This window comes from Paenibacillus oryzae, assembly GCF_001675045.1.
Taxonomy (GTDB): Bacteria; Bacillota; Bacilli; order Paenibacillales; family Paenibacillaceae; genus Pristimantibacillus; species Pristimantibacillus oryzae.
Genome location: NZ_LYPA01000080.1, coordinates 115,344 through 173,014, shown reverse-complemented (window position 1 = coordinate 173,014; position 57,671 = coordinate 115,344). Strand labels below are relative to the sequence as shown.

48 protein-coding genes (2 of these 48 cut by a window edge) are annotated in these 57,671 nt (G+C 50.8%); 20 read left to right on the top strand and 28 right to left on the bottom strand.

Annotated elements, in window-relative coordinates:
• On the bottom strand, positions 1-78 hold the 5' end (the start) of the coding sequence (locus A7K91_RS24735; protein ID WP_068687158.1) for a YheC/YheD family protein. It extends 729 nt beyond the left edge of the window; 78 of the gene's 807 nt are visible here — the first part of the coding sequence; it begins with the start codon at positions 76-78; its stop codon lies beyond the left edge, outside the window.
• Between the two features lie 504 nt (positions 79-582).
• Between A7K91_RS24735 and A7K91_RS24730 the strand changes: the two genes are divergently transcribed.
• Together A7K91_RS24730 and A7K91_RS24725 are read left to right on the top strand one after the other, a co-directional pair.
• A complete protein-coding gene (locus tag A7K91_RS24730; protein ID WP_068687157.1) occupies positions 583-1,035 on the top strand; it encodes a MarR family winged helix-turn-helix transcriptional regulator in 453 nt (150 codons plus the stop codon).
• Between the two features lie 168 nt (positions 1,036-1,203).
• On the top strand, positions 1,204-1,941 hold the full coding sequence (locus A7K91_RS24725; protein WP_068687381.1) for a peptidylprolyl isomerase: 738 nt from the start codon (positions 1,204-1,206) through the stop codon (positions 1,939-1,941).
• A gap of 118 nt (positions 1,942-2,059) precedes the next feature.
• On the opposite strand, the gene A7K91_RS24720 is transcribed toward A7K91_RS24725, so the two are convergent.
• Entirely contained in the window at positions 2,060-2,875 is an 816-nt protein-coding gene (locus tag A7K91_RS24720) for a protein-glutamine gamma-glutamyltransferase (RefSeq protein WP_068687156.1), read from the bottom strand.
• Between the two features lie 71 nt (positions 2,876-2,946).
• Entirely contained in the window at positions 2,947-3,726 is a 780-nt protein-coding gene (locus A7K91_RS24715; RefSeq protein ID WP_068687155.1) for a Cof-type HAD-IIB family hydrolase, read from the bottom strand.
• Positions 3,727-3,950: 224 nt separating this feature from the next.
• Here A7K91_RS24715 and A7K91_RS24710 point away from each other — a divergent pair, with 224 nt between their 5' ends.
• Complete coding sequence (locus A7K91_RS24710; protein WP_156739802.1) at positions 3,951-4,787, top strand: coiled-coil domain-containing protein; 837 nt, start codon at positions 3,951-3,953, stop codon at positions 4,785-4,787.
• A gap of 4 nt (positions 4,788-4,791) precedes the next feature.
• Here A7K91_RS24710 and A7K91_RS24705 read toward each other — a convergent pair whose 3' ends face one another.
• On the bottom strand, positions 4,792-5,184 hold the full coding sequence (locus tag A7K91_RS24705; RefSeq protein WP_068687153.1) for a hypothetical protein: 393 nt from the start codon (positions 5,182-5,184) through the stop codon (positions 4,792-4,794).
• 496 nt (positions 5,185-5,680) lie between these two features.
• On the opposite strand from A7K91_RS24705, the gene hflX reads away from it, so the two are divergent.
• On the top strand, positions 5,681-6,955 hold the full coding sequence (gene hflX, locus A7K91_RS24700) for a GTPase HflX (protein WP_068687380.1): 1,275 nt from the start codon (positions 5,681-5,683) through the stop codon (positions 6,953-6,955).
• Between the two features lie 117 nt (positions 6,956-7,072).
• On the opposite strand, the gene A7K91_RS24695 is transcribed toward hflX, so the two are convergent.
• The 5 genes from A7K91_RS24695 to A7K91_RS24670 form a co-directional block, all read right to left on the bottom strand.
• Positions 7,073-8,059, bottom strand: coding sequence for an ABC transporter permease (locus tag A7K91_RS24695; RefSeq protein WP_068687152.1), 987 nt, complete (start codon positions 8,057-8,059; stop codon positions 7,073-7,075).
• The gene (locus A7K91_RS24690) at positions 8,056-9,579 is read right to left on the bottom strand and encodes a sugar ABC transporter ATP-binding protein (RefSeq protein WP_068687151.1); all 1,524 of its coding nucleotides are present in this window, start codon (positions 9,577-9,579) and stop codon (positions 8,056-8,058) included. Before A7K91_RS24690 ends, A7K91_RS24695 begins: the two co-directional genes overlap by 4 nt.
• Positions 9,580-9,834: 255 nt before the next feature.
• Entirely contained in the window at positions 9,835-10,938 is a 1,104-nt protein-coding gene (locus tag A7K91_RS24680) for a sugar ABC transporter substrate-binding protein (RefSeq protein ID WP_068687149.1), read from the bottom strand.
• Positions 10,939-11,028: 90 nt separating this feature from the next.
• Complete coding sequence (locus A7K91_RS24675) at positions 11,029-12,660, bottom strand: sensor domain-containing diguanylate cyclase (RefSeq protein ID WP_068687148.1); 1,632 nt, start codon at positions 12,658-12,660, stop codon at positions 11,029-11,031.
• A gap of 153 nt (positions 12,661-12,813) precedes the next feature.
• Entirely contained in the window at positions 12,814-13,734 is a 921-nt protein-coding gene (locus A7K91_RS24670; protein ID WP_068687147.1) for an aldo/keto reductase, read from the bottom strand.
• 178 nt (positions 13,735-13,912) lie between these two features.
• On the opposite strand from A7K91_RS24670, the gene A7K91_RS24665 reads away from it, so the two are divergent.
• Positions 13,913-14,395, top strand: a complete 483-nt coding sequence (locus tag A7K91_RS24665; RefSeq protein ID WP_068687146.1) for a CHRD domain-containing protein — start codon at positions 13,913-13,915, stop codon at positions 14,393-14,395.
• A 38-nt stretch (positions 14,396-14,433) separates the two neighbouring features.
• Here A7K91_RS24665 and A7K91_RS24660 read toward each other — a convergent pair whose 3' ends face one another.
• From A7K91_RS24660 to A7K91_RS24650, 3 genes are read right to left on the bottom strand one after another with little or no spacing between them, the layout of a single operon-like run.
• The gene (locus A7K91_RS24660; RefSeq protein ID WP_068687145.1) at positions 14,434-15,792 is read right to left on the bottom strand and encodes a GerAB/ArcD/ProY family transporter; all 1,359 of its coding nucleotides are present in this window, start codon (positions 15,790-15,792) and stop codon (positions 14,434-14,436) included.
• 24 nt (positions 15,793-15,816) lie between these two features.
• On the bottom strand, positions 15,817-16,056 hold the full coding sequence (locus A7K91_RS24655; protein WP_068687144.1) for a hypothetical protein: 240 nt from the start codon (positions 16,054-16,056) through the stop codon (positions 15,817-15,819).
• A 24-nt stretch (positions 16,057-16,080) separates the two neighbouring features.
• Entirely contained in the window at positions 16,081-17,562 is a 1,482-nt protein-coding gene (locus tag A7K91_RS24650; RefSeq protein ID WP_068687143.1) for an NAD(P)-binding domain-containing protein, read from the bottom strand.
• A 223-nt stretch (positions 17,563-17,785) separates the two neighbouring features.
• Between A7K91_RS24650 and A7K91_RS24645 the strand changes: the two genes are divergently transcribed.
• Positions 17,786-19,942, top strand: a complete 2,157-nt coding sequence (locus A7K91_RS24645) for an ABC transporter transmembrane domain-containing protein (protein ID WP_082967732.1) — start codon at positions 17,786-17,788, stop codon at positions 19,940-19,942.
• 245 nt (positions 19,943-20,187) lie between these two features.
• On the opposite strand, the gene A7K91_RS24640 is transcribed toward A7K91_RS24645, so the two are convergent.
• Positions 20,188-20,775: a hypothetical protein gene (locus A7K91_RS24640; protein WP_068687142.1), complete on the bottom strand. Its 588-nt coding sequence runs from the start codon at positions 20,773-20,775 to the stop codon at positions 20,188-20,190.
• Between the two features lie 418 nt (positions 20,776-21,193).
• On the opposite strand from A7K91_RS24640, the gene A7K91_RS24635 reads away from it, so the two are divergent.
• Positions 21,194-21,661 (top strand): V4R domain-containing protein, encoded by a 468-nt coding sequence (locus A7K91_RS24635; protein ID WP_068687141.1) that lies wholly within the window; start codon positions 21,194-21,196, stop codon positions 21,659-21,661.
• Positions 21,662-21,849: 188 nt separating this feature from the next.
• Here A7K91_RS24635 and A7K91_RS24630 read toward each other — a convergent pair whose 3' ends face one another.
• Both A7K91_RS24630 and A7K91_RS26630 read right to left on the bottom strand, forming a co-directional pair.
• Positions 21,850-22,857 (bottom strand): HD-GYP domain-containing protein, encoded by a 1,008-nt coding sequence (locus A7K91_RS24630; protein WP_068687140.1) that lies wholly within the window; start codon positions 22,855-22,857, stop codon positions 21,850-21,852.
• Complete coding sequence (locus A7K91_RS26630; protein ID WP_156739800.1) at positions 22,805-23,107, bottom strand: hypothetical protein; 303 nt, start codon at positions 23,105-23,107, stop codon at positions 22,805-22,807. Before A7K91_RS26630 ends, A7K91_RS24630 begins: the two co-directional genes overlap by 53 nt.
• Positions 23,108-23,241: 134 nt before the next feature.
• On the opposite strand from A7K91_RS26630, the gene A7K91_RS24625 reads away from it, so the two are divergent.
• The 5 genes from A7K91_RS24625 (at position 23,242) to A7K91_RS24605 (ending at position 35,208) form a co-directional block, all read left to right on the top strand.
• The gene (locus tag A7K91_RS24625) at positions 23,242-23,970 is read left to right on the top strand and encodes a sensor histidine kinase (protein WP_068687139.1); all 729 of its coding nucleotides are present in this window, start codon (positions 23,242-23,244) and stop codon (positions 23,968-23,970) included.
• A gap of 64 nt (positions 23,971-24,034) precedes the next feature.
• The gene (locus tag A7K91_RS24620; protein ID WP_068687138.1) at positions 24,035-24,763 is read left to right on the top strand and encodes a LytR/AlgR family response regulator transcription factor; all 729 of its coding nucleotides are present in this window, start codon (positions 24,035-24,037) and stop codon (positions 24,761-24,763) included.
• A 194-nt stretch (positions 24,764-24,957) separates the two neighbouring features.
• Positions 24,958-33,474 carry a glycoside hydrolase family 94 protein gene (locus tag A7K91_RS24615; RefSeq protein ID WP_068687137.1) on the top strand — a complete coding sequence of 2,839 codons (8,517 nt, stop codon included), beginning with the start codon at positions 24,958-24,960 and terminating at the stop codon, positions 33,472-33,474.
• A gap of 262 nt (positions 33,475-33,736) precedes the next feature.
• Entirely contained in the window at positions 33,737-34,201 is a 465-nt protein-coding gene (locus tag A7K91_RS24610) for an Rrf2 family transcriptional regulator (RefSeq protein WP_068687378.1), read from the top strand.
• A 158-nt stretch (positions 34,202-34,359) separates the two neighbouring features.
• Positions 34,360-35,208, top strand: a complete 849-nt coding sequence (locus tag A7K91_RS24605) for an SDR family oxidoreductase (RefSeq protein ID WP_068687377.1) — start codon at positions 34,360-34,362, stop codon at positions 35,206-35,208.
• 89 nt (positions 35,209-35,297) lie between these two features.
• On the opposite strand, the gene A7K91_RS24600 is transcribed toward A7K91_RS24605, so the two are convergent.
• From A7K91_RS24600 to A7K91_RS24590, 3 genes are read right to left on the bottom strand one after another with little or no spacing between them, the layout of a single operon-like run.
• Positions 35,298-36,479, bottom strand: a complete 1,182-nt coding sequence (locus tag A7K91_RS24600; protein ID WP_068687136.1) for an ABC transporter permease — start codon at positions 36,477-36,479, stop codon at positions 35,298-35,300.
• Positions 36,476-37,426, bottom strand: coding sequence for an ABC transporter ATP-binding protein (locus A7K91_RS24595; RefSeq protein ID WP_068687135.1), 951 nt, complete (start codon positions 37,424-37,426; stop codon positions 36,476-36,478). Before A7K91_RS24595 ends, A7K91_RS24600 begins: the two co-directional genes overlap by 4 nt.
• Before the next feature lie 38 nt (positions 37,427-37,464).
• Positions 37,465-38,142 carry a TetR family transcriptional regulator gene (locus A7K91_RS24590; RefSeq protein ID WP_068687134.1) on the bottom strand — a complete coding sequence of 226 codons (678 nt, stop codon included), beginning with the start codon at positions 38,140-38,142 and terminating at the stop codon, positions 37,465-37,467.
• 197 nt (positions 38,143-38,339) lie between these two features.
• On the opposite strand from A7K91_RS24590, the gene A7K91_RS24585 reads away from it, so the two are divergent.
• The 3 genes from A7K91_RS24585 to A7K91_RS24575 all read left to right on the top strand — a co-directional run bounded on the left by A7K91_RS24585 (position 38,340) and on the right by A7K91_RS24575 (position 42,142).
• Positions 38,340-39,680 (top strand): HEAT repeat domain-containing protein, encoded by a 1,341-nt coding sequence (locus tag A7K91_RS24585; protein WP_068687133.1) that lies wholly within the window; start codon positions 38,340-38,342, stop codon positions 39,678-39,680.
• Positions 39,681-39,834: 154 nt separating this feature from the next.
• The gene (locus tag A7K91_RS24580) at positions 39,835-40,164 is read left to right on the top strand and encodes an ArsR/SmtB family transcription factor (protein WP_068687132.1); all 330 of its coding nucleotides are present in this window, start codon (positions 39,835-39,837) and stop codon (positions 40,162-40,164) included.
• Positions 40,165-40,348: 184 nt separating this feature from the next.
• Positions 40,349-42,142, top strand: a complete 1,794-nt coding sequence (locus A7K91_RS24575) for a SulP family inorganic anion transporter (RefSeq protein WP_068687131.1) — start codon at positions 40,349-40,351, stop codon at positions 42,140-42,142.
• A gap of 108 nt (positions 42,143-42,250) precedes the next feature.
• Here the strand turns inward: A7K91_RS24575 and A7K91_RS24570 are convergent, their stop codons facing one another.
• From A7K91_RS24570 to A7K91_RS24545, 5 genes are all read right to left on the bottom strand, one after another.
• Positions 42,251-43,654, bottom strand: a complete 1,404-nt coding sequence (locus tag A7K91_RS24570; RefSeq protein WP_068687130.1) for an FtsW/RodA/SpoVE family cell cycle protein — start codon at positions 43,652-43,654, stop codon at positions 42,251-42,253.
• Complete coding sequence (locus A7K91_RS24565) at positions 43,651-43,983, bottom strand: PadR family transcriptional regulator (RefSeq protein WP_068687129.1); 333 nt, start codon at positions 43,981-43,983, stop codon at positions 43,651-43,653. The genes A7K91_RS24570 and A7K91_RS24565 overlap by 4 nt, the downstream gene beginning before the upstream one ends.
• 482 nt (positions 43,984-44,465) lie before the next feature.
• Positions 44,466-44,651 carry a hypothetical protein gene (locus A7K91_RS24555; RefSeq protein WP_068687127.1) on the bottom strand — a complete coding sequence of 62 codons (186 nt, stop codon included), beginning with the start codon at positions 44,649-44,651 and terminating at the stop codon, positions 44,466-44,468.
• A gap of 164 nt (positions 44,652-44,815) precedes the next feature.
• A complete protein-coding gene (locus A7K91_RS24550) occupies positions 44,816-46,225 on the bottom strand; it encodes an FtsW/RodA/SpoVE family cell cycle protein (protein WP_068687126.1) in 1,410 nt (469 codons plus the stop codon).
• Positions 46,222-46,554 (bottom strand): PadR family transcriptional regulator, encoded by a 333-nt coding sequence (locus tag A7K91_RS24545; RefSeq protein ID WP_068687125.1) that lies wholly within the window; start codon positions 46,552-46,554, stop codon positions 46,222-46,224. Before A7K91_RS24545 ends, A7K91_RS24550 begins: the two co-directional genes overlap by 4 nt.
• Positions 46,555-46,768: 214 nt before the next feature.
• On the opposite strand from A7K91_RS24545, the gene A7K91_RS24540 reads away from it, so the two are divergent.
• Complete coding sequence (locus A7K91_RS24540; RefSeq protein WP_068687376.1) at positions 46,769-47,821, top strand: LLM class flavin-dependent oxidoreductase; 1,053 nt, start codon at positions 46,769-46,771, stop codon at positions 47,819-47,821.
• Positions 47,822-48,099: 278 nt separating this feature from the next.
• Here the strand turns inward: A7K91_RS24540 and A7K91_RS24535 are convergent, their stop codons facing one another.
• The 5 genes from A7K91_RS24535 to A7K91_RS24515 all read right to left on the bottom strand — a co-directional run bounded on the left by A7K91_RS24535 (position 48,100) and on the right by A7K91_RS24515 (position 53,516).
• Entirely contained in the window at positions 48,100-48,981 is an 882-nt protein-coding gene (locus tag A7K91_RS24535) for an SMP-30/gluconolactonase/LRE family protein (protein ID WP_068687124.1), read from the bottom strand.
• Between the two features lie 45 nt (positions 48,982-49,026).
• Entirely contained in the window at positions 49,027-49,734 is a 708-nt protein-coding gene (locus A7K91_RS24530; RefSeq protein WP_082967731.1) for an alpha/beta fold hydrolase, read from the bottom strand.
• Positions 49,735-49,830: 96 nt separating this feature from the next.
• Positions 49,831-50,970 (bottom strand): toxic anion resistance protein, encoded by a 1,140-nt coding sequence (locus A7K91_RS24525; RefSeq protein ID WP_068687123.1) that lies wholly within the window; start codon positions 50,968-50,970, stop codon positions 49,831-49,833.
• A gap of 21 nt (positions 50,971-50,991) precedes the next feature.
• Positions 50,992-52,677 (bottom strand): vWA domain-containing protein, encoded by a 1,686-nt coding sequence (locus A7K91_RS24520; protein ID WP_068687122.1) that lies wholly within the window; start codon positions 52,675-52,677, stop codon positions 50,992-50,994.
• Positions 52,678-52,775: 98 nt separating this feature from the next.
• The gene (locus A7K91_RS24515) at positions 52,776-53,516 is read right to left on the bottom strand and encodes a hypothetical protein (RefSeq protein ID WP_068687121.1); all 741 of its coding nucleotides are present in this window, start codon (positions 53,514-53,516) and stop codon (positions 52,776-52,778) included.
• Between the two features lie 272 nt (positions 53,517-53,788).
• Here A7K91_RS24515 and A7K91_RS24510 point away from each other — a divergent pair, with 272 nt between their 5' ends.
• The 4 genes from A7K91_RS24510 to argC all read left to right on the top strand — a co-directional run.
• Positions 53,789-54,784 (top strand): tetratricopeptide repeat protein, encoded by a 996-nt coding sequence (locus A7K91_RS24510; RefSeq protein WP_068687120.1) that lies wholly within the window; start codon positions 53,789-53,791, stop codon positions 54,782-54,784.
• Between the two features lie 194 nt (positions 54,785-54,978).
• Positions 54,979-55,332, top strand: coding sequence for a hypothetical protein (locus A7K91_RS24500; RefSeq protein ID WP_068687118.1), 354 nt, complete (start codon positions 54,979-54,981; stop codon positions 55,330-55,332).
• Between the two features lie 52 nt (positions 55,333-55,384).
• Positions 55,385-56,749 (top strand): ATP-binding protein, encoded by a 1,365-nt coding sequence (locus A7K91_RS24495; RefSeq protein ID WP_211274564.1) that lies wholly within the window; start codon positions 55,385-55,387, stop codon positions 56,747-56,749.
• A gap of 134 nt (positions 56,750-56,883) precedes the next feature.
• Positions 56,884-57,671 carry the 5' portion of an N-acetyl-gamma-glutamyl-phosphate reductase gene (gene argC, locus A7K91_RS24490; protein WP_068687117.1) on the top strand. The gene runs 157 nt beyond the window's last position, so only the first 788 of its 945 coding nucleotides appear in the window; it begins with the start codon at positions 56,884-56,886; the stop codon falls past the right edge of the window.

Below are 57,671 nucleotides of genomic sequence, written 5' to 3'. Positions count from 1 at the left end.
CAGCAAAGCATTCGTTTTTGCCCATTTATCGCCCGTTTTCCTCCTGTATTGACTGATCGTCGCCTTTTTTGCCCACATCGATTACAATCCTTCTCCCTTCCTTTACGCTTGTTTTCCAATCCCTCCGTGCGGTTGTCCGCCTAGCAACTAGATGATTGTCTCTATTGCTCTCATTCTATTATTACTATACGCTCGGCATTCCTTTATGTACGTAGGCCTCTGTCGTCATGAACGAAGCGCTTGACAATAGGTGCAGCAATTTCTATATTTAATTTAATGCAATTTAATTGGCTAAAATCAGAAATCAGCACTTGACTTCAACCGAGATGAAACGCTGCGGGACAGAGGGTTCTTCCGATCGCTGTTAAAGCCCGATTCCTTTTATTTTTATGAGTACTATGGTGGGAATCGGTCTTTAAAGGCGAACACTTCAAATGTTCTGAAAGAACATCGCTTCGTAAGCATATGCCTTCTCCAGAATCCCTCTGCCCCTCCGCTAAGCTCTGTTTTCTGTCAAGCACTGATTATTAGGTTAAGCCATTTAACTTTATGAAGTTAAATAAACCAAAACCGGAGGTTATAATGGATTCCGCCAACCCGCTTAAGCTAAATAATCAGATTTGCTTCTCACTGTATTCATGCTCGCGCGAGATCACGAAGCTGTATCGGCCGCTTCTGCAAAACCTCGGCTTGACCTATACGCAATACATTGCCATGCTGGCTCTGTGGGAGCAGGACAAAATTACCGTCAGCGAGCTGGGAAACCGGCTGTATCTGGATTCCGGCACGCTAACTCCTCTTCTTAAAAAGCTGGAAGCCGCCGGCCTCGTGACGCGCACCCGCGACAAAAAGGATGAGCGCAGCGTGCTTATTGAGCTGACCGGGCAAGGCTCAGCCTTGCGGGAGCAAGCGCTTGGCATCCCCGAGCAGCTGGCCTGCCAATTAGGCGCAACCCCGCAGGAGGGCATGGAATTGCTAAAGCTGATGCATACGCTGATGGATCGGATTCAGGCCGGTCAAAGCGAGGAGGCTTAACCCGGAATTTCCGGGCTAAGTCTCCTTATTCGTGATCAAATGTTAATGCCGCGGCAAGGTCAACACCTTCATGAAACTTTCGCCGTCCAGCAGTATTGTGATACTATAAATCTGGATTATGTCTAAGGAGGAATAGGCTTGTTTAACAAACGCAGCAACAAACGCTACATGCTTTCAGCTCTTCTCCTGTTAGCCATCCTGCTTGTCCTTGCAGGATGCGGGGTCGACCGGAAATCCCCGAACACGGGAGGAGCAGCAGGCGGCGGCTCAACACCGTCAACAGAGACGGCAACGCCATCTCCATCGCCGTCGCCGGAACCAACGCCGGAGCCGACGCCAGAAGGCCCAGAGCTGCTGGACTCGGACCAGCACCCTGAGGTTACGCTTGAAATCAGCAATGGCAAAAATGTCGTTATCGAGCTTTACCCTGAGGTGGCCCCGAACTCCGTCAGCAACTTTGTGTCGCTGGTGAAGCAAGGCTTCTACGACGGTCTGATCTTCCACCGTGTCATTCCCGGCTTTATGATTCAAGGCGGTGATCCCGAGGGTACCGGAATGGGCGGCCCGGGCTACAGCATTGCAGGCGAATTCAACAGCAACGGCTTCGAGAACGAGCTTAAGCATAAACGAGGCGTTCTATCCATGGCCCGTTCGGGGGATCCCAATTCCGCCGGCTCCCAATTTTTCATTATGGTAGAGGATGCGCCTCATTTGGACGGCGACTATGCGGCATTCGGACAAGTCATTGAAGGCCTAGACGCTGTCGATGAGATCGTCAACCAGAAAACAGGCGCAAACGACAGGCCAGTGGAGCCGCTTTCCATAACCAAAGCAACAGTCAACCTCAAAGAATTGACTATCGCCGAGCCTGAAAAAGTAGAGGGCTCCGAAACAACTGCCCAATAAAGCTGCATCACAGCTTTTCACTGCTGCTTCAACAAAAAAAGAACCTTCCGACCACATTGAAGTGGTTTGAAGGTTCTTTGCGCATGGGTGAACTTATTTAGGGCACGCCCTAATTCCTTTAGCCGATTTCTGCCGTTTCCATCAGAGCTTCCGCAGTATCCTCAGCAGATGAAGCTGCGGTAGCAACCTCGTCATCCCGATAAGCCAGCAGTCGTATGGCCTCAAAGTCTGGCGTAAGCACCAGGTTATCCAGATAGGCTGAAACCATGCTGAACGGCCTTCTCGCCCGGTTCAGCTGATCAATGATTTCCTGCCCCGTGCCGATTCCGATTCCGTGCCCAAAATACAGATTGTCGTCCAGCACCACGACATTTTCGCCTTGCCACTCCGGCGTTCGCGGATCATGATCGGGATTTTTAAAATACAGCACATCGCCATGATACACCTCGTTTAAATTATAGGTTGTAATCAGGCGCATATCCCGGTCATATTGCCAATCCCGCAGGAACAGATTTTGAAAGTGCCGGTCAAAGGCGGCTGGGCCGATTGCATCCAACACCGCTTTGTACAACAAAATAATGATGGCTCCGGCGCATTCGAATGCATAAAGATGGCCGTTTTCATAAATATCCGCCACGGCTACGGACGGCGGCACGCCGGGCCTGAGCAGAAAGCCGCCATTGGGCGTACGTATCCAGTACCGTTCATTGCAGCGGGAATTGCTAAAGGTCGCAAAGCTAACACCGCTAGTATACATATCCTTGGCGGATTGAACGATATGCGACCTTAATTTCAACTCAAATAGAAGCGATTCCAGATTCGGGTAACGGTAAACGACAGGGCTGTTCATTTTCCTCTGAAGCGTTTTTCGTTCAAGCTCGGTCAGCATCCGAGGCGGGATCTGAGCGGAGCTGCCATCCAATATTACAATCACGCTGTTTCCCCCAAGCCAGGTTAATGGATTAGGTTATTGTACGTGGGCATAGCGGAAAGTGTGAAACGGGATTATTCCGGCAGCAAACCAGCCTCGATCAGTCCATTGCGTATGCCTCGCTCATCGACATGCGTCGTCACATAATCGGCATAAGGCAGCAGCTCGGGGTGGCTATTGCCCATGGCTACGCCAAAGCCGACAAAATCAAGCATCTCCTTATCATTCAATCCGTCGCCAAAAGCGACCGCATTCTCCGCCGTGTAGCCAAGCTCTTTGAGCAAGGCGGCAATGCCTTCAGCCTTGGAGCCGCCCAGCGGAAGCACATCCATAGCGAAGGGATGCCAGCGGATCAGCGTAAAGTCGCTTTTTAAGCTTTCGTACAACGGCTCGTCCTGACTTTCGCAATGAAGAAACACTTGAAAGATGTCTTCATCCCGCCAGAAATCGGGATTATAGCCCGGCAAATCAACCTTCAGCGACAGCACAGACTCCGTTACGAAGGGATGATCCTCCCGATCGCTGTAGAAAGCATGCTCCCCTTCAAAAACAAGCCCGTGATCATGCTCCCCCGCCAGCTTGACCAGCGTCTCCAGGCTTTCCTTTGCAATTTGCCGTTTATAAAGCGGCTGTCCCTTGTACACCACATATCCGCCGTTCAGGCAAACAAAGGATTGTATGCCAAGACTTTCAGCCAGCGGCTTTATGAAATACGGTGCTCTTCCTGTTGCGATAACAGGCTCTACTCCACGTTCCTTCAGCTCTTTTATGGCAAGAATGGTGTCCTGCGGAATTTCCTTTTCCTCGTTAACCAATGTTCCGTCAATATCAAAAAATACGATTTTATAGCTCATGCTGACATTCTCCTATCCCATTTTTCTATATGGCCATTCTACCATAACAAACGAGGTTGAATGGCTTTTTTCCTCTTTATTAGTCATTGACCGCTTTGCTCATTTAAGGTATAGTATGAAACAAATATAGTGACCGGCCGGGAAGCACCCGCAAGGATAGAGCAAGCTCTGTCCATGCGGGTGCTTTTTGCGTTGCCGCCGGTTTGATGAAGGAGGATGATCGTTTGACAGCTCTACTCACAAAACAAGTGAAGGTTTGGCTGGTTTTATCGCTGCTGTGTGCAGCAGTATGGACAGGCTTCACGCCAACCGCCGCTGCCGCTCCATTTGTTTTCAGCAGCTCTGTCCAAAAGGCCTTTGACAGCATGACGCAATCGGCAACATCCGCCAATGGGGCGGAGCTTAAACAGCGTTACGCGGAATTGCAGAAGCTGCAGCAGGAGGAAGTGAAGCTCGACACCGCTATCAGCAAGCTTCACTACAGCAATGAGGAGAGAGACCAGAACCTTCGCAAGGCAATCAGAGAAATAGACACCGGCAAAATAGGCTCGCTGGAAAGCGAGGTTTCCAAAGCAAAGAAAAAATATGAGCCGTTATTTTCATTGCATGAAGCTCAAAAAAAGCAGCTAAGCCTGGCCAAAGCCGCCAAAAACAAAACGTTGACGTCCTACTACCAGATTCAGACCGACATTACAAAAGCAGCCGTACAGCTCGCCAAGCAGGATATTGCCAACAAAACCGCAACGCATAAAAAGGCCAAAGCCGACGCTTCAGCCAAAATGAAGATGCTGCGGGACATGCTGTTTCCCAACAAAGGTTACTCAAGCCAGATTAAAGCAGCCAAAAGCGAAGCCTCCAGCGCCAGAAAGCTGTTGACCGCCGAGCTCAAAACCTTAAATCAAGTCATCAGAAAGGGAGATGTGCAGGCCTCCTTGTCCTCTCTAAACAAAGCACTGAATCATCAACGGAAAATCAATGATCGCAAAACAACCATTCAAACACTCGAAAATACGATAAGCGATACATTACGTAAAGCGGAAGCCAAGCTCAAAACGCTATAAGGCCTTATTTTGAACGGGCTTTACTCACAAAAAACGCAACAATTTGCACCACGCTTCCTGCGGCAAAACCGCATATGGTAAATAGCATAAACGTAAGGAAGCCGGCCAAATCCTCCCAGCCTGTCTGTTCCGCAGTATAAGCCGACATGGCAATTAATCCGGCTATCAAGCCGGCATTGGAGAAAAGCCATATCCAGCGGGCGCCAAGCCAGCCCGCCAGGCTGAATACGAGAGATATCACCGCGCCAAGCAGAGCAAAACGCAGCATATGAACAGAGGTCAAGGTTTGCCCGTTAATACCAAAACGTATGAGCCATAGCGCGCCGCTTGTTAACAGGGTTGACAATAAAGCAATGCTCCACCATCTTTTGCTTCCGGCTGCAGGTATCCACCGCATAAAGCCACACTCCTCTTAGAAGTAGTTGTACTTTTAAAACGCAGCATACAGCGGTTTTGTTTCTTTTGCAAGAGTGGAAGGTTTTTCATTTTTCATTGCTCTTGCGTTATCAAATGTGCTACACTGGTTTCATTCACAGGAATGGAGGGTTGCAGTGTGATAGATTATATCCGAGTTAGGTCTTTGCGTGGCTAATTTCTATATAGCGCCAAAGCTCTGCCCTACGCAGAGGACTCAGGATAAGTCTGTCCGCATAAGCCGTTACATTAACGGTAAGCAACCATACGTCATGTTTTGTCCTACCGCTACGGGGGAGCTATCGTTTTTTAATAGCTCAAAGCCCCTTGCTGATGGCAAATTGACGCATTTTCCACTTATGCGCATCCATTCTATCCGATATCCTCTAGCGTTAATTCCGAACACGGGCAGTGTAGCCTGTGTTTTTTTTCGTATTTCTGATAACGATAAGAGTGACAACGGAGGTTGATATTGTATGATGGAACATCAAAATAGAACTAAAGCGGTTATCGTTGGAGTACAGCTCCAGCGTGATCATGATTTTGCCTACTCCATGCTGGAGCTGCGAAATCTGGCGGATGCCTGCAACATCGAAGTGGTTGGCGAGCTGAGCCAAAAAGCGGAGCGGGTTAATCCCTCCCATTACATCGGCAGCGGCAAAATTGACGAGCTTCGCGCCCTGCTGGAAGGACTTGAGGCTGATACGGTCATTTTTAACGACGAGCTTTCCCCTTCGCAGCTGAGAAATCTGGAGAAGGATCTGGAATGTGTCGTGATGGATCGTACGATTGTGATTCTGGATATTTTTGCAGAGCGGGCCAAAACAAGAGAAGCCCAGCTGCAGGTAGAGGTAGCGCGATTACAATACTCGCTGCCACGGCTTGTCGGCTTGCGCGCTTCGCTTAGCCGCCAAGGCGGCGGGGGCGGCGGAGGCCTCCGCAACAAAGGCGCCGGCGAAACAAAGCTGGAGCTGGACCGCAGACGTATTGAAGACCGCATCAGCGCGCTCCAATCCGAGCTGGAGAAGCTTGTAGCGACCAGACAGCTTCAGCGCAAAAAGAGACAAAAAAACGAGCTGCCGGTTGTCTGTCTCGTAGGGTATACAAACACGGGCAAATCCAGTCTTATGAACGCCTTGCTGGAGGCCCATGATCCCGAAACAACCAAGCAGGTTTTTGCCAAGGATATGTTGTTCGCCACCCTGGAAACGTCGGTTAGAAGCATCGAGCTGCCGGACAACAAATCCTTTCTGCTGACGGATACGGTCGGCTTTGTCAGCCAGCTGCCGCATCATTTGATCAAGGCGTTCCGTTCCACGCTGGAGGAAGTGACCGAAGCCGATCTCCTGCTGCATGTCGTGGACTACGCACATGAGGATTACGAGCAGCTGATCCAGGTTACGAACGAAACGTTGAAGGAGCTGGGCGCTGAAGGCATCCCGACCATTTACGTATACAATAAATGCGATTTGACCGAGCAGCCTTACCCTCGCGTTACGGATAACCGGGTATTTATGTCGGTCAAGGAAAACAAGGGTCTGGAGGAGCTGGTCCAGCTTGTTCGGAGCTATATTTACAAGGATTTTGTGGTTAAGGAAATTTTGGTGCCATTTAGTCAAGGAAGGCTGGTTTCCTATTTCAACGAGCATGCTCACATTATGGAGACGGCCTACGAGGAAGAAGGCACACGGCTGAAGCTGGAATGCAGCATTGCCGATTATGAGCGTTACCGGAACGATTTTATCGAGCTGTGACATGATTCAAAAAAGCCGGAGCAAGGAGGGGTGTTTCAGACTCCTCTTGCTTCGGCTTTTCATATTCATACTCATATTCATATTCAAGTTTATATCATTCCGCTAGAAACTGGTTCATTAATGCTTCCTTTTGTAATACGTGATAGCCAGAGCCAAGGCCAGCACCGCGCCTTTGACGATATCCATCGCGTAATAAGGAACGGCCATCATGACCAGCCCGTTGGTCAAAATGCCGATCAGCACCGCTCCCGCAAGCGTGCCGAACGCATTGGGCTTTCCTGCTCCAAAAACGGAATACCCGATAAATGCTGCTGCAACAGCCTCCATCAGATATCCTCCGCCGGAATTCACCTCGGCCGTCATAACGCGAGCGCCCAGAATAATACCGCCTATTCCCGCAAACAAGGCGGAGATCAGATATGCGGCCAGCCGGTATCTGCCCACCGCAATGCCGGACAGCTTGGCAGCCTCCGGATTGCCGCCGATCATATACATATAGCGGCCATGCTTGCTGTAGGTCAGGAAGACATGGACGACCAGCACCACGATGATCATAACGATAATAATGCCGGGTACCAGGCCCAGGCTTTTAAAGACAGCCGGAATTTTGCCGGTCGCAAAATCTCCGTTTGGCATAATCATGTTTTGAGAAACCGTAGCCCCTCGGGTATAGGTCATCGCGATACCCTGGAATACAAACATCGTCGCCAGCGTCATCAGCATGTCCTGAATTTTAAAATTGATGACGAGAAAAGCATTCACCAAACCAACAATCAGGCAGGCAATCAAGGCAAAAGCGATGCCCAGCCCCATATTGAGGCCATGCCAGACAAACATCGAAATGACAATGGAATTGGCCAGCGTTGCCGTTGATCCCACAGACAGGTCAAAGCCCCCTATCGCAAGCGAAACGGTCAAGCCGATAGCGATGATGGTGACAATGGAGATCGAACGAAAAATGCTGATAATGTTACTTTGACTCAAAAAATTGTCCGTGGCAAAACCAAAAAAAACAACAAGCAGCAAGATTGTAATCAAGGTGCCGTATTTGTACATAAATTCAAAAATGCCCGTGGCTGTCCGTTTTGAGCCTGCTGCCTTCATGCCTTAACCAAACCTCCCGTGCTATACAGCAAAATTTCTTCCTCATTCGTCTGCTCCGTAAGCAGCTCCTTGGTGATTTTCCCATCGTACATGACATAAATACGATTCGTCAGTCCCATCAGCTCGGGAAATTCGCTGGAAGCGTACAGCACGCATTTGCCTCTTGCCGCAAGCTCCGCAACCAGCTCGTAAATATCGCGTTTGGCGCCTACGTCCACACCTTTTGTCGGCTCGTCAAATATATAAACCTCAGCATCAACCAGCAGCCATTTGCCAATCGCCACCTTCTGCTGGTTGCCGCCGGATAGATGCTTGACCTTGGTGTCAGGTCCCGGCGCTTTGATGCCGAGAGCCGCGATTCGCTCAGCCGCAGCGGCATATTCCTTGCGCCGGCTTATCCATAAGCCAAAGCGGGTATATTGCTTCAGACTGGCTGCGGTCAGGTTAGCGGCTACCGATTCCTCGACCAGAATGCCCTCGCGCCGGCGCTCCTCCGGCACCAGCGCAATTCCGCTGCGAACCGCATGATAGGGCGTGCGGCAATCCAATAGCTTCCCATCGACAAAACACTCCCCTGCTGCGCTTTCCGATGCGCCGAATAAAGCGCGGCAAAGCTCCGTTTTGCCCGCTCCTACAAGTCCGCCGATACCAACGATTTCTCCTCGCCGTATATTCAGCGTTACATCGTCTATTTTTCCGGGGTCCTTCATTCCTTTTGCTTCAAATGCAATTTCTCCAATGCTGCCGCTTCGTTCAGGGAACTGCCCGTCCAGCTTGGTCCCTAACATATACTCAACAACCGCATGCTGCTCAACATTGGCAATCCGGTCGCTGTGCACCACCTTGCCGTCGCGCATTATCGTAATATCCTCGCAAATGGCGTACAGCTCAGGCAGCCTGTGGGAAATAAAAATGATGCCCACGCCCTCTGACTTTAACAATGTCACCAGATCAAACAGTCTCTCCGTCTCGGTATGGCTGAGTGGGGCAGTAGGTTCGTCCAGCACCAAAAAGCGGCATTCCCTTGTAATAGAGCGCGCAATCAGAACAAGCTGCTTCTCCGCAAGTGTAAGCTCCTGCACCAGCCTGCGGGTTGGAATGGACACCTTCATTCTGGACAATACGGCTTCCGCCTCCCGATGAAGCTTCCTCCAGTTCATCAGATGCTTGCCCTTCATGCCGTATACGGTTTGCTCCAGCATAATATTTTCGCCTACGCTCAAGCTTGGGATCAGCGCCGTATCCACTTCCTGATAAACAATTCCGATGCCGTTATCCTTGGCGTTTTTGGGATTTCTGATGGATATGGCCTTCCCATCCAAAAAAACCTCCCCGCTGTAGTGGTCGTGCGCTCCCGAAAGCACCTTCATCAGTGTTGATTTTCCGGCTCCGTTCGCCCCGATCAGCGCATGAGCGCGTCCTGCCGCAGCCTCAAAATCGACATGGCTTAACGCCTGAACGCCAGGGAATGCGATGGATATGTCCTTCATTGCCAGTTGACCCGCTGCTTTGGCAGACATGAGGCTCCCCCTCTCTATAATACGGGGCTGTCCAAAAAGTCATTTACGGTGAATAATGATTCAGCAAAACCGGTACCTACCTGAAAAGGGTGTCTTGGAAGCTCAAACATTTTTGTCCGCTTTATTTTGATCCAATTTTTTAGTGGATAAAAGCGGACAAAAAAACTCGCCCTCAAGACACCTTTTCCCTCCGGTCCTCTCTGCTGAATCATTATTACTTCCGCTTGACTTTTCGGACAGCCCCTGCCGTTGCATTTATTTGCCGTGTGCTTCCTTCAAGGCTTTAATCCACTCTTCATTAAATGCATCCGATGCGCCCCAGCCCGGGACAACGTCCGACAACGTTTGAACATTAACGGGCTCGGCAGATTTTTTCAAATCGTCCTGCGTAATTAGCGCTGCATCCAGGCTGTACGTGCCAGGCGTATCTTCGCCGGCCAGCTTTTTGGCGGCAAGCCTTACGTTAACGGCGCCGATCATTTTGGCATCAACAGCCGCTGTCGCTACCCAAGGGCTATTCTCTTCCTGCATAGCCTGCAGGTCGGCATTCGCTACGTCAATGCCGTAGATTTTCACCTCGGTGCGGCCCGCCTCCACCAGCGCGCGCGTTGCTCCAATCGCAAAAGCGTCCCATGTTGCAAAAATCGCATCCAGCTCGCCTTTTGGATATTTGGCCAAAATCGCCGCCACCGCATTTTGCGTGTCTACCGAAGTGTTGGCATTTGCAACGCCAAAGCGGTCCAGCTCAACGATTCCGGGATATTTAGCCAGCGTTTCCTCATAAATTTTATTACGGCGTACCATCGGCGGGAAGCCATCTACCCACAGGTACACGATTTTGGCGGCCTCGCCCTGCTCTTTAACCAGCTGATCCAGTGCAAATTGCGCCAAAGATTCGTCGTTTTGCGAAGTCAGCGTAACGCCTTCGATCGCAGACAAATCATCGATGGAGTCAAACGCTACAACCTCAATGCCTTTATCGCGCAGCTTTTGAACCGCTTCTACGGCTCCTTCAACGTTGGCATGCGACAGGATAACCGCATCCACATCGCTTTCCCCGGCTTGCTCAATTGCATCCAAGAACTTGACCGTATCGTCGTTGGCGGCAAACGTGTCTACCTTAAAGCCTAACGCTTCTGCCTCCTGCTGAGCGCCGGCCAGAAATTGAGCCGTATGCTCATCCCCGCCGATTTTGCGAATGACTTTAATATGGATATCGCCTTTTTCTTTGATGGCTGCTGGTACGCCCTCAATTTCGTTTACATTGACGCTTTTTGCGTTTCCGCCGCCACAGCCCGTTGCAACAATGGCGATAGCCAGAAAAAATACAACGATGGATTGAAGCTTCATGCTCTTCATTTTGTGTCTCCCCTTAGTGTGATAAATATCATTAATACAAGCAATCCTATCGGATTTAAAGAAATCCGTCAATAGCTTGAATAATATTTATTACTCAACAGGGCTTTCGTATAAAGTCAGCTGGTTTTTTCCCTTATCCTTGGATTCGTAAAGCGCCTGGTCGGCCGCCTTCATTAATCCCTCGGGATTCGGACTCACCGCGGGCCACATTGCGCCGCCAAGACTGCAGCTAATGGTGACGATTTGACCATCCAGCTGAAACGGCTTGCGCATCGCCCGCAGGATAGAGAAAGCCACTTCCTCGGCCTCATGAACGGCGTCATCTCCCGCCACAGTTAATACGATAAGAAACTCATCTCCCCCGATGCGGAAGAGATAGTCGTCATTTCGGGCAATATCCCGCAGACGTTCGGCCACAATCTGCAGCAGCATATCGCCTGCTCCATGGCCGTATGTATCATTAACACCCTTAAAGCCGTCAAGATCCATATAGAAAAAAGCCAGCTCGCCGCCCCAAACCTCCGTACGGCGCATTGCCTTATGAAGCACTGTATCCAGGCCGCCGCGATTCAACAAGCCCGTTAATTTATCGCGCCGGGCCACATCCTCCATCCGTTCAAGCTCCGTCTCGGTTTTGGTCAGCTCTGCAATAAGCGCGCGCAGCGAAGATGACAGGATTTGAAGCTCCTTGATTCCTTTTGTATAGGGAATCGCGACCTGCTCGCCAAAGCGAAGGCGGTTAGCGGCTTCCGATATGCGCGAAATCGGCTTGGCTACCTGCTTGGACAACAACGGAGCCAATATGACAAATATGAAAATAAGCAAAAAAGTAATGTTTATCATATGATTCATAAGGGAACTGACAGGCAAAAAGGCGACGGACGCCGGCTGCCGGACAATGATTTTCCAGCCCAGCCCCGGATAATTGAGATGGCCGCCGCTTTTTGAATACCCCGTCAGATATTGTTGGCCGTCCGGCCACTTCACAATGGCCCATTCGTTGTTTTCGGCACGTTCCTCCATGCCCTCCAGAACCAATTGCTGCCCCGTCCAGGCATCCGGTCCGGACAATACCGTATTGTCCAAGCGGCTGACAATAAACACCTCTATTTCATCATAGGTACTGCCTTTTAATCCTTCCAGTACAGAATCACGCAGCTCTACCGACCACTTGGAGCTCAGATGGGAAGCCAGTACGCCCGTCTGATTTCCATTGTCATCGTAGAGCGGCATACTGATATCCACAAATTTAAGCGGCTCCTTGTTCCCCTTGTTCAGCAAGTCGTTAAGCAGCACCGCTTCATGTACATCGCCAACAAAAGGCCCCTTCATGCCTTCCTTATAAACAGGACGCTCCGCTATATTGACCCCGGCCAGATTTCCGCCCGTAGCCGCAACAACAACGCCCATAATATCGACAACCCCGATCCACGCAAAGGACGGGATATTTTTGACCAGCTCATCCAGCACAATTTCCGTTTCCTGCAAATTACTTTGCAGGCGAAGGGAGCTCAGCTTGCTAAGCACTAATATTTCGTTATAGCGGGAATACATATAATAATCCTGCTTGTCCGCGATTTGATAGGCTGTAGAAGCAAGGCCGGCGCCTATCTCCGATTTGAAGTCGTCATTAATGCGTTGTCCAATCAGCAAAGTTGCTGATCCAATTACTACAATAACAAGCACGGCAAATATGAGTGAAAAATAGGTTGTCAGCCGCAATGGAAGTTCCTTTCCCTTACCCGTTGTCGATTTATGTCACGAAATACATTCAGCAGTATTATATTTCATTTCCTTTGTGAAAGAAAGAAAAAACTCCCTTGCGGGAGTTGAACGCATATCACAGATTAGACGCTGATTTTGACTCTATCCAGATCAATGATTTGCATCCTGCGGATGCGGATCAACAACCAATTCGGCCGCTTTGGCGTTGCCAATGACCTGCTCCGGATTTTTGCAGCCCGGTATCACCGCCGTAACGGCGGGATGCTTCAAGCACCAGGCTAGCGCCCAGCTTGCCATATCTACTCCGGCAGGCACCTCCTCGCGGGCGATGGCCTGCACCTCCTCCAGCTTGCCCTTCGTTTCCTCCGCGTCATGGCGGTGGCGGACGTCGTTGCCTTCAAATACAGCTCCAGGCTTGTATTTACCGCTAAGATACCCGCTGGCTAACGGCACCCGTGCCAATACGCCCAGGTTCTGGGCCTGGCAGGACGGAAAAACCTCCGCTTCCGCTTTGCGGTCAAGCCGGTTATATACCGCCTGGATCACTTCCGCTCCCACGCGCGAGGCTGCAGCCGTCTGATGGATATTGGCGTTTTTGCCAATGGAAAGGCCCAAATGGCGAATTTTACCCGCTTGAATCTGCTTGTCCAGCATGGTCCAGAGCTTGTCGTTGTCGAATACGGAATCCGGGCCGGAATGGAACTGATACAGATCGATGTACTCCACCCTGAGCGCTTTTAACGAACGATCCAGCTGGGCAAGAACAAGCTCGGGTTCAAAAACATCCGTACGGGAGAACAAATCGTGATAATGATGGCCGAATTTGGTGGCGATAACCCAGTCCTCCCGTTTTCTGCGGCTTATGTAATCGCCGATCAGCGATTCCGAGAGATGGTCGCCGTAGCATTCCGCGGTGTCGATAAGGTTGATTCCAAGCTCATGCCCTTTGTCCAAAATAGCGTCAGCTTCCGCCTGGGTATAGCTTTTCCCCCACTCGCCGCCAAATTGCCACGTTCCGAGTCCAATAACGGATACGTTTAAGCCCGTTTTTCCCAATACTCTATATTTCATGCTGTCAGCTCCTTCTCTACTAAATTTCCGGCCTGATGCCGCCATCTTCTATTATAACTCTCCTCCTCTGCCTGTCCAAACAGGCTGCTATTTCCGCACTTTTGCAAGGACAGCCGAACAATCTACATGATCAGCAATGAATAGAATAGAGCATCAACCATGAAGGAGTGATGCTTTAATGGCTTCATTTACAGCTAGATTAAGAGGAAGAAACGAAGTTCCGCCAGTCCGCACAAACGCAACAGGTTTTGCCGTTTTCCAGGAAATCCGGAGAAGGCGTCATTTGGAAAATGAAAACAACATGGACAATGGCCGCAACATGGAAAACGGAAATAACCGGAATCACGGAAGACGCCGCAATGCGCAGCTTCGCTTCCGCCTTTCCTTACGCAACATTCGGCGCGTCACGGGAGCCAACATCCACCTTGGCCGGCCTGGACAAAATGGCCCGATCGTCGCTACCCTGTTCGGTCCTTCCGCTCAAGGCGTATCCTTCAGACGCGGCGTTATAACCGGAACGCTGAGACGCGGCGACCTCGTTGGCCCGCTTGCCGGACGTTCCATTGATGCGCTTATTCGCGAAATCGAACGCGGCAACGCTTATGTCAACGTGCAAACGCGCGAACATCCAAACGGAGAAATTCGCGGTCAAATTCGTTAAGCTAAGCCGGATGCCGCAAGTCATCCTCAGCCATTGCCTTAGCTAGCGCTAGAGCCGCTATGCTTTGGCCCGCCTGCGGCGCTTCCTTGTTCGCGGCTCCCCTTTTTCCCGGTGACGCCGTTTATTTCGCTTGCGCTGCCGGCATTACCCATGCTTTCGTCGTCAGCATCCGGGCTTTGGCCTGTGCTTTCGGGATCACCCGGGCTTTCGTCGCCAGCATCCGGGCTTTGACCTGTGCAACCGTCAGCGTTTTCAATGGCTACGCCTTGCTGAGCAGGCTCCGTATCGGGGCCTGTCCCTTGAATGGAGGGCTGGCGGATTGCAGCAGTCAAGGTCACGACAAGCAGCGGACAAAATAGAACAAGCGCTGTCCAGAGCGGATGAACAGTCGTAATAATGCCAAACCACTGGGTGGCGCTATCGTATGATACTAGCCCCAGCAAAAAACCGCTTAACGCAACCGGCATAACCAATACGCTGGAATCCTTTATCCTGAACAGCCGCGCCATAAATAAACTAAGCACAAACAGAGTAATGGTTGTTTTCATATAGGAGCCCAGAATTAACGCCATGCCGATGATGGATTCGATTCGCTGGATAATTTCCTGGAACTCCACAAGCCTGGCTATAGAGAACAGCAGGTAAGGATTTTCCGCAGCGTAAGCGCCAAACACCATAATGGAGCAAAGCGTAACTGTACATAGCAGAAAAGTGCTGACGCCAAGAGAAATCAACATGTGTTTGGGCAAAAGCCGTCTTTTTTTTCTGGCCGTAAAAGGCAGCAGCATGCCAAACAGGAAGATTTCAACAAAAGGAAAACCAAAGGTATAATAAGCTCCATAAAAAACCGGTACTATCCCTTTTGGCATAATCGGCAAAAGCATGGAGGGATGATAATCCGGCAGAGCCAGCGTCAGTACAATCATGACCGATACCGCAGTTATCACCATAATCAGCATAAACATCCGGGCCATGACCTCAATTCCTGCGCGGGCCGTTAAAGACGAGATCAAAAAAATGAGAAAGGTAAAGACATACATGGGAGTTTCACGGAGCATGGAGCTGATCATAAACTGGCCGACGCCAACCACAATGGCCGCTTGCATATGGAAAAGATACGTCATCGTCAACAAGCCGAATAGCAAGGTAATCGTGCTGCCTAGCATTTTCCGGCTAATATCTATATAAGTCATTGACGGGAAGCGCCGATTCAGAAATAAAAGCATGCCCAATATGGCAAAACCGGTTCCCCCCGATAGCAACAGCGATACCCAGGCCGAATTTCCGGCCCGTTCTATTAACGGGCCGGGTACAAAAATAATGGAGGAGCCGGTCATAAACACAAAAAACAGAACGCTCATTTGAAAAGAACTTATCGTTTGTTTGCGAATATCCATCTCCTCCTTCCTGTACAGAAGCCTTTATCCACGCAGTATTTTGTCTATTGCGTCGCTAGCCGGCTTCAGCAGCCCCACAATGTCAAACAGATCGGGCCAATCCGCATTTACCGCATAATCGATTCCCATATACAAGGACAACACCATAATTGCGCCATACACATATTTTTCCCGTTTGGACATTTTACGACGCAGCGTCATCCCATCGTACAACCAAACGCCGCCTAATGCGAAGGCCAGGACAAGCATTCTTTCCCATGGCACTTATAAACCCTCCTGTGGAAATATTTACACAGTTTGAGTATTTCCTCCCGGCGCTGGCGCTATACGATCCCAGCTGCCTGCAAACTCCTCCTCCGCATAATTGTAGAATGCTTTCAAGATGGACTGGCGGTCATCATGGAACAACTGGTCGGCAATAGAGGAAGCCAGACGCGGAATCGCAAACCTCAGACCGGATATAGCAGAGGCGGACAGGCCGCAGCTGACCATGACCGAATAATTGAAGGCGAATAAGCCGTGCAAACGCGCTTGCCCCTCTTCGTCTCGCCCGATGAAGCCAAATCCCGGAGTCAGGTACGGATGTCCATCCAGAAGTGGATTGGCTATTTCAGCAGGAGGCGTATACCGGTCCCGCCATCTTGCGATATCGTCATTCACCAGCCGCAGCTCCGGCCGGAGCGTTGGATCGGAGACCAGCCCCGTGCTTATAATAAGGAAATCAAAGGTAAAGCTTCCCTTTGGCGTCACGACATTTACGGTATCCGTTCCTTTTTCCTCCGCTCTTAATTCAGTCTTGAGCCATGGCGAACCCAGATGCAGCCTGAAGCCGGGCCAGGATGAGGCGCGCTGGAAGGTATCGTTAGTTGGCGGTTGATTATACTTGAAGAAATGAGCCATTACCGCATATTTATCGGCATCATTTAAGACTCGGAACCGCTCAATCAGGCCGGAGCCCTCCATTTGACGGATGGGATTGACGCGCGGGAGCTGCTCCCTCCTTACAAAAACATGAACCTCCGATGCCCCGGAGGCCAACGCAGCGTTAGCATTATCAAAAGCGGATGCTCCTCCGCCCAAAACAGCGATACGTTTGCCCTTCAGTCCTTCAAAATCAATGGGCTCCGAGGAATGGGCATACAGATGGCGTGGCATATGCCTGGAAACCACCTCCGGCACATGCCACTCGCCTCCGCCTTGAATGCCTGTCGCCAAAACAACCTTTCGCGACAATATGGCGTTTGCGGGAGCGCCGGCTCCTTCCATATGCAAGCGATAAATGCCTCCCCCAAGCGGCTCAATCAGCGTTAGTCTGGTTTCGTTGGATACAGGCAGCTCCAGCATCCTTCTGTACCAGCGCAAATAGTCCATCCATTCACCGCGCGGTATTTTGTCCAGCTGCTCCCAAGCATCCTTGCCCTTGCAAGCCTCCCGCCAAGCCCGGAAGGTTAAGGATGGAACGCCAAGATCAATGGAGTTCAAATGCTTTGGCGTACGGAGCGTGATCATTCGGGCGTAGCTCTCCCACGGCCCTTCCATGCCGGCTTTATTTTCGTCGATGACCAAAATATTGCCGACCCGCTCCCGCAGCAGCCCAAAAGCCAAACCCAATCCGCTTTGACCGCCGCCAACTATAACAACGTCATAAACATGGCCCTCCTCATGCCTTCGAGGTAAAACCCAATCCACGCCCTTATACGCCAAATAGGCCAAATCCCGCTTTACTGCACCTTCAAGCGCCTCCAGCCCATTATGCTCCGCACCGCCCATTAGCCCGCCCCCTCGCTTCACGCCCCATTACCCGCGTCAGCTTTAATGACATGTTTCTTTCATCTTATCTCGCGCAGTCCCGTTTTAAAAGGGCGAAGCCATATTCTGTTCAATCCAACCAACGCATTTGGTAGCCCATGTGCAAATTAGACAGCATTGACGCCGCCAATATCTGATTTACAGCCAAACCATTGTGGGTTACTCTTAATTTATTTGGAAGGATGTGTTTTATCTGAACCTCTTACGCGCCGTTGCCAGCCGGTTTTGGAAATACAGACTACTCGCCGCGTTGTTTTTGCTTGCTCTTTTATTCGAGGTTGCATACGGAATTGCGGCGCCTTATAGCTTGAGCTTCCTGGTGGACAAAGCCTTCACTCCAAAAAACGCGGAAATGTTTCTGCTCATTCTCGGGCTGCTGCTAGCCGGGGGACTGCTCAGCGTGCTTGCAAACGTCCTTGGCGATTATGCATTGGGCAAACTTGCCGGAAAATCGGTGCGGGATTTGAGAACAGAGCTATTTGCCCACGTGCAGAAGCAATCCCTCCCCTTTTTCCAAAGCTATAAAATAGGCGATCTCATCACTCGCTTTTCCTCGGACATGTCCTCCATTGACGGAGTTATAAGGGTTACCAGCCCCTACTTCCTACGAGAAGCGTTAAGCGTAATGATGGGATTATCCATGCTGCTTCTGCTGGAATGGAAGCTAACATTAGCAGTTATGGCTGGCTCCATCTTTATGATCGCCGGACCACGATTCATGCAAAATAAAGCGGAGTCGGCTAATATAGCCCACAAGGAAGCTCAAGCGAATTTTTCAAATACGGTGGACGAGCTGATTAAAGGCCACAAAGCAATCAAAAGCCTGAATCTTCGGGAAAGAATCCTGCTGCAGGGCCGCAAGCGAATTCAGGAGCTGTTTCATACAGGCTTCAGGCTGCATATGACAAACTCTCTGATGGAGCGTATTCCAATGACGGGGCTGCTTGTGCTGAACGGCACGATGATCGGGTTCGGAGGGTATTTGATTTTTCAGGATCAGATGAGCATCGGAGAGTTTATTGCCTTTTTGACTCTCTTTATGAGCGTGGGACAATCCGGGGCCAATTTGACTTATTTGCTGCCCGCCTTGATTGAATCTGACATCAGCTTCAAGCGAATATCGGAAATTTTGGAAGAGAAGCCCACTATTTCAGATACCGAAAACGCCAAGGAGCTTGCCGCGCCAATCTCCCGAATAGCCTTCAACGACGTGACCTTCGGCTACACCGGACAAAAGAACCAGCTGAGCTCCATCCATCTGGAAATCCGGAATGGAAGCTACACGGCTTTTGTAGGCACAAGCGGCTCAGGGAAAAGCACCGCCTTGCAGCTGCTTGCCCGCTTTTACGATCCTCAGCAAGGGTCCATTACCTTTGACCGGCTTGATCTCAGGGAAATGACGGAGACCTCCTTACGAAAATATGCCGCATTGGTTACGCAGGAAACCTTCCTGTTCAATACAACGATTCGGGACAATCTCGCTCCGGATCCCGCAGCTGCCATTTCGGATGAAGAGATGATTGAAGCAGCGAAGCAGGCCCAAATCCACGATACGATTACAAGCTGGCCGGATGGGTACGATACCGTTATTCATCATGAAGGCGGAACGTTGTCGGGAGGCGAAAGACAAAGGCTCTCTCTTGCCAGGGCGCTGCTGCAAAAGCCTCAGCTGCTGCTGCTTGACGAAATTACAGCTGCACTTGATCCGGCAACGGAAGCGGAGATTAATGCCTTGCTCCTGCGGCTGAGGGGAAACCAAACTCTGGTTTCCGTTACTCACCGTCTGGACTCCGTCCAGCATGCCGATTGCATCCATGTATTCCATAATGGAGCCGTTGCCGAATCCGGCACTCATCAGGAGCTGCTGCTTCTTGGAGGTCTGTACAAACGTCTATGGGACAAGCAGCATGGCCTGCATCTTTCGCCGGACGGCAGCTCCGCTTCTGTTGACGCAGCCCGTTTGGCGGAGCTTGGCTTTTTTGCTGGCATGGAGCTGGAGTTGTTGGAGGATATCGCCCGTTCCTTCACAACGGAAACGTTTAATGAAGGCGAGGTTGTTGTGCGGGAAGGCCAGCAGGGAGACAAGTTCTATTTGATCGTCCGGGGCAAATTCGATGTAGTGAAGGATGCAGACGGCGAAAGGATTACACTGGCCACATTGCTGGACGGGGATCACTTCGGGGAAATTGCGCTGCTTCGCAACATCCCGCGAACGGCAACCGTTATGGCGGCAGCACCGTCCGTGCTCCTGTCCATCAAACGAGAAGCCTTTGCCAGCCTGATTTCCAGCCAGCCTCAAATCCGCACCATGCTGGAGCAATCGCTGGAGCAGCGGACTTGATGCTTGAGGCAAGCCTTAACGCTTGATGAACGCCTGCGTCTGAAAAACCTAATGGTCATTTGTGACCGTCAGCGGGTAAAAAAGCTTGGTCAGCCACCGTTTACGGTCACCCGTGTCCTTTAGCAGTCAAAAGCGGCTTGTTCAGGGTGTGAAATGTGCTGTGACGGACGCCAATGTCCTTTAGAAGCTGGATTTCCGTAGAAATGTGCTTCTAAAGGTCATTGATGTCCGTATGCGTGAAGCTACTATACGCCAAAGCCGGCGGCGCCCAGCGTGTGCTTGAAAAGCTCCTTTAATTCAAGATGCTGTAAATGCTCGACGATGGAAACAACGGCGTTGTTTGCCCCCTTTTTTTGCTGCGATGTAATTAAATCCACAAAAGACGAAGGCGTCCATGCGATATCATCCCGGTATTCAAGCAAGAGAGTAACGCCTTCTCCACGGGTTTCAGCCCCAAAGCTGCTATTCTCCTTTAGCCACAACGAAACGCCGCTTTTCACCTTTTCCTTGACGGGATGGCGTCCAGCCTGCATAAACCAATATTTACTGTTTCTAAAATCCTTCTCCATCCGATGCATCAAGCCATGCCAATAGGCTCCTGTCGCATCAAACTCAATTTGCTGTGCAAAGGAATAGGAGGCATCCAGGCTGTCATTCAGCAGATAAAGTCCCGCCATCAGAGCCTTGATAACTGTTTCCTCTCCTCTTGCTCCCCAATTAAGCTCACGTATTTCAGACTCAAGCGCATCATCCCATACATGAAGCGGCGATAAGCGGGGCGGCTCCTCCCGCAGCAGCAGCCGGGCTGCGATATCCTTCAGTTTTTTATCCATTGGTTTTTGCGGCCTCCTTCAGGTTGGTTAGGCATATGTATAAATTGCAGTTTATTATTTATGGCATCTCTTAAAGCTCATTATCTTATTATCTCGTTATTATGTAAGCTTACCATAAAACCTGGACGCCAACGATTATAGCGTTGATATTGCTTATGCGTTTATAGGGTCTATGTGTTATGAGTTTATTCGTTTATAGGGCTTGTGTGTTATGTGTTTGTGTTATGTGTTTGTGTTATGTCTTATGCGTTTAAAGAGCTCATGTGTTATGTGTTTATAGCGTTTATTGTGATGTAAATCATAACAGCCTTTTCCAGCTTGTATATAATGAAGTTCCCAATAGGGCGTGTCTGAAAACCCGCTTCTGACACGCCCTAGATGGGACTGCAAGCTAATAAACAATGAAGGCGGTGGCAGAATGAAAACCAACCAAGCAGTGACGGAAACCTTTACGTTTGAGGATATGAAAAAAATATCCCGCAGCAAGCTGGGCAACTCTGTGCCGATCGAGCTATATCGGGCAATCCGTTTAATCGGCATGTATCAAGGTCTGCCAATGAAGGGCCGGGCAACAACCATGACGCTGGGGCGGAAAATTGGCGAAAGCCTGCCTATCAGCTCGGCAGAGGAATTGCTGGATTTGTTCAGAGAACTGAAGATCGGTGACCCTGAGGTGGTAAGCAATGACGGAAACAAAATACATATCGCCGTAAAAGATTGCTTCTGCGAGGGATTGCCTGAAATAAACGGCAATCTGGTATGCGACCTGGAAGGCGCAATAATGGAGGGCGCTTTGAGCAAGCTGTACAAGAAACGCGTCACTGTACGTGAAATAAAGTGCAATGTAAACGGAGATGACTGCTGCGAATATGAAATACGCCTCTAGCGGACGAACGCAAACCCGGCAAGGAGCCACCATTGCCTGTTTTTTGCTCCACGCAAGGCGCAGAATCTGGAGATGTCTTGTGTTCCACGCAAGGCGCAGAAGCAGGAGACGTTCCTGTTTACTTCCCCCTGCTTCTGTGACTTATAGGGGTTATTCACCATGCCCACTTTCCATTACGCAGCACGCGCTTATAGAATGCTTACCATGTTTAAATCGCGGATTGTGGAAAGATCCATATAGGAGCCGCCGCTCTCCACAAGAGGGCGTACAGGGTCCTCCCGTTTGATGAAAACAATTCTGGCCTCCCCGCCATTGGACAAGCTGACCTTGTTGCCAATCAACGTTTGCATTAACCGGTCAATAAAAGCAATGGATAACCCGGGGTCGAGCTTGCCGTAAGCATCGCTGTTCATTTCCTGAAGCACCTGATAAAAGGGGACTGCGTTTTTATAAGGGCGTTTGGAGATCATCGCATGAAATACATCCGCGATAGCGACAATTTTGCCAAAAGGGTGAATATCGCCGCCCCTAAGCCCGTGAGGATAACCGCTGCCATCCATCCGCTCATGATGCTGCAGCACGGCGAGCGCCTGTCTATCCGTTATGCCGGAACATTCCTTTACGATTTCATAACCGTATTCCGGATGCCTTTTAATGCAGGCAAACTCCTCATTGCTCAAGGCTCCTGTTTTGTTAAGAATGCTGTCGGGGATTCGAATTTTGCCGATATCATGCAAAAAAGCAGCTGTAGTCAGTTCATCCAAATCCTTTCCAGGCATACCCTGGTTTTGGCCGATCAGTCTGCTGAACAACGCTACGCCTACGCTGTGACGGAACGTATAGTCGTCATTTTGCTCCAGATAAACCAATGCCTGCCCCAGTTTTGCACAGTGGCTAAGCTCTCCGATCAACGGAACCAGCTTGTCCCGAATGGTTGTTAGCCGCAGCCCTCCACTCTGACGGGCCGCGCCGAACACCTCTTTTATTTCCTGCACAGCCTCGCCCACCAAGGCTCGAACTTTAGCGTCTTCAACATCGCAAGCAGACAATTGGATGGATTGCCGGCAGAGCAGATCAATATCCCGTTTGCTCAAAATCGAAAAAGCGGGAATCAGCATAACATCATAACGATTAAATATCGTTTTATTCACTCTTTTCCCAACTAATGAAACCTGGCGAAATCGCGCATCCTTCATAACCGCCCCTGCTTTCTGCTGTCATGTCGGGCCGCAGGGAATGCCGCCTGCCGCACAGCTTGAGGTTTTCCAGAAGATATGCCATCAATGGCAAAAACGAAGCATCTCCAGAACTAACGATATAAGACTTTTGCACCATAAAGATTACTATGCCGCGCGTTTTTTGTCGAATGACGAAAGCAATTCCCCAATTTACATTCTTATCATTTGAATCTGTATTTTCACTCCTTTCAACGTTAATAAGCATCATTTCAACTCTCTCGCTTCACAATCTCCTCTCAGAACGATACAAACTATCATATTTTCCCACTTTTTACTTTGCAAATGAGTGTCTGTTTTAGGTAATATTTTAGTTATCAACTTCAATAGATTAAGGAATAGATAATGAGACAGCAAAATTCGCTCCCTACCAAGCAAACCTGGAGCTTTATCAGCCATGAAATGCGAACGCCGCTCAACTCTATATTGGGCTATGCCCAAATGATGCTGGATGACCCGCAGCATGAGTTGCCGGAGGTCCAGCTTGCACGCGCGTCTGCAATTATACGAGCTGGCCGCAGTCTGCAGGAATTGCTCAACAGCGTGTCACGGCAGGAACTCACTATTCCGGAGCTTCCCATGCCGAATAAAGGATTGCAGGCGCAAGAGGAAGAGTTCGACCTTGTTACCTCCATACGGAGTGCCATTGAACTGATAGGACCCGCTGCCCGGCAAAAAAACATAAAAATACATCACGCCCTCCCTGATGAAAGTATCTTTGTAGCCGGAAAAGCAGTTGCCATTGACCATATTTTGCTCAATTTATTGGACAATGCTGTCAAATATAATAGAGACAACGGTTCAATCGCAATCACTTGCGAGAAAAATCGGCGTGTTGTAACCGTAACCGTAGAGGATAGCGGAATTGGCATACCGGAGGAAAAGCTGGCGCATATTTTCAAGCCCTTCTATCGAATCGAAGATGCCAAGGATGACTATAAAGGGTCCGGGATCGGACTTGCTGTCGTGCGGGAGCTGGCGTCATTCCTGAATGGAACCATCGGTGTCGAAAGCTCTGTACATAACGGAAGCACATTTTGGTTTGCTCTTCCTCTGAAGAACTCAACATCCTAGGACTATGTCCTAGCTCCATAGCCGCATGTAAGTGACACTTCTAAAAATCGAGAGGCTGGACAACATGTTGAAAACCCGTGTAATCATTGCAGATGACGATGAGGATTCTTTGGACATTCTAGGGTTTTATGTGCGGCAGCATCCTGATTTTTATATCCTTGATCGTTGCAGGGATGGCGAGGAATTGCTGAACTCTATTATGTCCAGGCAACCCGACGCGGTGCTGCTCGACATCCATATGCCCAAAATGAGCGGGATGGAGGTCATAGACAAATCACTGAAGGTCAAGCCGGATCTGCTGTTTGTTTTTATTTCAGGCTATGAACAGTATGCGGTACAAGCCTTTGAGCTTGCGGCTGTTGATTATATATTGAAGCCATTTGAAAAGCCGCGTTTATCCGCCGCTCTGGCGAAGATCAAAAAAGCAAGGAAGCTGCAGGCGCAGACTCCTCCGGTCAAGCTGTATCAAAGGATTTATATTCGGGACAACAACCAGCATTATTATTTGAATCCCGAAGACATCATTATGATCGAAAAAATAAGCGGGAAATGTGAGATTACAACTGCTTCCAAAAGCTACACCGCCAACCAAAATATTAGCGAGCTGCTTAAGCTGCTGCCGGAGGATACTTTTTTTCTGTCGCATCGCTCTTATATCATTAATATCCAAAAAATTTCCCATGTGACAGCCGCAAATCAAACCTACATCGCTCATTTCCCTCTGACCTCCAAATACGCCCACATCTCCAAGCTCAAATTCGATGAGCTGCACCGGCGCATGAATCTGCTGTAAAACATCCCCCACTTTTCCCGACAATTGCGTTACCCGAACAGCAAGCATGACAGCACACGGACAAAAAACGGAAATACGCCGCCTTCTGCAGAGGGCGGCATATCCGGGGCTTTAATCTTTTTTCATAAAAATCTCCAAAACGTGGAATGGTAATGTAGTGGTTTTTTACATTATGATCCATGGGGGATTCAGGAATGGATTTTGATCAGGACAAAATGCAAAATCAAGTCCATAAGCTTGCGCTGGAGCATGAGCCGCGCAGCAAGCGCACCTCATCCAAAATGCTGGCGCGCATGATGATGAACGATATAACCGAGCTCAGGCTTTTTATCGCGGAGCTGCAGGAGCAGCGCGGCTTGTATCAGCAGCCCGCCGAAGAATGGCTGCTGGATCATGCCGAATTTGTGGAATCGGAGCTGGCCGGCATCGACCTTGAGCTTGAGCAGTTTCAGACAACACGGCTGCCTGCCGTCAACAAGGGGGCAGAGCCCCGCATTTCAGCCATATGCCGGGATTATCTGGACTATTGTGACGGAGAGCTGACCGAAGAAAGCTTTGCCGCATATGTCCGCTATTATCAGGAAATTGCCGTTTTAACCTCCGCGGAAACGTGGCTTCTCCCTCTTTTTCTGAAAATGGAGCTAATGAGCCGCTTGACCATGCTCATTAAGCCTCTTAAGGAACGAAGGGATATTGACCGCAAGGTTGAACATATGCTGGCCGGCATTCCGGGCTCTGAGCTGTCGCCGGAGCGCTTGAAGGCGGCGTTGGATGAAGCACATATCGAGCTGCCGCTGTCAGGCGCCATGATTGTCCACCTGGTTAGGCATTTGCGCGAGCATGCGGAGGATTCCGCCCATGTTGGCGAATGGCTGGTCTGCAAGCTGGATAACGCAACCGAGGATTTGGACTCCATCCTGTCATACGAATATCGGCTGCAGGCGGAATATCAGGCCAGTGTCGGCAATGCCATCGGCAGCTTGCGCAAGCTTTCCCGCTGGTTATGGAGCGGGCTGTTCGAAGAAATCAGCATGATCGAGCATACGCTGCGAACAGAAGCGGCAGGAGATTATCCCAAGCTGGACAGCGCCAGCCGGCACACGCTGCGCTGCCGCGTCGAAAAGCTGGCAGCTGCGATGAGCGTGCCGGAAAATCTGGTTGCTTCCAAGGCCGTAGAATTGGCCGATTCCTCCCTGAGGAAAAACGAAGCGGAGGAAAAGGAAAACAGCTCCGCTTTGCCTCCCAGAAGCGGGTACGCGGCCTATTATTTGCTGGACCCTCGCGGCATGACCTTGCTTCGAGCGGCGCTGAAGCAATGCGGCAAAACCCGCAGCCTGCCTGAAGCCGGCCTAAGGGGCAGGGCCTCGGCTCTGTATATGCAGCTTCTTGTTATCGCCACGGCGGCCGCCATGGCGTGCTTTGCTCTATTTATCGGTACGGCTGCTTCAAGCGCTCCGCTGCTGTGGGCTTCGGCGCTGCTGCTTCTGCTCCCCGCAAGCGAGTGGGGGGTTGCCGCCGTTCACTGGCTGATCGAACAGCTGGCCAAGCCTATTCGCCTTCTGCGTTATGATTTTTCCAAAGGCGTTCCGCCCGAAGCGGCAACGATGGTTGTTATTCCCGTTATCTGGAGCCGGCCCGAGCATGTGTTGGCTACGATGGATCGACTGGAGCAGCATTATCTCGGCAATCGCGATCCCCATATCCGCTTTGCCGTGCTTAGCGACTTTCGGGATGCCCCGCAGGAATCAGCGCCGGAGGACAGCGAAATTCTGAAGCTGGCAAAAACAGAAATGGAACGTCTGAACCGCGAGCATGCCGACGTCTTTCACCTGTTTCACCGCCGCAGGCAGTGGAATGATGCCGAGCGGGTGTGGATGGGCTGGGAGCGCAAGCGGGGCAAGCTGGAGGAATTTGCAAGGCTTCTGGACGGCGACGGTGAAACCAGCTTTGATACGACAACCGGAAGCAGCTCCGCTCTCCGCGATATCCGCTACATTATTACGCTGGATGCGGATACCCGGCTGCCGCTGGAGAGCGCGCAGCGCATGATTGGCGCTATTCATCTGCCCTACAACCGGCCGCGCCTGAACAAAAGCGGCACCAGGGTTATAGAGGGCTACGGCGTGCTTCAGCCGCGCATCGGCATGACCTACGAAAGCGCGGAGCGTTCCCGGCTGGCCTCTCTCTACGCACATGAGGCGGGGCTCGACCCTTATGCCTTTTCCGTATCCGATCCCTATCAGGATGCGATGGGACAAGGTATTTTTACAGGCAAGGGCATTTTCGACCTCAGCGTATTCCGTCATATGCTGGACAGGCGTTTTCCTGAAAACCGCGTGCTCAGCCATGACTTGCTGGAGGGCGGCTTTCTGCGGGCAGGCTTGCTATCGGATATTGAGCTGATCGACGACCACCCTCCTACCTTTTTGGCCCATCAGAAAAGGCTGCACCGCTGGATTCGCGGCGACTGGCAGCTTTTGCCCTGGCTTGGACTCGCCGCCCGCAACGGCAAGGGCGAAAAAGCGGCAACCTATCTGTCTCATTTGACAAGGTGGCATATCGTTGACAATTTGCGGCGCAGCTTGCTGCCGCCCGTCCTGCTCGCTCTGCTGCTAGCCGCCCCGCTCCTGCCGGGCCATAGCCTGCGCTGGACTGTGGTTGTGCTGCTGACCATGCTGCTGCCTTTTATACGTCAGCTATTGAATCCCTATACTCTGCTGCATCATCCCATGGGCCTGCTTCGCACGCTTGCCCATGCCGTTTTGACGTTAGCGACGCTTCCCTATCAAAGCGCGCTGGCGCTTGACGCCATTGTCCGCACGCTGTACCGGCTTACGGTTTCCAAGCGGCATCTGCTGGAATGGACCAGTCAGGCGGAGGTGGAGCAGGCCAGCGCCAGCAAAGGCTTGCCCCCGCTCGCAGGGATGAGCGGAGGGTATGCCCTGAGCGTCCTTATGGCGTGGAGCGCCCTGTCGGCCAGCGATCCCTATGTCAGAGCCCTGGGGCTTGGACTGGTGTTGCTCTGGTGCGCAGCACCGTATGCGGTTATGTGGCTGGACAAGGCTCCTCAAGCAGCAGGTCCCGTTTTTGAGGGGCAGGAAAAAGAGGAATTGCACAAGCTGTCCCGCGACATATGGAGCTTCTACGAGGATTACGTAACAGCGGGCGACAACTGGCTGCCTCCCGACAATGTGCAGATTGAACCGGACAAAGGTGTCGCGCACCGCACGTCGCCTACCAATATCGGCATGTACGCTGCTTGCGCGCTGGCTGCAAGAGACTTTGGTTTCATTGATACGGATGGCTTGGTGGAACGGCTTGAGCGGACGGTAACAACGATCGAGCGCATGGAGAAATGGGAAGGCCACCTGTACAACTGGTACGATACGCAAAGCTTGGCGCCCCTGAATCCGGTCTATGTTTCTACCGTGGACTCCGGCAATTTTGTTGCTTCGCTGATGGCCGTCAGAGAAGGCTTGCTGGAGTGGCTGCGCCACGATTGGCGGGGCTTGACAGAGGACGACCGCTCGCATGGAGAGGAACCGCGCGAACGGTGGACAAACGGCAGGTTCGAGGTTGCTTTTGCGGCGGAGCTTGGTCTTGAGGGTGGAAAAAAAGCTAACGGAGGTCCCCGCGGGAAGTCGACTCTCATGAACAGAGGCAGCGCTTTGGCGGAGCGCATCGAAGCTTTGATTCGAGCTACCGATTTCCGCCCGCTATATGATACCTCCACGAATTTGTTTTCGCTGGGGTATCATGTTGAACGCCGCATGCGGGACGATGTGTTATATGATCTGCTGGCGTCCGAGGCCCGGCAAGCCAGTTTTGTCGCGATTGCGCTGGGCCAGATTTCGGTTGCCCACTGGAATGCGCTGGGCAGAACGTTGACCAAGGCGGCGGGACAGCCCGTCCTGCTCTCCTGGTCGGGAACGATGTTTGAATATTTGATGCCTTGGCTGATGATGAAAACCTATCAGCGAAGCATCTGGGACGTCACCTACCGGGCTGTCGTTTCCCGTCAAATTCAATATGCAGCGGAACGCAATGTGCCGTTTGGCATTTCGGAATCCGGCTATTCGGCGTTTGACCACGCCATGAATTATCAATATCAGGCCTTTGGTGTTCCGGGCCTCGGCTTTAAGCGCGGACTGGATCAGGATCTGGTGCTGGCTCCGTATGCAACGATTATGGCGCTGCCCTTTGCCCCTCGGGAAGGGCTTACGGCTTTGAAGGGAATGGAGGAGCTTGGCGCAAGGGGGCAATACGGCTATTATGAGGCGATTGACTTTACGCCGCGAAGATTGCGGGATGGCCGCAGCCATTCCGTTGTCCACAGCTTCATGGCCCATCATCAGGGCATGAGCCTGCTGACGCTGGCCAATCTGCTCCTCCCTCATACGATGATCGAGCGGTTTCATCGCAACAAGGAGGTGCGCTCCGCCGAGCTATTGCTTCAGGAGCGCGTGCCGCGCCGTTCCAGAATGATCCGGCATCCCGCCATGTACCGCTCTGTTCCAAGACAGGAGGGGCAGAAGCTGAACGAGGAGCCGCCGCGCGAATTTTTATCCCCTCATACGGACACTCCGGAAACAGCCGTATTGTCCAACGGGGTGTTCAGCACGGTCATAACGGCGAGCGGAAGCGGCTTCAGCAGCTGGGACGGCATGTCCCTCTCCCGTTGGCGCGAAGAGCCCGTAACAGATTCCTGGGGAAGCTACGTCTACATTCATGAGCCTTCATCCGGCAAGCTCTGGTCGCCGTCCTATCAGCCATGCCGAACGGAGTCTCCGGGGCAAAAGATTACGTTCGAGCCGGACAAAGCCTCCTTCGTGCAGGTGAGCAACGAGGTGGAGAGCGTTATGGACATTTGCATCTCCCCGGAATGCAACTCCGAGGTCAGACGGATCACGCTGACCAATCAGGGCTCCGACACCAAGGTGCTTGAGGTGACGACGTTTATCGAGCTGGCTATGTCGAACCCGATAGCGGATGACGCGCATCCCGCGTTCAGCAAGCTTTTTATCCGCACCGCCTATGACGAGCCAAGCGGCTGTCTGATTGCAAGCAGGCGCAAGCGGGAGGCCGGCGAGCGTGAGCTGTGGGCCGCCCATCTGCTGACGGCGGAGGGGCAAACGCTCGGCAATGCCGAATTCGAGACGGACCGCGCGGCCTTTATTGGACGCGGGTTCCGCCTCAGCTCGCCGCAATGCATCGCCTCGCGGCTTAAGGGCAAAACAGGCTCCGTCGCCGACCCCGCCTTTGTCATGCGCCGCCGGGTGCAGCTCTCTCCCGGCGAAAAAGTGTCGCTATACGCGGTAACCTCCGTTGCGTCCTCCCGCGAGGACGCCGTGGACGGCGCGGCCCGCCTGGCCAAGGGGTCATCCGCAGAACGCACCTTCCAGCTTGCCTGGACGCGCAGCCGGATCGAGCTGCGCAGCCTTGGGCTGGAGCTTGCCGATGCGTATGCCTTTCAGCGCCTTGCCGCCCAGGTGCTGTATACGCCGCCGCTTGGCAAATGGCGCAAAGGAGCCATCGCAAGCAACGTCAAGGGTCAGCCCGGCCTGTGGTCGTTCGGCATCTCCGGCGACAGGCCGATTGTCGCCGTCACCATCGACAACCGCAGCCATTTGCCGTTTATTATCAAGCTGCTGACGGGTCATGAATATTTGCGCCGTCTCGGTTTGTCCTTCGATCTCGCTATTCTCAACCTGTCGGAGAGCGGCTACCACCGCTATCTGCAGGAGGCGCTGCTTCGCGCCGTCGAGCATGGCGTCGACCGGTTCGGCGCAGGCGCCGCAGGCATTCACGTGCTGCCCGCCGACACGATGAGCGCCGAGGACGTGACGCTGCTGAAGGCGGTATCCCGCCTTATGCTGCGGGCCGGCGGGCCAAGCCTGGCAGGCCAGCTTCGGACGCCGCGCCGGCAGGGCCAAGCCGCGGACATGCCGCCGCAGGACTACAAGCTGGCGGCGGATTCCGCCAGCGAGATAAAGGGAGATGCCGCCGTTCATACATCCGGCGAACACATCTACGCTCCCGCCAATCCCGCGCCAGCCTCTAGAGAGACGATCTCTGCTTCTGCTACCCCAGCAGCAAACGCAGCAGCAGTAAACGCAGCAGCAGACTTAAGCCGTCCCGTCGCTTCTTTGGACGGGATGGCGCACTCCGCTTCCAAGGCTGCGTCGCTGTTCCGCAGCCAGCTTTTGCTGGACCCAGGCGAGGTCCAATTCTATAACGGGTGGGGCGGCTTTTCGCGGGACGGAAAGGAATATACGATGCTGATCGAGGGAGATCGGCACTTGCCCGCTCCCTGGATCAACGTACTCGCCAATCCATCCTTCGGAACTCTGATCTCGGAGCTTGGAACAGGCTATACGTTCTGGAGAAACAGCCGTGAGTGCAAGCTGACGCCTTGGAGCAACGACCCCGTGCTGGACCCTCCGGGGGAGCTTGGCTATCTTCGCAACGAAGACACGGGCGAATACTGGACGATTACGCCCGGCTCCGGGCGCAACGCCCACCCATACCGTGTGACGCACGGGCAAGGATACAGCGTCTTCAGGCATGAGCGAAACGGCGTCGCCCACACCTTGACTGCATTTGTGCCGCTAAAGGCCCCCGTCAAAATCATGACGCTGACTTTGCTCAACACCACGTCAGAAGTGAAACGCTTATCCGTTACCTATTACGCGGAATGGGTTATCGGTGTCAAGCGTCAAGGCAATGCGCCGTTTATCACTACACACTGGCATGAGGAAGCGGGGCTTATGACAGCCCGCAATCATTATCAGGAGACATTCCGCGAGGCAACCCCTTTTCTCGGGATTTACCGGGGAGTCGCAAATGGCGGGGCTAAAAACAAGGATGCCGGCCTTAGCGAAAATCGCTACAGCAGCGAAAATCCGATTGGCGGCCAACACGGCTTTAGCAGCGATGACGACTTGACCTGGACCGGCGATCAGAGTGAATTTATCGGACGAAACGGCAGCGTCGAGCAGCCGGCCGCATTAAGCCGGCGCCGACTCGAAAAACGGTCCGGCGCTTGCCATGCCAGCTGCGGCGCCATTCAGCGCAAGCTGACGCTGGAGCCGGGCGAGGAGCTCGAAATCCGGATTTTGCTGGGCTGTGCCGAATCTGACGAACAGGCCGTCCAATTGGCCAAAACGTATAGCAGCGCCTCCGTCTGCAAGGAAGCCTGGAGGGATACCGAAGCCTACTGGAAGGAAACGCTGGAGCAAATCACCGTAGATACGCCGTCGGCGGAAAGCAATATTTTGCTGGGAGGCTGGCTGCTCTATCAGTCACTGGCCTGCCGGATGTGGGCCCGCTCCGCCTTTTATCAAGCAGGCGGGGCCTACGGCTTCCGCGACCAGCTGCAGGATTCGCTGGCACTGCTGCATAGCAGGCCGGAGCTGACAAGACGGCAAATTCTGCTCAATGCCGCCCATCAATACGAGGAAGGCGATGTACAGCATTGGTGGCATCAGGAAACGGAGCGCGGCATCCGCACTTTGTTTTCAGATGATTTGTTATGGCTCCCCTACTCTGCATCCCGGTATATCGAGCAAACCGGTGATGAGGCCATTCTGGACGAGGTCGTGCCGTTCCTGACCAGCCCTCCCTTGCGTGAAGGAGAGCATGAACGGTATGAGGAAACGGTTGTCTCCAAGCAGGAAGGCACGTTGTTCGAGCATTGCAAACGCACTATCGAAATGGCGCTTAGCCGCATGGGCGAGCACGGCTTGCCGCTTATAGGCGTTGGCGACTGGAATGACGGCATGAACCTTGCCGGAGCGGCGGGACGAGGCGAAAGCGTATGGCTGGGCTGGTTCCTTTACGAGGTGTTGGAGCGTTTTGGCGAGCTGTGCCGCGTCAGGGGCGAGCATGAGCTTGCCGAGCGCTACGAGAAGTCGCGCCAAAGCCTCTCCGCAGCGCTGCAGGAGCATGCCTGGGACGGCAATTGGTACCGCAGAGCCTTCACTGACGCCGGCACCTGGCTAGGCTCCGTGTACAACGAGGAATGCCGCATCGACGCCATCGCCCAGTCCTGGTCGGTCATATCCGGGGCAGCCCCGCGGGACCGCGCGCTGCAAGCCATGCAATCGTTCGACAGGGAGCTGGTTGACCGGGAGCTATCCCTCATTCGGCTGCTGACGCCGCCTTTTGACCGGACAGAGCCAAGCCCAGGGTACATTCAGGGCTATCCGCCCGGCATCCGCGAGAATGGAGCGCAATATACGCACGGGGTCATCTGGAGCATCATAGCCTGGAGCAAGCTGGGGCGCGGCGACAAAGCCTTTGAGCTGTTCCGCATGCTGAATCCCGTCAACCATACGCGGACTGATCTGGAGGTGCGCAAATATGTAGGGGAGCCTTATGTGATGGCGGCGGATGTTTATACGGCGGACCCCCATCACGGCCATGCAGGCTGGACCTGGTATACCGGCGCCTCCGGCTGGATGTACCAAAGCGGCATTGAATGGATTCTGGGATTAAAACGCCGCGGAGACCGGCTTTACGTAAATCCTTGCATTCCCGACGAGTGGCCTGGCTTTAAGGCAACCTACCGTTTTGGGCAAACCGTCTACTCCCTCTCCTTTCACCGTGACGGAGCAGAGAGTATTCTTATGGCAGGCCCTGACAGCTACATTTCGCTGGCCGATGACGGCAAGGAGCACCATATTAACATCGGGCTGCCGCCAAAGCATTGACAACGTGCGCCTTCAGATGGAGCGCCAACAGCAGCAAGGGTGGAGAGACTATGCCGACAGCCCCCTTTTTAGACCAGACTCAGGGAAAAATACAAATAAAGAGGCAGAATAAATTTGCGGCCAGAGAATAATGCCTCTTACGCAGATGCCTGCCTAAGCTGCAGCCCCGCTTTTCCGACCGTCGGTCAGGAGCAGGGCTGCAATTTTTTTATTGACAGATCATTTAATTGTAACTAAAATGATTACAACGGTGGTGATTACAATGAAACAAATCAGCAGCCGGTTTTCTCTAGCTGTCCATACGCTTTCACTGATTGCCGTCATGCCCTCGGAATGCACTGGCGATATGATTGCCGATAGCGCAAATACCAATCCCGTCATTATCCGGCGCATTATGTCCATGCTCAAAAAAGCGGGATTGATTCAGGTCCGCCCAGGAGTTGGAGGTTCTATTTTGCTAAAGGAACCGGAGGATATTACGCTGCTGGATGTTTACCGTGCGGTGGGCGTCACCCAGGATAGTCAATTATTCAATTTTCATAAGGAACCCAATCTGGCTTGTCCCGTCGGCCGAACGATGGAGAGCTCTTTGCGGCGCGAGCTTGCTGAAGCCCAGCAGGCTATGGAGCAGCGTCTCGCCCGGACCACGATCAAGCAGATGATGGATGCAGCCCATGCGGAGATTAAAATTTCTGCCGATGACCCGCAAAACGAGAGCATTGGATAATGAAGCAAGCCGAGCAAGCTAAAAACCTAAAAAATTTGTTCATAGGAAGCGAAGCCTTTTGATCGCACATCCCCATGAGCATTTTTTTGGCCATCGTTGTAATCAATATTGTTATAACGGTTATAAAGAAATCAATTACATTTTGGGAGGCATTTATAATGACTATTTTGGTAACTGGAGCAACAGGTCAATTAGGCGCATTGGTTGTAGAAAGATTGCTTGAGCTGGTCCCTGCGGAGCAAGTAGCGGTTAGCGTCCGCAATCCGGAGAAGGCTGCGCACTTAAAAGCAAAAGGCATCGACGTCCGCCAGGGCGATTACAGCAGCCCCGAGTCATTGGAGAAGGCTTTTGCCGGAGTGGAGCGAATCCTGATCGTTTCGGGGACAGAAGCCGAGCGACTACAGCAGCACAAAAATGCGGTGGACGCCGCCAAAAAAGCAGGCGTTTCCTTTATCGCCTACACCAGTGTCGCCAATGCGCCAAACAGCTCGCTGAGCCTTGCGGCCGACCATAAGGCAACCGAGGCGTACATTCAGGCATCCGGCATTCCTTATGCCTTTCTCCGCAACAACTGGTATATCGAAAATGAAGCGGACGGCATCAAAGCAACAGCCCAAGGCGCTCCTATCGTCCATGCCTCCGGCGCAGCGAAAATCGGCTGGGCTGCCCGCCGCGATTACGCGCATGCCGCTGCAGCAGTTTTGGCAGGCCAAGGACACGAAAACGCCGTATACGAGCTTTCCGGCAAATTGATCAGCCACGATGAGCTGGCCGCGATCGTATCTTCCGTATCAGGCAAAGAGGTTCAGGCCCAAAACCTGGATGACGCCGCTTATGCCAAAATGCTGGTTGGGCTGGGCCTGCCGGAAGGCGCCGCAGCATTCGTCACCGGCTTCCAAACGGCTATGCGCGAAGGCGCCTTGTCCGTTGAAAGCAATGACCTGGAAAAACTGCTTGGACGTCCTCAGCAGCCGCTGGCTGAAGTCATCGCAGCCTTGATTGGTTAATTCCGGAGCAGGCATGCCGCAAAAATCGCAATTTCGGGTTGTTCCAACCTGGGAATTGCGATTTTTTCTTTCTCCGGCCAAATCTCCTACTATCGGGATGTCATATGCCTCCGGCGGAACAGCCATAAACCCGCCCCGAAGTAAAGACAGGCCACAATCAGATTTCCCAGCAGCTCCATATGGATCTCATAAACGCCTCTCTCAAAAAACAAAGCTTGATTCAAGGCCGATACAGATAGAGACAACGGAAGAATATCGTTTAGCCGAAAAGCTGAGTCTCCGATGGAAAACAGCTCGATGGCCGTCAACGGGAAAAATAGGCCTGCAAAAAACATAACCAGAAAATAAGGAACCATCCCCACCGTCATTACATCAAAAACGGAAGACATAAAGCTTACGGAAATTAAAGCAAGACCAAGCACGGCCAGCAACGAAACAGCGGCTACAAGCAGTACGGCAACAACGCTCCCCCTCCACTCGAAGCCGCAAATTCGCGCCGCGCTTAAGGTCAAGGCAAAGGAAGCCAGCCCCAGCAGCAGCTGGATCAGGCTTATGCCGCCAATCATCTCCCGGGGTCGAAGCAGCGACAAATTCAGTCTGAGCATCGTGCCTTTTTCGATTTCTTTAATAAATGACGCGCCGGCAGTAAAAAGGACATTAAGGAGAGACAAAACCAGCAGCCCCGGCATCAACTGGTCAAAATCGCTCAGGGACACGCCCGAGCCCACAAATTGTTCATCCAATGTCAGAGGGAGACGTATAGGGGTCATTTTCTGAACATACCTGTCCACTTCCGCAGCCGCGTAAATAGCCGCCAGCGCGTACCTGCCGTTGAGCGGATCGCCATATATATGGTACGGCGCTTGCAGTACCCCTGCTCTTTCGCACACTGCCGCAGTTTGAATTACTTTGCTCGTGTCGCCTGTCAGTACCAGAACAGCATCCAGCTTGCGTTTCTCCAATTTTTTGATAGATGAATCCAGCGATAACGAGTCGGCTTCCGAGCCCGATTCATGAAGAACAATTCTGAATTGGGGATCGCCGTTTGAATAAGCGGCCTCCTTCAGCGCTTGCACAATCCCGGCTCCATGACTGCCTCCAGCTTGTCGATCCAAATTGTATACGGCAATATTAAAGGCGGGATTACCGCCCCCGTAGGCTCCATACAAAATAAACACAAAGCATGGAGCAAACAGCAGCGTAAACACGAGAAGCTTCCAATCCCTCGCCGTTTCCAGCAAGGTTTTGCGGGTGTAGACCAAAAATCTCATTCCCGCAGCCCCCTTCCCGTCATGGCAATAAACACATCCTCCAGATTGGCATTGCGTATCCGAATCTCTCCGTTCCCATCCCGTATTCCGGCCAATGTCAGCCGTTCCCTGATTTGCCCCGCCAATCGGAGAGGGTTGTCGCTTTCGGCCCGCAACATCCTGCCCTGTTGCATCAGCCCCGGAAATCCGGCGGCTAGAAGCTTGGTTATCTCCTCGGCCTGAGAGCCGTATCCGTCAAGCGAAAGCTCCAGTAGGTGCGCCGGATAGACGCTCCGAATCAGATTGGACGGCGTATCCTCCGCCAACACTCGGCCGCGATCGATAATGACGGCACGATCCGCTATTTTCTCCGTTTCCTCCATATCATGCGTCGTCACAATCACCGTTTTGTCTGCGGAAAGGTTCTTTAAGAAATCTCTGACCCAAATTCGGCTTTGAGGGTCAAGCCCGGCATGAGGTTCATCCAAAATAACTACTGACGGGTCATGCATTAAAGCCAGCATTATATTCAGCCGGCGTTTCATGCCTCCCGACAATGCGGATGCCATTACCCGCTTTTTGTCCATCAATCCAAGTGCCTCCAGCAGCTCATCCGCTCTACGACGCGCAATTGTTCGCTGTACCCCATGCATGGAGCCCATAAATAAAAGCTGCTCCCAAACGGTCAATCCCTCCCAGATAACCAGCTCCTGGGGGCACAATCCGACTTGGCTTAAACCAGCCGCCTCGCTTGCTCCGTTTAGTCGCACATGGCCGCTATCGGCTTTGACAAGTCCCATCGCTATGGAAATCAATGTGCTTTTTCCCGCTCCGTTTGGCCCCAATACGGCATACAGCTGCCGTTTCGCGATACGAAGCGAGATGCCGTCCACTGCAATAAGATTGCCGTAGCGCTTAACGATCCCATCCAGTTCAAGTGCGAACGTCTCCCGTCCTTGGCCTTCCATGCCATCCCTCCATCTGTGCAGGAGCGCCCGCACTCCGTTTATTTCCCTTCTTGGAGCAGTTCTTCGATGTACGTCAGCGCGATAGTCCGGTTATCGACAGCACCGGGAGGCATCACATCCGTTACGCGCATTACGCTCAAGCCAACCAACAGGGCAAGCAGGCCGTAAGCGGACTCCCGAGACTTCTCCAGGCTGCGTTCTTCCTCAAACTCGCCTCTCTGGGTTGCGTATAAAATGAGCTGCGAGATGCCTTCAATGTCCTTGCCGTAAATGTCCCGGATAGCATCCCGGGCATCCTGGTCCGTCATCGCAAGACCGAAAAATTGGATAAACAAACGCGCCTTCTCCTCTGCCGACATAGCCATCCTCTCTGCTCCCTCCAGATCGCTGACATTCAGCGGCCGATGCTGTTCTTCCGCAACCCCTAAAGCCGGCAAGGAGTGGTCTACAATGATTCGCAGCATTTCCGCAGACTTCATCCCCGGAGAAATATCATGTCCGATTTTTGTTCCATAATATGAAAAAAACGCCTTTAGGCTTTCCAGCACAAGCCCTTTTTTATTTTTAAAATAGTACGCTACTACTCCTTTGGAACAGCCCGCTTTCTCCGCGACCATGTCCAGCGTTATTCGTTCCGTTCCTTTTTCGCAAATGCAAGCGAGAGCCGCATTCACGACCGCAGCTCTTCGAAACGGCTCCACCCCAACCTTTGGCATGCTCTTCCTCCTCTATTCCATTTTTATTTTGACCAGTCAGATTAATATAATTGTAAATGTCTTCCTTATTATCGTCAATTCTTATTAAGCCTCCAAAGCACGCATTCACCAATAATACACATTTTCAATCGACCCCGGAATTATGGTACCATTTGGTTCAATGAATGAAGAACGCCGAAACACGGAGGTACCGCAGTATGTTGAAGGACCAATTAAATACGATACGACAAAAGCTTGAGCGCGCAAAAAAGAGAGATTCCGCACTGGCTGTGTTTGGAGCTTACTCGCACAAGTACCAATTAAATGCCCCGCTGCCCGTTGAAAAGCTTCACGCCTTCGAGAGAGAGCACGGCATCGTCTTGCCTGAAGGTTATGCGATGTTTTTGACCGAATTGGGAAATGGCGGTGCGGGACCGTATTATGGCCTATATGCGCTTGGGGAGGAGCAAGCCATCGAGCTGGATCTGATTGGCGAGCCCTACAAACCATTCCTTATGGGGGAGAACGCCCAATCAACAGACTGCGAAGGTTCTGCGACTGACGAAACGGAGAGCTGCCCAGGGCTAATCAACATCGGCACGCAAGGCTGCTCCTATGAGATGATGCTGGTTGTGACGGGCGAGCATCGGGGCAAGGTGCTGTATATAAATATGGACGACGGACAATCGTTCATGACCTATGAGGAACACTTTCTGAACTGGTACGAACGCTGGCTGGACGAGACGATAGCGAGCTACGAGGATGCCTGGTTTGGCATGAGCCGGGGCGGCAACGATCTGGAGCTGACCGCGCTGTACCGCTCTGCGACAGACGAAAAAACCCGCTCCGAGGCATTGCAAGGCATGCTCAAGCTGCCGCATCTTGCCGAAGAATCGGTTATTTTTCTTATTGGGGAATTTCGCGTTTGCTCAGGAGAAATTCGCCGAAATGCGTTTCGGGTGTTAACCAAGCTTTGCCCGTCACAGGCAGAGGGACTTGTCCGCGTGCTGCTGCACAGTCCCGATGAAGAGGACCGGCTAACCGCGATGAAATGTTTGACATGGTATATGCCCCAAGAGAAGCACCGTTTCAAAGACGAGCTACTTGCGCTGCTGCACCATGAAAACAACCCGGAGTCCTTTCGGTTCCTGACTATGCTCCTTAGCGATATGGGTCAACCCATGCTTTCGCTGATGGTTCCCTTCTTCACTCATTCCAATAGCGAAATCCGCCAGCAAGCGTTATTCAAAGCTGGTGGCGCGGCTGGAGAAGAAAAGGCTCAAGTTATGGATTCCTTTATCGAAGCGCTGGAGGACCCTGTTATGATGGTGCGTCTAAGCGCTCTCCAGGCTCTTAACGGAATACAGGAAACCAGACTGCTCCATGTATTTGAGGGGCTGCTGCAGAAGCACAAAACAAACAAAGAATATGTTCGCTCCAATATCAGCTCTCTTTTGCAAACCTTTGTATTTCATTCACTTGCCCATATGGAGCAGGAGGTTCCGGAATCGCTCACACAGGTGCGTGGCTTGCTGAGAAAGCAACTAGGGTCACTTTGAATCGCCCGCATGAGGAGATGCTTCTGCACCTCCTTTTTGCCACCTGCTTCGTTCCTTTTCGGCTCGCTGGAAACCGATTGTAATGCCGTGCCTCCATTGATTGTGTTATGATATTCATATATTCAGAAGTTTAAAGGTCGGGAGAGTAAGTGTTATGGGACAAAACAATAGCATACAGCAATTCAAGGCCGATTTTTTCAAAGCGCTGGCACATCCCATGCGCATCCGAATATTGGAGGTGCTTAGCGAGGGCGACCGGAACGTAAACGAGCTGCAGGCCATTCTGGGCTCGGAGGGTTCCGCTGTATCCCAGCAGCTGTCGGTGCTTCGCAACAAAAATGTAGTTAGCGGCATCAAGGAGGGCACCAACGTCATTTATTCGCTGCGCGACCCTCTGATCAAGGACCTGCTTGCCGTAGCCAAGCAAATATTCGACAACCATCTGGTTGACGCCATCTCTTTGCTTGAAGAAATGCGAAAGTAATCGTGATCGACGCCAAACAAGGGCTTCCGTAAGCAATCTTGCGGAACACCTTGTTTATTTTGTTTATTCAAGCCTTTTTGATCAAAAGCCGCATTGTATTGTCTTTGACATTCACTGGTCTTAGGAGTAACTTAGTCTATATATTCAAATAATCAAATATTAAGATAGATAGAAGGTTGCTAACATGAAATGGAGCGGAAGATTTCAAGGGTATCACGGAGCCGCGTTTCGCAAAGACGCTATCTCCGGCTTGATTGTCGGAATTATCGCGATCCCGTTAGGCATGGGTTTTGCGATAGCGTCAGGAGTAAAACCGGAATACGGCCTTTATACAACAATTATTGCCGGTATCCTGATTTCCTTGTTCGGAGGCTCCCGCTTTCAAATCGGCGGACCAACCGGCGCCTTTATTCCCGTTTTATTAGGCATTATTTTGCAATACGGCTATGAGAATCTGCTTATTGCCGGGTTTATGGCCGGCTTTATCCTTGTGGTGATCGGGCTGCTGCGGCTTGGCAGCTTGATTCGGTATATTCCCCGCCCCGTCACCATCGGCTTTACGGCGGGTATAGCCATTTTAATTTTCAGCGGACAAATCGCTAACTTCCTGGGCTTAAGCGGCATAGAAAAGCATGAACGCTTTCTACCCAATATGATCGAAATTGGCAAGCATATCGGTACCTTCAACCTCTATAGTCTGCTTACCGGAGGCGTTTGCCTCGCGGTTGTGCTTGTTTTGCCGCGCATATGGCCAAAAATTCCGGCTGCGCTTGTAGGGCTGGCGGCATCAACTATTGTAGCGGCTCTCTTTTTCAAAGGGGATGTGGCGACGATCGGCTCTTCTTTTGGTGAAATATCGGCTGCGCTGCCCCAGTTCAGAATTCCCGATATTACAGCAGATCGGCTAATTTCTCTCATTCAGCCTGCTTTTATTATCGCGATGCTGGGAGGCATCGAGTCGCTGCTATCCGCCGTTGTTGCGGATGGGATGACGGGGGGCCGCCACAACAGCAACCGCGAGCTGGTGGGGCAAGGAATCGCCAATATGGTCACTCCATTGTTTGGAGGAATTCCTGCCACCGGCGCTATTGCCAGAACGGCAACCAATATTAAAAGCGGTGCGGTTTCACCCTTGTCCGGCATTATCCACGGGGTTGTTGTGCTGCTGGTAGTCGTGCTTTTTGCGCCTCTTGCTTCCCATATCCCGCTATCCGGCATGGCTCCCATACTAATGCTGGTTGCCTGGAATATGTCGGAACGCAAGGAGGTTGCACGTATATTGAAGGCGCGCTCCAGCGACTCCCTTGTGCTGATTGTTACGCTGGTACTGACGGTATTCACGGAATTGACTACAGCGGTAGCCGCGGGCTTGCTGATTGCATTGGTGCTGCATGTAAGACGTTCTGGCCGTTCCCTATTAATTCACAAGGTGATGCCTGACCAGGACTCCAGACTGAAACAGGTGCTTTCGGGTATGGTGGGCAGCGAAAAGGATTGTCCGCAAATTGGCATTTTTACGATCGACGGCCCCTTGTTTTTTGGAGCATCGGGCAGCTTTGAAGAAGCCGTTTCCTCTAAAATGGAGCCAATGCCGAAAATTTTGCTGCTGCGGATGGGCAAGGTTCCTTTTATCGACATGACGGGGGAAGCGGATCTTGAACGTTTATCGAAACGGCTCGCTAACAAAGGAGGCATGCTTTTGCTGTCCCGTGTCAGGGAACAGCCGCTCAAGCTGCTGCGCAGCACGGGACTGCTGGAGCGCATTGGCGAGGAGCATTTCTTTGCGCATACCGGCGACGCCATTGATTATGCCCTGCAGCAGCTAGATCGAGACGCTTGCCGCAACTGCAGCCAATACGCCTTCCGCGAATGCTCTGCTCTGCGTCGAGGAAGGGATACGCATTTGCAATCGGCAGAAGCCAGAAACGGCAAAAACGCCCTGCCCGCTGCTTTGTCGGGTCAAGGCGTCTCCTATTAAAATCAAGTTCCGTTCAAATCGGTCCTGCCAAAATCCCGGGCTGCCTTAAACGTCACTTTTAAGTGCAGCCTCCGCTGTAAAGACTACATCATCCGCGATGACAATTAGTCACACCGCTTGCTCGCCTTGCAGGCTGCTGGACATCATATCTTTTCTACGGAATATCGACAATAGCAGCCCCACGACCGCAAATTCAAATAGCGAGAGAGAGGTCAAGTTGATCAATGGCAACGAAAAGCCCATAATCGGCAAGAAACCAAGACACATGACGAAGTTCCATACAAATTGCACACCAAACAAACCTGTCAAACCAATGGTCAACAATTTTGCGTATTCATCCCGTAGCTTCATCCCCGTTTTGATCATACGGGTCACAAACAAAAGCACAACGCTGACGATGGCTGCGCCAAATACCCAGCCCAAGCTATGAATCAGGTAAGGAAACAGCATTTCACTGTAGAAATAAGGCAAAGCGAGACTCTCTGACGGAATGCCCCAGCCTTTTCCCCATAACCCTGCTGAAGAAATGGCATTTATAGATTGTTTGGTTGCATAACCTGCATCTGTATCACGATAAAGAAAACTCGTTAGCCGTTCACCGATGTAGGGAAATCGTTCGTCATGGAACCATACCAATTTCACCGTTAACACCGCCAAGCTTCCAGTTAACGCCAGAATGAGCTTGAACCTGCCTGAGGCTGCCAATAAAATGGTTAAGCCCATGGCATAAATCAGCAGCGGCACCAACGAATATACCTCTAAAAAGAAAAAGCCGGGCACTAACACAAAAAGAGCTAGCTCCTTAAATAAAATCATTATCTCAGCAACCGGTTTTTTGTCAGCAGGAAAGCTTTTGCCGCTACCGAGGCTTTTTTGACGATGAATCATACCGGCAGCCGCAATAATAAGAAGATAAGGAATCATATCTTTCACATTAAATGAAATGATTCTACCTATAAAGAGCCATCCTTTCATCCCATTAATTTGCGGTCCAAACATCAAGCTAGCAAGCATCAAACCAACGGTAAGCATATACACCAAAGAGGATAAATGCAGCAGCCTTCTGTAGTTTAAAAAAGCTATTGAAAACATTATCGCAATCGCTATGGTAGCAATAATTGCTTTTACAGTCGCGAAATTATTGCCCCACTTAGAGTTGAGTAAGGTACTATGGAGCAGCAATAACGATACAATTGCAATAATGACTATGGCCCCAACAAATAGAAGCAGGCCCCAATCGGTTTTGGGACGATGAACCTTATGTAAGCTTTCTCCAATTTCAACCGGGTTGCCCATTTGCTTGATTGCTTCGGCTATGGCTTCTTTCTCGCTTTTACCCTCGGCCTCAACAAGTTGCTCTACACGATCCTCCAGATGACCCAGCAATTCCTCTCTGATGTCGCTATGCATTTCTTTGGCCCTTACTTCGCGACATACGCTATCCAGAAACTCGGAGACATGAGGATTCTGAAGTGAATTTTGAAGTGGATTGTGAATATGGCGTTCTGTCATACTCCACCCTCCCCGATCACTACATTAACGGTTGAGCTGAACAAATTCCATTCGGCTTGTTTTTCCTTTAGCCCTTTCCGTCCTGCGTTTGTAATCCGATAATACTTCCGCTTTCTTCTACCTTCCTCGTTCCAATAAGCCTCCACCATCCGTTCTGCCTCAAGCGTGTGCAGGATAGGATACAAGGTTCCTTCCTTGAGGGTAAACACACCATTTGATTTTAGCTCGATTTCCTTCGTCATCTCGTAGCCATACATGTCCTTCCGATCCAGCAATGACAAAATCAATATAACGGTACTGCCTTTCATTAACTCTTTGTTGATCTTCAAAACCAACCTCTCCCTCTAATTGCATTCTAATTCAATGCATCGAATATCTATGTATAAGTGTATAGGAATGTGGATTGACTTGCAAGAGCGACCTTTTAGAAATCAATTCTGTCATCCTTGATTCTGGGCTGGGTTTTGGGTTTGGGTTTGGGCCAGGTTTTGGACCGGACTTTGACCTGGATTCCAAACCAGATCAATTTCTACGGACATCGCTGACCTTTAGAGGCTTCTTTTGGCGGGATATCAGTTTGTAAAGGACATTGGCGTCCGTAAGCCCCAAAAATTGTGCTCGTACACGCCATTTTGGAGCACTAAAGGACAAACATGGCCGTTGTTCGAGGAAAATCCAGCCATTTCATCTTCTAACGGTCATCAACGACCAGCAAATATCAGTGAATACAAAAAAAGCGCAAGCCAAAGGCGGAAAAGAGCAATTGGCCCTTATTCCATCCTGAAGCTGCGCTTTTGAGGCATCATCCCGCTTATTTGCGCCTTTTTTGAAAACGGCTGTACATAATGAACGCCGCTGCAATCATGGCTACAAAGCCAACGTTTGAAGCCGCGGCTGCCTCCATCCCAAAAAGCATACACAGATTCGTTACAAGGCTGTTTGACAGCAGCGCTACTGCCACCAGCATAATCGGACGCCAAATATTATATCTTCTCAAGATGCTTCAACACTCCCGCCTCTAAAATCGATAATAGCTGCCCTTCTCCGTCTGCCCGTATGCTCATAAAAGCGCAAGTTCGGACAGCATAAGTGTGTCACGGCAACTATACCAGTTTTGCGGTGTGTTGTCCATTTGCGTTTCAGCCAGGATCGTCCAGAAAATTACCCTTGCTGCTTTGTGAAAACACCGCTATGTCGGGTTAATTCGACACTTGGAATCATATCCTTTCTGCGGTATATGGACAGCAGTAAACCCACTGACCCAAATTCAATAATAGAGATGGAACTCCAATTCATTAAAGGCAGTTCAAAACCAATAATAGGTAAAAGACCGAGGCACATTACTATATTCCACACAAACTTTACGCCAAAAAGGCCAGCCAAACCTATTGTCAGCATCTTGCCATAACCATCCTGCAGCAGCCTTCCTAACGAAATCATTCTGGCTACAAAAAGAATCACAATGACAACAAGAACAGCGCCAAACACCCAGCCCAGGCATTGAACCAGATAAGGAAATAGCATTTCGCTGGAGATATTACGCAAGTTTAATCGTTCAGTAGGAATACCCCAGCCTTTTCCCCACATTCCTGCCGACGAAATAGCATCTACAGAATGTTTAGTTGGAATACCCGCATCTGAATCAGGTTGAAGAAAGTGTGTGAGTCTTTCTCCGGCATACATGAGGCGATTGCCCGCAGTCCATAATACAAGCAAGGTTAGCATACACATACTTCCAGCCGCGATCAAAAGCAGCTTAATCCTGCCCGAGACAGCCAGTAAAATGGCTAATCCCAATGAATAAATCAGCAACTGGCCTAGACTTGGAGCCATCGAAAAGAAAAAAACAGGCACTAACACCAAAAGCACCAATTCTTTAAGCATAACCATTTTTCCGGAACTCAGATTTTTGATGCCAAGAATGCTTTTGGGGTGATAAAGCATACCAGCGGCCGCAATTATTAATAGATAAGGAGCAGCTGCGATAACATTAAATCCAACTGGCCCAAAAACGATCCATTCTCTGCTGCCATTAATCTGCGCACCGAATAACAAGCTTATAAACATCAATCCAATTGTGAATATGTATAATGCAGTGGAAAAGCGAAGAAGCTTCCTGTAATTAATAAATGCCAAAACAAACATAACCGATATCCCCGCAGCACCGCCAATTATTCTTGTGGCAAACGGAAAAAGCAAATCGCCTAAGGGATCGTTGGCGTAGGAGGCTGAAAGAGTTAACAGCGATACAACCGCAATGATCACCATAGCCCCTACAAGCAGCAACAAACCCCAATCCGTCCTGGGACGGTGAACCTTATGTAAACCTTCGCCAATGGCAACCGGATTGCCCATTTGTTTAACCGCTTCCGCTATAGCTTCTTCTTGGCTTTTTCCTTCTACATCAACGAGCTGCTCAACGCGATCAGACAGATGGCCCAGCAATTCCTCCCTAATGTCGGTATGCATTTCTTTTGCCCTTACTTCGTGACAAACGCGATCCAGGAACTCGGAGACTAGAGGATTCTGAAGCGAATGTTGAAGTGGATGGTGAAGATGGTCTTTCATCATACTCCGCCCTCCCCGATTACCACATTAACGGTTGAGCTGAACAACTTCCATTCCGCTTGTTTTTCCTTAAGTCCTTTACGTCCTTCGTTTGTAATCCTGTAATATTTCCTTTTTCTTGCTCCCTCCTCGTTCCAATACGCCTCCACCATCCGCTCTGCTTCAAGCGTGTGCAGGATAGGATACAGCGTGCCTTCCTTAAGCGTAAACACACCCTTCGATTTCAGCTCGATTTCTTTCGTCATCTCATAGCCATACATATCCTTCCGATCCAGCAGTGACAATATCAAAATAACGGTGCTGCCTTTCATTAACTCCTTGTTAATCTTCAAAACTAACCTCTCCTTCTATTTACATCCCAAATCTATGCATCGATTATCTATGTATAAGTATATAGGAATATTGCTTGACTTGCAAGGCAAACTATTCAGAATCAGGAAATGGGCAAAGAACTACACTATCTGTTGAAACTCATTAACTTACTATTGTTGATTTACATTATATTTTATAGTAGAATGAATGTATTAAAAGGAGGCGTCAATCATGATGGAACTGGGCATTAGCACGTTTTTGGAAACAACGCCACATCCCGTTACAGGGGCGCGCATCAGTCATGCGGAACGGCTGCGCAACGCCGTAGAAGAAATTGTTGTAGCCGATCAAGCCGGGCTTGACGTTTATGGAATAGGCGAGCATCATCGGGAAGATTATGCAGCCAGCTCGCCGGAAATGGTGCTCGCGGCTGCGGCAGCTCGCACAAGCAGAATCAAGCTGTCCAGCGCGGTAACCGTGCTGTCTTCGGCCGACCCTGTCCGCGTTTATCAAAACTATGCAACCTTGGACGGCATCTCCAACGGACGCGCAGAAATTATGGCAGGACGCGGTTCCTTTATCGAGTCGTTCCCGCTATTTGGCTATAGTCTTGATCATTATGATGAATTATTTGAACAAAACCTGGAGCTGCTGCTTAAGGTTCGGGATAATGAAAAGGTAACCTGGCGCGGCGGACACCGCCCTGCCATTAATAATCGGGGTGTTTATCCGCGGGCTGTCCAGGAACAGCTTCCCGTATGGATCGCAAGCGGCGGCAACCCGGAATCCGCTATTCGCGCCGGCACGCTGGGACTTCCTATCGTATTCGCCATCATCGGGGGTATGCCGGAAAGATTCGCCCAATTAGTGGACCTTTACAAAAGAGCGGCCAAGCAAGCCGGACATGATCCGGAGAAGCTGCAAATCGCCTCGCACTCCCACGGCTTTATCGCCGACACGACCGAGGAAGCGGCAGATATGTATTTCCCGTATCATCAGGTTCAGCTTAACACAATCGGCCGCGAGCGCGGCTGGCCTCATTATGACCGGGCGGCATTCGACTCCTCCCGCAGTCTGCGCGGCGCGCTGTATCTCGGCGATCCCGAATACGTTGCCGAAAAAATTATTTTGCTGCACAAAAACCTTGGCCTTACCCGCTTCTTCCATCATGTCGATGTTGGCGCAATGCCACATCGCGATGTATTGCGCTCCATCGAGCTGCTGGGAACAAAGGTAGCTCCTATCGTACGCAAGGAATTGGAGAAAAATAAAAGCAAGCAAGACTAACCCCTCCAGTAATGCCCATTGCAACGCCCTTCCGCACAGCAGTGCCCTTACGCATCGCAATGGGCAAACAAAAACAAGCGGCAAACCCTTTGGGGAGGCCGCTTGTTTTTGCGTTTCGCGCGGTTTAAACTACGCTTTTAGCCGATTTTCATCACACTGTCTATCTATCCATTCAGATTCTTGCGCGACGAGGTAATCCTTGTTTATTGCACTGCCTTAATCAGTTGGTCAGCCCCTTGAGATGGGATGAGCGTTGGCTTATTGCTGCTGCAGAGGCTTTAGTTGCTGCTATAACGCGAAGCAGGCAGCCCTTTTACACCGGGGATATAAGAGAACACCCCTCCCGCCAGAGGCTCCTTTGCAAGCTTTTCCTCGCTAAGCCCAACTCTTGCCGAAGTAATGTACAGCACGTCCAGATCTTTGCCGCCAAAAGCGCATGAGGTGACCTGCGAAACCGGGAGCTCAACCTTGTCCAGCTGTTTTCCGGTTGCAGGGTCCCAACGGGTGATGCAGGAGCCGCCCCAATGGGCCAGCCATATTTTGCCCTCCGCATCTACTGTCATGCCATCAGGGGAACCAAGCTCGGACGGTACCTCCACCAGCGGCTGCCTTTCACTTATTTCTCCGGTAGCGCTGTCATAATGAAAAACATCAATCCGCCTCGTTGGCGTGTCGATATAATACATCCGGGTTCCATCGAGGCTCCATCCCAGGCCGTTGGAGCAGCGAATATCCTGCACCTTCCTATGTATTTCCCCGTCCTTGTCCAGCATGTACAACGAGCCTGAAGCTTCGGGACCGCTTAATGGCATAGTACCCGCCCAGAATCGTCCAGCAGGATCACATTTGCCGTCATTAAACCGATTGCCCTCCAGATCCTGCTCAGGGTCTCCAATGAATTCAAGCTGTTCCGTTTCAGGGTCCAAATAATGCAAGCCATTTTGCAGGGCGCAAACCAGACGCCCATCCTCCGATTCCACCACAGCTCCTATCCGCGCGCCAACCGAAATACTCCGGCGTTCGCCGGTTTCGAGCTGAAGAAATTCAATACAGCGCCCCTCAATATCTACCCAGGCCAACATTCCTTGATCTGCCAGCCAAAGAGGTCCTTCACCCAGCTGCGATTTAACGTCCAGCACCAAATCTGCTTTTTGTCCCATTTTTGTCGCTCCTTCTTCAAGGCAGTTTTTCACTCATTGTGCGATCTATTCTCCTTTAATCAAGGCAGCAATCTCTTCAATAACAATGTTTGGTTCATCCTGATGTATATAATGATCGCTGTCAGCGGCCATCCGGCATTTGCTTGACGTAGAAAGCCGCTGAAAATTCTCTTGCATCTTTTGATCTATTTTCATTATCTCTTCATATGGCCATTCGCCATTATCGCCACCCGGTAAACCTCGTATGAGGATGACAATATCCAGATCACTTTTCAGTATGGATTCTGCCGCTTGTTTATAGCTTAGCGGCTTGTCGATTCTCTCACGATTCATCAACGGGTTTGAATAGTTTTCCTTGTTTTGGGCAAGGAGCTTATCGGGCAGCACCTCTTCATATGCAAGCTCCTTGTATTCGGCAGCGGCATCAATAAGAACCAGACCTGATACATGATGGGGATACCGGCTGGCATACAGTCTCGCGATGAGCCCGCCAAACGAATGGCCCGCCAGAATATAGGGATGCGGTACGTCAAGCGTTATAAGCAGCTCTGCAAGCTCCTCAGCCAAATCAACGCAGCTTCGCGGGCCGGATACCGATTGGCTCCTGCCCGTTCCCGCCCTGTCATAGGAAAAGGTGGAAAACTCTTGGGAGAGCCGGGATTGCACAACCTCCCAAGTATCGCTGCTATCGCCTAATCCAGCTATAAAAACAATGGTTGGCGTTCCCTTATTTACATATTTGCTATAAAGCATGCTGCCGCCACATTGAGTAAATGATTCCGTATAGGTGACGGCTGAAGAATGAATTGTAATTTTTTACATCTCCTTGAAATCATAAAGTCCGAATAATTACAGGCCCAGCTTTTTGCCTTTTTCCAGGCGTTGAATGTGGGCTTCGCCCGTGTCCGCCAGCTCCCTGAATTGCGTTATGGTGTCGCGCATTTTTGGCAAGGCCTCCTGCTTGTAGGTGCTGATGGATTCAAATGCGGACAACACATCGGTAAAGGCTTGCTTGAGCGTGTCGACCGAAATGCTGGATTCCAGGGACTGCTTATGAATGGCGGCTCCCTGCTCCTTCAGCATGCGGGAGGTTCCGCTAATAAGAGCATCCGTTGTTTTATTGAGCATTTCAATTTTTTTGAGCACGATTTGCTGATTATATAGGGCGCTCGCTACCGTTACGGCGATACGCAGAGCAGAAACGGTTACGTTCCGGGCGCGGTCTACGCCGCGAATCAATTCCTTGTTGTTGCGCATGACCACCTCAAGCGCCATGATGCCCTGCTGATTAACAACCATCATCTGCTGCATATCCATGACGCGCTGACGCAGCGGGAACAGCACCTCCTCCGTAATAAACTGAATTTTGTCGGAGGTTTCGTTGCGCAGCCGGGCCGCTTCGATTTGGGATTCGATCTCCGTATCCATCAGCGTACCAAGCTGAATTTCCTTTTCCAGCTTTTTTGTCAGCTCGCGCAGCGCCTGCTGCTCAAATTCCAGCGTCGTATTATCGTTGCGCAGCACCGTTTTCCCTTTATCCAAAGAAACGATAATATCGGTAATGACAGAATCCGCACGCTGATACTTGGCAAAATAATTGCGAAGCGGATTAAAAAATTTGCCCAGGAACCCCGTTTTTGCAAAATCAATGACGCTAGGGTCCAAATCCTTTAGCTGAAGATTAAGCTCGGTCAAACCTTTTGCCACGGCTCCGCCTTCGTCTCCCGTCTTGGACAAATTGCCTACAGAAACCTGGAGCAGCGAATTTTTTTCCGAGGAGGATCGCATCGTATTTAACCCGAAGCTGTCGATGGATTGCAGAATTTCCCTGCGCTTATCCAGCGATTCCACGTCCAGCTCCAGAATGGAGGCGACATTGCCCGCCGCAAGCTTTTTAAGCTGGGCCATTTCCTCCGTATCCGGCTTTACCTCTTCCTGTATGGCCGTTTTGATCACTTCAGGACTTACCACTTCCATTGTAAAAGACATTGCAGCCCCTCCTTCAATTAGTTACATTTGTACATTCAGCAAATTTCCGATTTTGTAAACGACGTCGTCCGTGTCCGCATTGATGCTTGCCGCTTCGTTAATGCTGGAAATGCTTTGCAGCGCTTTGATATTGGCGTTGTAGCCAATGGTATAAACCGGAATTTTGTAGGTTTCGATCAAGCTTCGAATATCGTTGAGCGAGTTCCCTTCGTTGGTTTCGCCGTCGCTCAGCACGAAGATAAGCGGCCTCACGCTTGGATCGGCGGCCAATTCATCCTGCAGCATTTTCATGGCAACAACAATGCCGTCAAAGGTTGCGGTTCCGCCGCCAGCCTGCAGGCTGTTGATCGCTCCAACAAACATGGATTGCTGATTAGCGTCGTATTTGCCGATAGGCAGATTAATGGCGACATTGCTGGAATATGACACAAACCCGATTCGGTTATCTCTCCCCAAATATTTCTGGCCTTTTAGCAGAGACTCCTTCAGCCGGTTAAGCGGCTCTCCTCCCATGCTGCCGGAGACATCGGCGACAAACACAGCCGCGATCGGCTTATTGCCGTCTTTTTTCTCCTTCCACAGCTTCTGGGCCGAAGCCAAAGTGGCGCCGTCGGGAGCTTCCAGCTCAGGGGAATATTCCTCCAGCCCGTTAAAGCCTTTATCCGTTCCCAGCTTCTGATATTTGTCGCTAGCAACAAAAGCCGCAAATTCCTTCAAAATTTCGACCTTGCCCTGCGGCAAATCGCCGAGCGTATACAGCGGACTGTCATGTCTTACGCCAAACGGGGTGAACACATAGCCGCTTTTAAGATCGGCTGCGTTGACATAGGTCTGATACTCCAGAACAAATGCGTCCAGCATGCCCGTTTTGGCGGCATCGCGCATTTGCAGCGTCGTGGATGCAATAAACGGCACGTTGGCCTGGAATTTCTCGAAGCCCGCAATCGCCGTTTCTCCCAGCAGATCGGAGCTGTCGAAGGTCGAAAGCGCCGTAACAAGGAAGTTTAGGCCGGTCGAGCTTGCAAAAGGATCCGTATAGCCCATAGCCAGCTCGTTTGCCGCAATGGCGTCCGTCAAGGTTTTAATATTCATGGAGCCGTATTTGTCCATCAGCTCATCATATTTGGCTTTGGTGGACACAACGCCGGTTACGTTGCCGACTAATCGTTTGGAAATAAGCTCCGCCGGAATGCCCTCCGCCTTAACCATCTCGCCCCATAGCTCGTTGGAAGGCGTAAAGGCATCCGGAATATATTTGCCGGAGCGGATAAAATCAGCTGCCGTGCCTGAAGCGATGTTGCGAATTTTGACGGATACGGGCTTGCCGTCTACAGTAATTCCCGCTTTATTAAACTCCTCCGCAACCTCGTTCAGCCAGCCGTCGACACCGGTGCCCGATTTTTCAGTGGAAGAAAAAATTTCGACATAATCCCCTGTTGAGTTTTCAACGGATACCGGAAACTTCGAGATGTCCGGCAGCGAGTCCGCAATCGATACAGGATCAAGGTCGATCTGTCCCTTGATGGGTTCGGCAACCGTCACCGAAATTTTATTGTATAGCTTTTCCAGTCTTTTGGCGGCATCCTCTGTCGAAACCTGAGTCTGGGACTTGCCCAGATTGGAGGTCAGATTGATTCCGTAATAAACCGCCCCGAATACGGCTGCCAGAATCAGTGTCATGACCAGTATCGCTTTCCCCTTTTTCATGAATTGCACTCCCCCTCTTAGCTGATTGTTTTCTGTTTCTTCATTCTACTACTTGTATCTTTTATTTATTATAGCTTGCTATTACTTGCTAGTGCTTGCTATTGCTTATAATGCTTCGTTTGCACGATCAGCGCATTTAGCTCCTGAATGCCATTGATATCTTCGATATCGCCGCTGTACGTCCCGCCAAGACGGGCCATCTCCAGCAGCAATTGGTCAAGCTTCAGCAAAATTTCTTCGTTAGCTCCGACGTAGCGGGCAACATCGTTCATATATTGCTCACGCAGCACCTTTTTCTGCTGGGCAAGACTTCCTGACAGCCTGCTGAAGCTCTGCTCCGATATATCCGACAGCTCCCTGGGGTCAAACACCGCAAGCTTGTTCAGAATGCTGCGAATGTTGCCATAAAACAACCCTTCGACTTCCTCGACAACTCCGGCAAACCGCCGGTAGCTAAGCTCCGTCTCCTGAAACCGCTCGCCAAGCGCATTCATTAGCAGGCTTTTGCGGCGGACCATTCGCTCCAGCTGATCCATCGCCAGTCTGATGTCTTTTTTCAGCAGCTTGTTATCCCGATAAAAGGCAAGCGCCTGAGCAAAATCCTCATGCGTTTTGGCCTCCTTCAAAGGCATCGGCGCCGGAGAACGCAGCAGCCAGCTATAGCTGCCGTATAGGAAGGCCATCAAGCTGGCAGCAATGACGGTTGCGCCCAAGGCAGCCTCCAGCGGGCTTCCTCCTATAATCTGTATGCCAAGCAGACCGGGCGACAACACTGCGATATTTACTAAGGCAATAACTCCCACCAGCCCCAGCAGCTTGGCGATATTACCGATTTTCATGACCCCACTCCCCGATGCCCCAAAAAGGCGCTTTACTGAATTGCCGCACGATCGTAGTTTATATTTCTTTATTACGCATGTTTTTGATCTGCGATGCAATTTGTTTTCGACAGGCCTTCCTATCTTTTCCTTGTCTGCCGATAATGTTTATATTGCTATAAAAGACAGGTTGTACTCCGAAACAATTCCTGTCGAACAATTGGATAAAGGAGTCATTATGCAAAATGAAGAAATGATAAGCCCCCGACGTCGTTCAAGAGATGAAAGAAACGATGGATGCTGCTTACAGCCGGAGGGATTACGAAGGCGCATTAGAAACCTCTTACCGTATTTTACATCATATTCCCAACGATGACGATGCATTGTATACGATTGGCTATAGCCATTACATGTTGAGCAACTATGAGGAGGGCTTGGAGGCATGCCAGACTTTGCTGTCCCACTATCCTAGATTCGCCCCTGCCTTTCAACTGGCGGGCAAAATCCATCTCCAGCTTAGCCAATGGGATAAAGCGCTCCACTTTCTGGAGCAAGCGCTGGAGCTCACGCCGTCGGATGCAACCATTCATCACAACATTGCCGAAGCCCATTATTATTCCATTAGATCTTTGGCAAATGCCGTAGGACCATTTAAATCAAAAAACAAAAAAATATTTTTTAATATAATGGCATTGGCTGAAAAAGCAATTGCAAAAGCCATCGAGCTTCAGCCTGGCGATGCCGGCTGCCATTTGTTGTACAGCATAATTTTGAGCAGCCAAATCAAGGATGACGAGGCCGAGACCCAACTCCGCGAAGCACTTCTGCTGGAACCGATTAATCCGTCAGTCCATTGCGGCTATGCCCGGCTTTATTACATGCAAGGAAAAATCAAAGAATGCAGAGACCATGTTCAGCAGGCGCTTATGCTTGACGCCGAAAATGAAGAAGCTCTGGACATCCGCAGTAAGCTGAATCAAGCGCAACAAAGGGGGTCAACCTACATGAATTTAGCGGCAAAAACGGATATCAAGGGCGTGCTCGACGCCCTAAAGGAAAAAGATTATTATGCATCCAGCAGAATTCCGGTCAGAATGGAACGAAATGCCCGCGATGCCTTCCGGCTGCTGCCGGAGGAAGAAGTGTTCGCCATTATCGACATGGCAATCATCCGCAAAGGAAGGGCGGGGCTACTGTTTACCGACAAAGGTATTTATTCCAAAACTATAGGAAGCCTTCACATTATTCCATGGGAGAAATTAGGCTCCGTCAAACCAACCCTTAAGTGAAGCATTGGTTGGACCAACGTGAGGGGGTGGGCTCTTGGGGCAAGTATATACTCTTACCCATTTATTCTTCTATAGAAAGACTGAAATATGGGATCAGGGTTCCCTTTACAAAAATTGGCGATATGGCCCGCCTAGCTCTTTTCTCGCTGCAAGCTTATCAAAAGAAATTCAGCAAATGATAAGGAGATAGATCAATGAGGAAGATTGAAATTAAAGAAATAGGAATCAAAAGCGCATTTAAGAGCACCCTCTATATTACAATTGTTCCATTAGGCATTATGGCAGCAATTGGTTTATTAATGACATTTATAGGCGTAGCAATTGGACAAGGGCAGTTATTAATTTTAGGAATACCTTATATTTTTATGTCATTTGTTATGATGGGTCTATACGGGCTATTTAGTATGTTAACAGCGTTAGTATATAACAAATTTTCGACTAAGTTTGGTGGATTAGAGCTTGTAATAAAAGAACAAAATGAATTAAACCATGACATAGGAAAGGAAAATAGAATAAACGGGCAATTACATAATTATGCTCGTGAATAAATAACGATTTACGTAATCAATAGGTATCAACAACAAAGACAGAGAGTGCATCATGGATAAATTAAAATGGATTGAAAAAATAGCACAGCGCCATCCCGAGGACGCGGAAACGCGTTATTGGTTCGCAAAAGAGCGAGGCGCAAGGACATTACGTCGAGGCTTTGGCGGAATACGGAAAAGGCCTGGCTGTCTGCAGCGACGATGCGCTGCGGCAGCATCTGATCACGGCTTTGAGGAAGCAAGCCTTGCTATACAGGGTAAGAGCACTAACAACAAGGAAAACAACAAGGATATAGAAGAAAATAGTGTAAAAGACTTGGATCTTGAAGAGAATGACGATTTGGAAGAGATTTATTTTGAGGACGACGAAGATAACGATAGAGGAATTGATGGTGAGGACGATGAAAAAGACGACAATCCTGCCTCCTCTGCCAACGACTATAGCGATTTGCCAGAGTATTTGAATGGCGATACGGCTCAAACCTATCGTTCCAATCCCGGCTTGCAGGTCGTACAAGGCGGAAAAGCAAAGGAAAAAACGGGTGGCGCCGACAAACCTGGCATATCGTTTGCGGATGTTGCAGGACTGGCTGCCCTCAAAAAGACGATTCAGTTAAAAATTATTAGCCCTTTCCAGCATCAAGGGTTATTCTCTAAATTCCGCAAAAAAACAGGCGGCGGCGTGTTATTGTATGGTCCTCCCGGCTGCGGCAAAACCTTTATGGCCCGGGCAACCGCAGGAGAATGCCAGGCACGTTTTATTCCGGTCAGCATTACGGACGTGCTGGACCCTTATATTGGCGTTAGCGAACAAAATCTCAAAAATCTGTTTGACAAGGCAAGATCGCAAAAACCGAGCATTATGTTTTTTGACGAGGTTGATACGATAGGGTACAGCCGCTCCAAATCCTCTTCGTCTATGCGTGGGGTAATCGATACCTTTCTGACGGAAATGGAAGGTATCGACACTAGCACCGATCAAATACTCGTCCTCGGCGCCACCAATATGCCATGGGATGTAGACAACGCGTTGAAACGCCCCGGACGGTTCGACCGGATGGTGTTTGTTGCCCCGCCGGACGCGGAAGCGCGACAACAACTGTTCAACCTGAAACTCGCGGATCGCTACATTCATCATATTGACTGCGAGGAATTGGCGAAGCGTACCGAATTTTTCTCAGGCGCGGACATCGATAATTTATGTGAGCGAGCGGCGGAATTGGTACTGGGTGAAATCCTGGAAACCGGGAAGGAACGGGCAATCGGCATGGACGATATGCTTGCCGTCATGAGCGAAATTCGTCCTTCCACCATGGAATGGCTCAAAACAGCCAAAAACTATGTGAAATACGCTAACCAATCCGGCATCTTTGACGATGTCGAACAGTATCTGAAGCAATACGGGCGAAAAATCTAAGACGAGGCTTAACGACTGACTCGTAACCTCTAAACCAAACTTCAGAGTGAAAAGCATTTGACTATACATTGAATAATTAATCATTAAAATGTATAATTATACGACGTTATCTTTTATTAGTCAGGAGCGAAGCGATGAGCTACACCATTTTTGTTGATGGGCAAGAGGGCACGACGGGCCTACAAATCCATGAGCGGTTGTCCCGGATTTCCGGCATAGAAGTTTTGAAAATTGATGCTAATAAACGTAAAGACAGCAAGGCGCGCCAAGCTCTGATTAATGAAGCCGATATCGTATTTCTTTGCCTGCCGGATGCCGCTTCCAGGGAGTCCGTTGCTATGGCGAGCAATCCTCAGACGCGGATTATTGACGCAAGCACAGCGTTCAGAACAGACCCGGAATGGGTGTATGGATTGCCGGAGCTGCGCAAGGAGCAAAGAAGCCGCATCCAGAGCTCAGCCCGTGTATCAGTACCCGGCTGTCATGCGACGGGTTTTGTTTTGGCCCTTCAGCCTTTAGTTGCCGAAGGCATATTACCCAGTGATTATCCCGCAACCTGTTACTCCCTTACGGGCTATAGCGGCGGAGGAAAAAAGCTGATTGCCGATTATCAGAACAGCGGTAACGAACAGCTTTTTGCGCCACGTAATTATGGTCTTGGCCTGAACCACAAGCATCTGCCGGAAATGCAATTTCATGTTGGATTGCAGCATGCGCCGTTATTTACCCCGATTGTCGGCAACTATTATCAGGGCGATGCAGTAGCGGTTCCGCTCCTGCCCAGATTGTTTAACAAACACATTTCAGCCCAAGAAATTCAGGAACTGCTGGCCTCCTATTATAAAAATGAGTGTTTTATTAAAGTGATGCCCTATGATTCGGAAGCTCACCTTGATAATGGATTCTTTAACCTCCAGCAATG

Excerpts from the sequence above, each read along its gene's own strand:
- A7K91_RS24730 (WP_068687157.1), top strand. The coding sequence starts at position 583 with ATGGATTCCGCCAACCCGCTTAAGCTAAATAATCAGATTTGCTTCTCA.
- A7K91_RS24725 (WP_068687381.1), top strand. The coding sequence starts at position 1,204 with ATGCTTTCAGCTCTTCTCCTGTTAGCCATCCTGCTTGTCCTTGCAGGA.
- A7K91_RS24715 (WP_068687155.1), bottom strand. The coding sequence starts at position 3,726 with ATGAGCTATAAAATCGTATTTTTTGATATTGACGGAACATTGGTTAAC.
- A7K91_RS24705 (WP_068687153.1), bottom strand. The coding sequence starts at position 5,184 with ATGCGGTGGATACCTGCAGCCGGAAGCAAAAGATGGTGGAGCATTGCT.
- hflX (WP_068687380.1), top strand. The coding sequence starts at position 5,681 with ATGGAACATCAAAATAGAACTAAAGCGGTTATCGTTGGAGTACAGCTC.
- A7K91_RS24695 (WP_068687152.1), bottom strand. The coding sequence starts at position 8,059 with ATGAAGGCAGCAGGCTCAAAACGGACAGCCACGGGCATTTTTGAATTT.
- A7K91_RS24690 (WP_068687151.1), bottom strand. The coding sequence starts at position 9,579 with ATGTCTGCCAAAGCAGCGGGTCAACTGGCAATGAAGGACATATCCATC.
- A7K91_RS24680 (WP_068687149.1), bottom strand. The coding sequence starts at position 10,938 with ATGAAGAGCATGAAGCTTCAATCCATCGTTGTATTTTTTCTGGCTATC.
- A7K91_RS24670 (WP_068687147.1), bottom strand. The coding sequence starts at position 13,734 with ATGAAATATAGAGTATTGGGAAAAACGGGCTTAAACGTATCCGTTATT.
- A7K91_RS24665 (WP_068687146.1), top strand. The coding sequence starts at position 13,913 with ATGGCTTCATTTACAGCTAGATTAAGAGGAAGAAACGAAGTTCCGCCA.
- A7K91_RS24660 (WP_068687145.1), bottom strand. The coding sequence starts at position 15,792 with ATGGATATTCGCAAACAAACGATAAGTTCTTTTCAAATGAGCGTTCTG.
- A7K91_RS24650 (WP_068687143.1), bottom strand. The coding sequence starts at position 17,562 with ATGGGCGGTGCGGAGCATAATGGGCTGGAGGCGCTTGAAGGTGCAGTA.
- A7K91_RS24640 (WP_068687142.1), bottom strand. The coding sequence starts at position 20,775 with ATGGATAAAAAACTGAAGGATATCGCAGCCCGGCTGCTGCTGCGGGAG.
- A7K91_RS24635 (WP_068687141.1), top strand. The coding sequence starts at position 21,194 with ATGAAAACCAACCAAGCAGTGACGGAAACCTTTACGTTTGAGGATATG.
- A7K91_RS24630 (WP_068687140.1), bottom strand. The coding sequence starts at position 22,857 with ATGAAGGATGCGCGATTTCGCCAGGTTTCATTAGTTGGGAAAAGAGTG.
- A7K91_RS26630 (WP_156739800.1), bottom strand. The coding sequence starts at position 23,107 with ATGATGCTTATTAACGTTGAAAGGAGTGAAAATACAGATTCAAATGAT.
- A7K91_RS24625 (WP_068687139.1), top strand. The coding sequence starts at position 23,242 with ATGAGACAGCAAAATTCGCTCCCTACCAAGCAAACCTGGAGCTTTATC.
- A7K91_RS24620 (WP_068687138.1), top strand. The coding sequence starts at position 24,035 with ATGTTGAAAACCCGTGTAATCATTGCAGATGACGATGAGGATTCTTTG.
- A7K91_RS24615 (WP_068687137.1), top strand. The coding sequence starts at position 24,958 with ATGGATTTTGATCAGGACAAAATGCAAAATCAAGTCCATAAGCTTGCG.
- A7K91_RS24610 (WP_068687378.1), top strand. The coding sequence starts at position 33,737 with ATGAAACAAATCAGCAGCCGGTTTTCTCTAGCTGTCCATACGCTTTCA.
- A7K91_RS24605 (WP_068687377.1), top strand. The coding sequence starts at position 34,360 with ATGACTATTTTGGTAACTGGAGCAACAGGTCAATTAGGCGCATTGGTT.
- A7K91_RS24600 (WP_068687136.1), bottom strand. The coding sequence starts at position 36,479 with ATGAGATTTTTGGTCTACACCCGCAAAACCTTGCTGGAAACGGCGAGG.
- A7K91_RS24595 (WP_068687135.1), bottom strand. The coding sequence starts at position 37,426 with ATGGAAGGCCAAGGACGGGAGACGTTCGCACTTGAACTGGATGGGATC.
- A7K91_RS24590 (WP_068687134.1), bottom strand. The coding sequence starts at position 38,142 with ATGCCAAAGGTTGGGGTGGAGCCGTTTCGAAGAGCTGCGGTCGTGAAT.
- A7K91_RS24585 (WP_068687133.1), top strand. The coding sequence starts at position 38,340 with ATGTTGAAGGACCAATTAAATACGATACGACAAAAGCTTGAGCGCGCA.
- A7K91_RS24580 (WP_068687132.1), top strand. The coding sequence starts at position 39,835 with ATGGGACAAAACAATAGCATACAGCAATTCAAGGCCGATTTTTTCAAA.
- A7K91_RS24575 (WP_068687131.1), top strand. The coding sequence starts at position 40,349 with ATGAAATGGAGCGGAAGATTTCAAGGGTATCACGGAGCCGCGTTTCGC.
- A7K91_RS24570 (WP_068687130.1), bottom strand. The coding sequence starts at position 43,654 with ATGACAGAACGCCATATTCACAATCCACTTCAAAATTCACTTCAGAAT.
- A7K91_RS24550 (WP_068687126.1), bottom strand. The coding sequence starts at position 46,225 with ATGATGAAAGACCATCTTCACCATCCACTTCAACATTCGCTTCAGAAT.
- A7K91_RS24540 (WP_068687376.1), top strand. The coding sequence starts at position 46,769 with ATGGAACTGGGCATTAGCACGTTTTTGGAAACAACGCCACATCCCGTT.
- A7K91_RS24535 (WP_068687124.1), bottom strand. The coding sequence starts at position 48,981 with ATGGGACAAAAAGCAGATTTGGTGCTGGACGTTAAATCGCAGCTGGGT.
- A7K91_RS24530 (WP_082967731.1), bottom strand. The coding sequence starts at position 49,734 with ATGCTTTATAGCAAATATGTAAATAAGGGAACGCCAACCATTGTTTTT.
- A7K91_RS24525 (WP_068687123.1), bottom strand. The coding sequence starts at position 50,970 with ATGTCTTTTACAATGGAAGTGGTAAGTCCTGAAGTGATCAAAACGGCC.
- A7K91_RS24520 (WP_068687122.1), bottom strand. The coding sequence starts at position 52,677 with ATGAAAAAGGGGAAAGCGATACTGGTCATGACACTGATTCTGGCAGCC.
- A7K91_RS24515 (WP_068687121.1), bottom strand. The coding sequence starts at position 53,516 with ATGAAAATCGGTAATATCGCCAAGCTGCTGGGGCTGGTGGGAGTTATT.
- A7K91_RS24510 (WP_068687120.1), top strand. The coding sequence starts at position 53,789 with ATGGATGCTGCTTACAGCCGGAGGGATTACGAAGGCGCATTAGAAACC.
- A7K91_RS24500 (WP_068687118.1), top strand. The coding sequence starts at position 54,979 with ATGAGGAAGATTGAAATTAAAGAAATAGGAATCAAAAGCGCATTTAAG.
- A7K91_RS24495 (WP_211274564.1), top strand. The coding sequence starts at position 55,385 with ATGGATAAATTAAAATGGATTGAAAAAATAGCACAGCGCCATCCCGAG.